The organism is Xylanimonas allomyrinae (assembly GCF_004135345.1).
GTDB lineage: Bacteria > Actinomycetota > Actinomycetes > Actinomycetales > Cellulomonadaceae > Xylanimonas > Xylanimonas allomyrinae.
Map to the genome: position 1 here is coordinate 2877823 of NZ_CP035495.1, position 56364 is coordinate 2934186.

The 56364-nt window shown below is 71.9% G+C and carries 52 protein-coding genes, 3 tRNA genes, 5 pseudogenes and 1 riboswitch (2 of these 61 cut by a window edge); of the genes and pseudogenes, 41 read left to right on the top strand and 19 right to left on the bottom strand.

Translation table 11 applies throughout. The features are described 5' to 3' along the window. The 8 genes and pseudogenes from recF to ET495_RS13050 all read left to right on the top strand — a co-directional run. Positions 1 to 1200 (top strand): annotated as a pseudogene (gene recF, locus ET495_RS13020) (DNA replication/repair protein RecF); it begins 103 nt to the left of the window's first position. A gap of 70 nt (positions 1201 to 1270) precedes the next feature. Further along, positions 1271 to 1789: a DciA family protein gene (locus ET495_RS13025; RefSeq protein WP_129206033.1), complete on the top strand. Its 519-nt coding sequence runs from the start codon at positions 1271 to 1273 to the stop codon at positions 1787 to 1789. Positions 1790 to 2077: 288 nt separating this feature from the next. Further along, positions 2078 to 4186, top strand: a complete 2109-nt coding sequence (gene gyrB, locus ET495_RS13030) for a DNA topoisomerase (ATP-hydrolyzing) subunit B (protein ID WP_425471137.1) — start codon at positions 2078 to 2080, stop codon at positions 4184 to 4186. A 45-nt stretch (positions 4187 to 4231) separates the two neighbouring features. Beyond that, positions 4232 to 6799 carry a DNA gyrase subunit A gene (gene gyrA, locus ET495_RS13035; RefSeq protein WP_129205158.1) on the top strand — a complete coding sequence of 856 codons (2568 nt, stop codon included), beginning with the start codon at positions 4232 to 4234 and terminating at the stop codon, positions 6797 to 6799. Positions 6800 to 6818: 19 nt separating this feature from the next. Then, positions 6819 to 7598: a DUF3566 domain-containing protein gene (locus ET495_RS18230; protein ID WP_211340845.1), complete on the top strand. Its 780-nt coding sequence runs from the start codon at positions 6819 to 6821 to the stop codon at positions 7596 to 7598. 98 nt (positions 7599 to 7696) lie between these two features. After that, a tRNA-Ile gene (locus tag ET495_RS13045) sits at positions 7697 to 7770 on the top strand. A 79-nt stretch (positions 7771 to 7849) separates the two neighbouring features. Then, on the top strand, positions 7850 to 7969 hold the full coding sequence (locus ET495_RS18235; protein WP_211340846.1) for a DLW-39 family protein: 120 nt from the start codon (positions 7850 to 7852) through the stop codon (positions 7967 to 7969). A gap of 44 nt (positions 7970 to 8013) precedes the next feature. Then, positions 8014 to 8089: transfer RNA gene (locus ET495_RS13050), tRNA-Ala, on the top strand. Positions 8090 to 8128: 39 nt separating this feature from the next. On the opposite strand, the gene ET495_RS13055 is transcribed toward ET495_RS13050, so the two are convergent. Both ET495_RS13055 and ET495_RS13060 read right to left on the bottom strand, forming a co-directional pair. Continuing rightward, the gene (locus ET495_RS13055) at positions 8129 to 9262 is read right to left on the bottom strand and encodes a sensor histidine kinase (RefSeq protein ID WP_129205159.1); all 1134 of its coding nucleotides are present in this window, start codon (positions 9260 to 9262) and stop codon (positions 8129 to 8131) included. Continuing rightward, positions 9262 to 9960, bottom strand: coding sequence for a response regulator transcription factor (locus ET495_RS13060; protein ID WP_129205160.1), 699 nt, complete (start codon positions 9958 to 9960; stop codon positions 9262 to 9264). Before ET495_RS13060 ends, ET495_RS13055 begins: the two co-directional genes overlap by 1 nt. Positions 9961 to 10094: 134 nt before the next feature. Between ET495_RS13060 and ET495_RS13065 the strand changes: the two genes are divergently transcribed. Continuing rightward, positions 10095 to 10592, top strand: coding sequence for a DM13 domain-containing protein (locus ET495_RS13065; RefSeq protein ID WP_245993069.1), 498 nt, complete (start codon positions 10095 to 10097; stop codon positions 10590 to 10592). After that, on the top strand, positions 10592 to 11101 hold the full coding sequence (locus ET495_RS13070) for a DoxX family membrane protein (protein WP_129205161.1): 510 nt from the start codon (positions 10592 to 10594) through the stop codon (positions 11099 to 11101). Before ET495_RS13065 ends, ET495_RS13070 begins: the two co-directional genes overlap by 1 nt. A 40-nt stretch (positions 11102 to 11141) precedes the next feature. On the opposite strand, the gene ppk2 is transcribed toward ET495_RS13070, so the two are convergent. Then, on the bottom strand, positions 11142 to 11984 hold the full coding sequence (gene ppk2, locus ET495_RS13075; protein WP_129205162.1) for a polyphosphate kinase 2: 843 nt from the start codon (positions 11982 to 11984) through the stop codon (positions 11142 to 11144). 168 nt (positions 11985 to 12152) lie between these two features. Further along, on the bottom strand, positions 12153 to 13214 hold the full coding sequence (locus ET495_RS17775) for a hypothetical protein (protein ID WP_162616481.1): 1062 nt from the start codon (positions 13212 to 13214) through the stop codon (positions 12153 to 12155). Between the two features lie 142 nt (positions 13215 to 13356). Between ET495_RS17775 and ET495_RS13085 the strand changes: the two genes are divergently transcribed. Further along, positions 13357 to 13896, top strand: a complete 540-nt coding sequence (locus ET495_RS13085) for a peptidylprolyl isomerase (RefSeq protein WP_129205163.1) — start codon at positions 13357 to 13359, stop codon at positions 13894 to 13896. A gap of 144 nt (positions 13897 to 14040) precedes the next feature. Beyond that, a complete protein-coding gene (locus ET495_RS13090; RefSeq protein ID WP_245993070.1) occupies positions 14041 to 14874 on the top strand; it encodes a rhomboid family intramembrane serine protease in 834 nt (277 codons plus the stop codon). Between the two features lie 85 nt (positions 14875 to 14959). On the opposite strand, the gene ET495_RS13095 is transcribed toward ET495_RS13090, so the two are convergent. Beyond that, positions 14960 to 15241 (bottom strand): cell division protein CrgA, encoded by a 282-nt coding sequence (locus tag ET495_RS13095; protein ID WP_129205165.1) that lies wholly within the window; start codon positions 15239 to 15241, stop codon positions 14960 to 14962. Between the two features lie 124 nt (positions 15242 to 15365). On the opposite strand from ET495_RS13095, the gene ET495_RS13100 reads away from it, so the two are divergent. From ET495_RS13100 to ET495_RS13110, 4 genes are read left to right on the top strand one after another with little or no spacing between them, the layout of a single operon-like run. Beyond that, complete coding sequence (locus tag ET495_RS13100; protein ID WP_245993071.1) at positions 15366 to 16139, top strand: DUF881 domain-containing protein; 774 nt, start codon at positions 15366 to 15368, stop codon at positions 16137 to 16139. Continuing rightward, positions 16136 to 16945 (top strand): class E sortase, encoded by an 810-nt coding sequence (locus tag ET495_RS13105; protein WP_245993072.1) that lies wholly within the window; start codon positions 16136 to 16138, stop codon positions 16943 to 16945. The genes ET495_RS13100 and ET495_RS13105 overlap by 4 nt, the downstream gene beginning before the upstream one ends. Further along, on the top strand, positions 16945 to 17100 hold the full coding sequence (locus ET495_RS17950) for a hypothetical protein (protein ID WP_170220584.1): 156 nt from the start codon (positions 16945 to 16947) through the stop codon (positions 17098 to 17100). The genes ET495_RS13105 and ET495_RS17950 overlap by 1 nt, the downstream gene beginning before the upstream one ends. Positions 17101 to 17104: 4 nt before the next feature. After that, entirely contained in the window at positions 17105 to 17779 is a 675-nt protein-coding gene (locus ET495_RS13110) for an aminodeoxychorismate/anthranilate synthase component II (RefSeq protein WP_129205166.1), read from the top strand. Between the two features lie 93 nt (positions 17780 to 17872). Here ET495_RS13110 and pknB read toward each other — a convergent pair whose 3' ends face one another. The 7 genes and pseudogenes from pknB to ET495_RS13145 all read right to left on the bottom strand — a co-directional run bounded on the left by pknB (position 17873) and on the right by ET495_RS13145 (position 27273). After that, positions 17873 to 19957, bottom strand: a complete 2085-nt coding sequence (gene pknB, locus ET495_RS13115) for a Stk1 family PASTA domain-containing Ser/Thr kinase (RefSeq protein WP_129205167.1) — start codon at positions 19955 to 19957, stop codon at positions 17873 to 17875. A 1-nt stretch (position 19958) separates the two neighbouring features. Beyond that, a complete protein-coding gene (locus ET495_RS13120) occupies positions 19959 to 21554 on the bottom strand; it encodes a serine/threonine-protein kinase (RefSeq protein ID WP_129205168.1) in 1596 nt (531 codons plus the stop codon). Further along, the gene (locus ET495_RS13125; RefSeq protein WP_129205169.1) at positions 21551 to 23026 is read right to left on the bottom strand and encodes a peptidoglycan D,D-transpeptidase FtsI family protein; all 1476 of its coding nucleotides are present in this window, start codon (positions 23024 to 23026) and stop codon (positions 21551 to 21553) included. Before ET495_RS13125 ends, ET495_RS13120 begins: the two co-directional genes overlap by 4 nt. After that, positions 23023 to 24516, bottom strand: a complete 1494-nt coding sequence (locus ET495_RS13130) for an FtsW/RodA/SpoVE family cell cycle protein (RefSeq protein ID WP_129205170.1) — start codon at positions 24514 to 24516, stop codon at positions 23023 to 23025. Before ET495_RS13130 ends, ET495_RS13125 begins: the two co-directional genes overlap by 4 nt. Further along, positions 24513 to 26024: a PP2C family protein-serine/threonine phosphatase gene (locus tag ET495_RS13135; protein ID WP_129205171.1), complete on the bottom strand. Its 1512-nt coding sequence runs from the start codon at positions 26022 to 26024 to the stop codon at positions 24513 to 24515. Before ET495_RS13135 ends, ET495_RS13130 begins: the two co-directional genes overlap by 4 nt. A 7-nt stretch (positions 26025 to 26031) precedes the next feature. Further along, positions 26032 to 26550, bottom strand: coding sequence for an FHA domain-containing protein FhaB/FipA (locus ET495_RS13140; protein WP_129205172.1), 519 nt, complete (start codon positions 26548 to 26550; stop codon positions 26032 to 26034). Positions 26551 to 26560: 10 nt separating this feature from the next. Continuing rightward, positions 26561 to 27273 (bottom strand): annotated as a pseudogene (locus tag ET495_RS13145) (FhaA domain-containing protein). A 347-nt stretch (positions 27274 to 27620) separates the two neighbouring features. Between ET495_RS13145 and ET495_RS13150 the strand changes: the two are divergent. The 7 genes from ET495_RS13150 (at position 27621) to ET495_RS13175 (ending at position 34455) form a co-directional block, all read left to right on the top strand. After that, a tRNA-Leu gene (locus ET495_RS13150) sits at positions 27621 to 27703 on the top strand. 1210 nt (positions 27704 to 28913) lie between these two features. After that, positions 28914 to 29114, top strand: coding sequence for a DUF6980 family protein (locus ET495_RS19760; protein WP_425471236.1), 201 nt, complete (start codon positions 28914 to 28916; stop codon positions 29112 to 29114). Between the two features lie 288 nt (positions 29115 to 29402). Beyond that, positions 29403 to 30272, top strand: a complete 870-nt coding sequence (locus tag ET495_RS13155; protein ID WP_342770110.1) for an ATP-binding cassette domain-containing protein — start codon at positions 29403 to 29405, stop codon at positions 30270 to 30272. Between the two features lie 349 nt (positions 30273 to 30621). Next, on the top strand, positions 30622 to 31092 hold the full coding sequence (locus ET495_RS13160) for a hypothetical protein (protein WP_129205173.1): 471 nt from the start codon (positions 30622 to 30624) through the stop codon (positions 31090 to 31092). A 55-nt stretch (positions 31093 to 31147) separates the two neighbouring features. Then, positions 31148 to 32332 carry a sensor histidine kinase gene (locus tag ET495_RS13165; protein WP_162616482.1) on the top strand — a complete coding sequence of 395 codons (1185 nt, stop codon included), beginning with the start codon at positions 31148 to 31150 and terminating at the stop codon, positions 32330 to 32332. Then, the gene (locus ET495_RS13170) at positions 32329 to 32991 is read left to right on the top strand and encodes a response regulator transcription factor (protein ID WP_129205175.1); all 663 of its coding nucleotides are present in this window, start codon (positions 32329 to 32331) and stop codon (positions 32989 to 32991) included. Before ET495_RS13165 ends, ET495_RS13170 begins: the two co-directional genes overlap by 4 nt. Positions 32992 to 33816: 825 nt before the next feature. Next, positions 33817 to 34455: a DUF4190 domain-containing protein gene (locus ET495_RS13175; RefSeq protein WP_129205176.1), complete on the top strand. Its 639-nt coding sequence runs from the start codon at positions 33817 to 33819 to the stop codon at positions 34453 to 34455. A 176-nt stretch (positions 34456 to 34631) separates the two neighbouring features. Here the strand turns inward: ET495_RS13175 and ET495_RS18890 are convergent, their stop codons facing one another. After that, on the bottom strand, positions 34632 to 35654 hold the full coding sequence (locus tag ET495_RS18890) for a DUF4190 domain-containing protein (protein ID WP_245993073.1): 1023 nt from the start codon (positions 35652 to 35654) through the stop codon (positions 34632 to 34634). 409 nt (positions 35655 to 36063) lie between these two features. On the opposite strand from ET495_RS18890, the gene ET495_RS13185 reads away from it, so the two are divergent. The 4 genes and pseudogenes from ET495_RS13185 to ET495_RS13200 all read left to right on the top strand — a co-directional run bounded on the left by ET495_RS13185 (position 36064) and on the right by ET495_RS13200 (position 38307). Next, a complete protein-coding gene (locus tag ET495_RS13185; RefSeq protein WP_129205177.1) occupies positions 36064 to 36429 on the top strand; it encodes a hypothetical protein in 366 nt (121 codons plus the stop codon). Positions 36430 to 36479: 50 nt separating this feature from the next. After that, positions 36480 to 36613, top strand: a pseudogene (locus ET495_RS18895) (VOC family protein); the annotation flags it as partial. 564 nt (positions 36614 to 37177) lie between these two features. Beyond that, positions 37178 to 37699, top strand: a complete 522-nt coding sequence (locus tag ET495_RS13195) for a low molecular weight protein-tyrosine-phosphatase (protein ID WP_129205178.1) — start codon at positions 37178 to 37180, stop codon at positions 37697 to 37699. Between the two features lie 77 nt (positions 37700 to 37776). Further along, positions 37777 to 38307, top strand: coding sequence for a GNAT family N-acetyltransferase (locus ET495_RS13200; protein ID WP_129205179.1), 531 nt, complete (start codon positions 37777 to 37779; stop codon positions 38305 to 38307). 18 nt (positions 38308 to 38325) lie between these two features. Here the strand turns inward: ET495_RS13200 and ET495_RS13205 are convergent, their stop codons facing one another. The 3 genes from ET495_RS13205 to ET495_RS13215 form a co-directional block, all read right to left on the bottom strand. Then, entirely contained in the window at positions 38326 to 39396 is a 1071-nt protein-coding gene (locus ET495_RS13205; RefSeq protein ID WP_342770111.1) for an alpha/beta hydrolase, read from the bottom strand. A 106-nt stretch (positions 39397 to 39502) separates the two neighbouring features. Beyond that, on the bottom strand, positions 39503 to 40309 hold the full coding sequence (locus ET495_RS13210) for a Nif3-like dinuclear metal center hexameric protein (RefSeq protein WP_129205181.1): 807 nt from the start codon (positions 40307 to 40309) through the stop codon (positions 39503 to 39505). A 31-nt stretch (positions 40310 to 40340) separates the two neighbouring features. After that, positions 40341 to 40637 carry a hypothetical protein gene (locus ET495_RS13215; protein ID WP_129205182.1) on the bottom strand — a complete coding sequence of 99 codons (297 nt, stop codon included), beginning with the start codon at positions 40635 to 40637 and terminating at the stop codon, positions 40341 to 40343. 167 nt (positions 40638 to 40804) lie between these two features. On the opposite strand from ET495_RS13215, the gene ET495_RS13220 reads away from it, so the two are divergent. The 4 genes from ET495_RS13220 to ET495_RS13235 all read left to right on the top strand — a co-directional run bounded on the left by ET495_RS13220 (position 40805) and on the right by ET495_RS13235 (position 44768). Beyond that, complete coding sequence (locus ET495_RS13220) at positions 40805 to 41983, top strand: pyridoxal phosphate-dependent aminotransferase (RefSeq protein WP_129205183.1); 1179 nt, start codon at positions 40805 to 40807, stop codon at positions 41981 to 41983. Positions 41984 to 42065: 82 nt separating this feature from the next. Then, positions 42066 to 43103 (top strand): endonuclease/exonuclease/phosphatase family protein, encoded by a 1038-nt coding sequence (locus ET495_RS13225; protein WP_129205184.1) that lies wholly within the window; start codon positions 42066 to 42068, stop codon positions 43101 to 43103. Positions 43104 to 43160: 57 nt separating this feature from the next. Beyond that, positions 43161 to 44279 carry a phosphate ABC transporter substrate-binding protein PstS gene (locus tag ET495_RS13230; RefSeq protein WP_129205185.1) on the top strand — a complete coding sequence of 373 codons (1119 nt, stop codon included), beginning with the start codon at positions 43161 to 43163 and terminating at the stop codon, positions 44277 to 44279. Positions 44280 to 44297: 18 nt separating this feature from the next. After that, positions 44298 to 44768 (top strand): DUF6328 family protein, encoded by a 471-nt coding sequence (locus ET495_RS13235; RefSeq protein ID WP_129205186.1) that lies wholly within the window; start codon positions 44298 to 44300, stop codon positions 44766 to 44768. A 24-nt stretch (positions 44769 to 44792) separates the two neighbouring features. Here the strand turns inward: ET495_RS13235 and ET495_RS13240 are convergent, their stop codons facing one another. After that, positions 44793 to 45095, bottom strand: a complete 303-nt coding sequence (locus ET495_RS13240; protein ID WP_129205187.1) for a CBU_0592 family membrane protein — start codon at positions 45093 to 45095, stop codon at positions 44793 to 44795. A gap of 166 nt (positions 45096 to 45261) precedes the next feature. Here ET495_RS13240 and ET495_RS18900 point away from each other — a divergent pair. From ET495_RS18900 to ET495_RS13270, 7 genes and pseudogenes are all read left to right on the top strand, one after another. Then, positions 45262 to 45384, top strand: a pseudogene (locus ET495_RS18900) (helix-turn-helix domain-containing protein); the annotation flags it as partial. 68 nt (positions 45385 to 45452) lie between these two features. After that, on the top strand, positions 45453 to 46169 hold the full coding sequence (locus ET495_RS13245) for a LysR substrate-binding domain-containing protein (RefSeq protein WP_245993074.1): 717 nt from the start codon (positions 45453 to 45455) through the stop codon (positions 46167 to 46169). Between the two features lie 90 nt (positions 46170 to 46259). Then, positions 46260 to 46367: riboswitch (glycine riboswitch) on the top strand. Positions 46368 to 46468: 101 nt separating this feature from the next. Further along, positions 46469 to 49425: pseudogene (gene gcvP / locus ET495_RS13250) on the top strand (aminomethyl-transferring glycine dehydrogenase). A gap of 20 nt (positions 49426 to 49445) precedes the next feature. Then, the gene (gcvT, locus tag ET495_RS13255; RefSeq protein WP_129205188.1) at positions 49446 to 50630 is read left to right on the top strand and encodes a glycine cleavage system aminomethyltransferase GcvT; all 1185 of its coding nucleotides are present in this window, start codon (positions 49446 to 49448) and stop codon (positions 50628 to 50630) included. A 65-nt stretch (positions 50631 to 50695) separates the two neighbouring features. Continuing rightward, positions 50696 to 51064 carry a glycine cleavage system protein GcvH gene (gene gcvH / locus ET495_RS13260; RefSeq protein WP_129205189.1) on the top strand — a complete coding sequence of 123 codons (369 nt, stop codon included), beginning with the start codon at positions 50696 to 50698 and terminating at the stop codon, positions 51062 to 51064. A 219-nt stretch (positions 51065 to 51283) separates the two neighbouring features. Beyond that, the gene (locus ET495_RS13265) at positions 51284 to 51526 is read left to right on the top strand and encodes a LuxR C-terminal-related transcriptional regulator (RefSeq protein WP_129205190.1); all 243 of its coding nucleotides are present in this window, start codon (positions 51284 to 51286) and stop codon (positions 51524 to 51526) included. Between the two features lie 173 nt (positions 51527 to 51699). Beyond that, a complete protein-coding gene (locus tag ET495_RS13270; RefSeq protein ID WP_129205191.1) occupies positions 51700 to 52164 on the top strand; it encodes a (deoxy)nucleoside triphosphate pyrophosphohydrolase in 465 nt (154 codons plus the stop codon). Between the two features lie 28 nt (positions 52165 to 52192). Here the strand turns inward: ET495_RS13270 and ET495_RS13275 are convergent, their stop codons facing one another. Continuing rightward, positions 52193 to 52921: an MFS transporter gene (locus tag ET495_RS13275; protein WP_162616483.1), complete on the bottom strand. Its 729-nt coding sequence runs from the start codon at positions 52919 to 52921 to the stop codon at positions 52193 to 52195. Positions 52922 to 53048: 127 nt separating this feature from the next. Here ET495_RS13275 and ET495_RS13280 point away from each other — a divergent pair, with 127 nt between their 5' ends. After that, positions 53049 to 53573, top strand: coding sequence for a hypothetical protein (locus tag ET495_RS13280; protein ID WP_129205193.1), 525 nt, complete (start codon positions 53049 to 53051; stop codon positions 53571 to 53573). Between the two features lie 161 nt (positions 53574 to 53734). Beyond that, a complete protein-coding gene (locus ET495_RS13285; protein WP_129205194.1) occupies positions 53735 to 53953 on the top strand; it encodes a hypothetical protein in 219 nt (72 codons plus the stop codon). Between the two features lie 17 nt (positions 53954 to 53970). Here ET495_RS13285 and ET495_RS13290 read toward each other — a convergent pair whose 3' ends face one another. After that, positions 53971 to 54966 (bottom strand): methylenetetrahydrofolate reductase, encoded by a 996-nt coding sequence (locus ET495_RS13290; protein WP_129206039.1) that lies wholly within the window; start codon positions 54964 to 54966, stop codon positions 53971 to 53973. Between the two features lie 497 nt (positions 54967 to 55463). Here ET495_RS13290 and ET495_RS13295 point away from each other — a divergent pair, with 497 nt between their 5' ends. After that, positions 55464 to 56364, top strand: partial view of an NYN domain-containing protein gene (locus ET495_RS13295; RefSeq protein WP_245993075.1) — the 5' portion only. It continues 446 nt past the right edge of the window; only the first 901 of its 1347 coding nucleotides appear in the window; the start codon lies at positions 55464 to 55466; the stop codon falls past the right edge of the window.

A 56364-nucleotide genomic window follows, 5' to 3' on the forward strand; every position in this document is an offset into this window, starting at 1 on the left:
GCAAGACCAACCTCGTCGAGGCGATCGGCTACATCGCCACGCTCGGCTCGCATCGTGTCGCGAACGACACCCCGCTCGTGCGCGCGGGTGCGGAACGAGCGATCGTGCGCACGCGCGTCGTACGGGGTGATCGGGCGTCGACGATCGAGCTCGAGATCGCGCCGGGTCGGGCGAACCGGGCCCGCATCAACCGCGGGCAGCCTGGGCGGGCTCGGGACGTGCTCGGCATCCTGCGTACCGTGCTGTTCGCGCCCGAGGACCTGGCGCTGGTCAAGGGCGACCCGGACGGCCGCCGTCGGCTGCTCGACCAACTGGTGGTGCAGCTGCTGCCGCGCGCAGCGGGCCTGCTGGGCGACTACGAGCGGGTCCTGCGCCAACGGTCGGCCCTCCTGAAGTCCCTGCGCGGGGTGCGTGCAGCGGGGCGCGGCGTCGATCTGTCGACGCTTGACGTCTGGGACGCCAAGGCTGCGCAGCTCGGGGCCAGATCCTCGCAATGCGACTCCAGCTGGTGCAGGCGCTACGCCCTCAGGTCCACACCGCGTACGCGCAGGTCAGCGACTCGGACGGCGACGCCGAGCTGGGCTATCGCGCGAGCCTCGACGCGTTCGCTCCCGGAGACACGGCGGGGCCGGGCACCGAGGGGCGAAAGACGACGGCGCTGCGGGCGAAGGCATCCTCCCGGCCCGCGCGGACGCCCCCGTGCCGTCGGCCGCGGAGCTCGAGAAGGCGCTCCTGGACGGCATGGCGGCCGCGCGCGGGCGAGAGATCGAGCGGGGCGTGAGCCTGGTCGGCCCGCACCGCGACGATCTCGTGCTGACGCTCGGTGGGCTCCCGGCGAAGGGTTATGCGAGCCATGGCGAGTCGTGGTCGTTCGCGCTCGCGCTGCGGCTAGCCTCGTTCCACCTGCTCGGGGGCTCGGGCTCGGCATCCAGCGGCGTCGACGTACCGACGACCGCCACACCCGTGAGCGCGAGCGGCCCGATGTTCTGGGACCCCGACCAGGGCACCGACGCGGACCCCGTGCTCGTGCTCGACGACGTCTTCGCCGAGCTCGACGTCCGCCGTCGCGAGCGGCTCGCAGAGCTGGTAGCCCCGGCGCGTCAGGTTCTGGTGACCGCGGCCGTCCCGGACGACGTGCCGCCGGGCCTTCTGGCGGCGCGGTTCGAGGTGACCACCGGCCGGGTATCCCGTGCTGCCTGATCCTGGCCCCGACGTGGCCCCCGCCGTCGGCGTCGGTGCCGACGACGCCCCCGGCGAGGCAGCGCCCGACGTGTCCGCCGCGCAGGTTCCTCCGACCCCGCCCGCCGAAGTCGCGCGCGCCGCGCTCAACCGGGCGCGGGCGGCGGCCCGGGCCAAGGGGCTGCGCCCGGGCTCGCCCGCTCGCCGCTCCCCGCTCGCGGAGCCGCGCACGTCGGGCGCTGGTCCGACGGCGCGTGACCCGCAGCTTCTGTCGGACGTCGTGGGCCGGCTGCTGCGTGACAAGGGCTGGCGGGCCGAGGTGTCGGTGGGCGGCGTGATCGGGCGGTGGCGCGAGGTCGTGGGCGACCAGATCGCGGAGCACTGCGTGCCCGAGGCGTTCGAGGACAAGGTGCTGGTGGTGCGTGCGAGCTCGACGGCCTGGGCGACGCAGGTGAGGTTGCTGGTGCCGACGCTGCTGCGGAGGCTGTCGGAGGAGGTCGGCGAGGGCGTGGTCGACGACGTGAAGGTGCTGGGGCCCGCGGGACCCGGTTTCCGTCGTGGTCCTCGTTCGGTGCGCGGGGGCCGTGGCCCGCGTGACACCTGGGGCTGAGATGATCCACCCCGCACGGTGCGGCATGGTGAGACACGGCGGGGCACGGCGAGGGTCTGTCCACCGGCCTGTGGACGATCGTCCGCAGATGTGGAGAAAGCTGTGGAAGAACCCGCTCCCCAGGCGTCGTCGACGCTCATCCCAAAGCGCCCGCATCCGCGGATTTCAGCCCCGAGACGGTAGACTGGACAGGTCGTCCCGGCGTCGCCGGGCCCTTGATGGATCCGCCACCCGAAGCCGTTCCCGGCTCGTGGTGCGCCTCCCGCGGGCCCGCGCCGGGAACGCGACATGCACCGGTACCGCGGTGCGAACGGACAGCGAGGAGCGAACCGGCCTGTGACGAATCGGAATGACGGCGGATACGACGCCGGGAACATCACCGTCCTGGAAGGTCTCGAGGCCGTCCGCAAGCGTCCGGGCATGTACATCGGCTCCACCGGGGAGCGTGGCCTCCACCACCTTGTGTACGAGGTGGTGGACAACTCGGTCGACGAGGCGCTCGCCGGCTACGCCGACACCATCGACGTGACGCTCCTGGCCGACGGGGGTGTCCGGGTCGTCGACAACGGCCGTGGCATCCCGGTCGCCGTCCACCCCACCGAAGGCCGGCCGACCGTCGAGGTCGTCATGACGATCCTGCACGCCGGCGGGAAGTTCGGCGGCGGTGGATACGCCGTCTCGGGTGGTCTGCACGGTGTGGGCATCTCTGTGGTCAATGCGTTGTCGACGCGCGTGGTCACCGAGGTCGCGCGCGACGGCGCACGGTGGCGCATGGAGTTCGGCAACGGCGGCCACCCGGTCACCGAGCTCGAGCGGCTCGAGGACACGCAGGAGACGGGTACGACCCAGACGTTCTGGCCCGACCCGGAGATCTTCGAGACCACAGAGTTCGACTTCGAGACGCTGCGCGCCCGGTTCCAGCAGATGGCGTTCCTCAACAAGGGGCTGTCCATCCGCCTGACGGACGAGCGCGCCGGACATGCGGACCTTCAGGACGAGGTCGTCGGCAGCGCCGAGCATCCGGCGCAGCCGCGCAAGGACGCCGACGGCGTCGTCGTCGCCGACCTTGACGACGACCCCGCCACCCCTCCGGTGCGGACGGTCACCTACCGCTACGACGGGGGCCTGACCGACTACGTCAAGCACCTCAACGCGGGCAAGAAGGTCGACCTGATCCACCCCGAGGTCATCGACTTCGAGGCGGAGGACACTGAGCGGCGCATCTCGGTCGAGATCGCGATGCAGTGGACGAGCGCGTACAGCGAGTCGGTCCACACGTACGCCAACACCATCTCGACGACGGAGGGTGGCACGCACGAGGAGGGCTTCCGTGCGGCGATGACCACGCTGGTCAACTCGTACGCACGGGACAAGGCCATCCTCAAGGACAAGGAGGACAACCTCACGGGTGATGACATCCGCGAGGGCCTGACCGCCGTCGTGTCCATCAAGCTCGGCGAGCCGCAGTTCGAGGGCCAGACGAAGACCAAGCTCGGCAACACCGAGGCCAAGACGTTCGTGCAGCGCGTGGTGCGTGAGCAGCTCACCGACTGGTTCGACTCGCACCCCAGCGAGGCCAAGGACATCATCCGCAAGGCCATCCAGGCGTCGCAGGCGCGCATCGCGGCCCGCAAGGCGCGCGAGGCGACCCGACGCAAGGGCATCCTGTCGAGCGGTGGCATGCCGGGAAAGCTCAAGGACTGCCAGTCCAACCGCGCCGAGGAATGCGAGATCTACATCGTCGAGGGTGACTCGGCCGGTGGTTCCGCCGTCCGTGGGCGCAACCCGCACAACCAGGCGATCCTCCCGATCCGCGGAAAGATCCTCAACGTCGAGCGCGCGCGTCTCGACAAGGCGCTGTCGAACCAAGAGGTCCAGTCGCTCATCACGGCGTTCGGCACCGGCATCGGCGAGGACTTCGATCTCACCAAGCTGAGGTACCACAAGATCATCCTCATGGCCGACGCCGACGTCGACGGCCAGCACATCGCGACCCTGCTGCTCACGCTGCTGTTCCGGTACATGCGACCGCTCATCGAGCACGGGTACGTGTACCTCGCGATGCCGCCGCTGTACCGGCTCAAGTGGTCCAACGCGCCGCACGACTACGTCTACTCCGACAAGGAGAAGGACGCGTTCATGCGGGAGGGTCTCGCCGCCGGCCGGCGCATGCCGAAGGACAAGGGCATCCAGCGCTACAAGGGTCTGGGTGAGATGGACTACCAGGAGCTGTGGGAGACGACCATGGACCCCGACCACCGCACGCTGCGGCAGGTCACCATGGACGACGCCGCCGCGGCCGACGAGATCTTCTCCATGCTGATGGGCGAGGACGTCGAGTCCCGCCGCAGCTTCATCCAGCGCAACGCCAAGGACGTCCGCTTCCTCGATATCTGAGCCGCCGCGCACAGATATCCACAGGAATCAGGAAGGAACTGATTGATGACGGACGAGACCACGCCGCTGCCCGATCTCCCCGAGGTCCACCACGGTCGGATCGAACAGGTCGACCTCAACCTTGAGATGCAGCGCAGCTACCTCGACTACGCGATGAGCGTGATCGTCGGCCGCGCGCTGCCCGACGTGCGCGACGGCCTCAAGCCCGTCCATCGTCGCGTGATCTACGCGATGTACGACGGCGGCTACCGGCCCGATCGCGGTTTTAGCAAGTGCGCCCGCGTCGTCGGCGACGTGATGGGCAAGTACCACCCGCACGGCGACTCGGCGATCTACGACACCCTGGTGCGTCTTGTCCAGGACTGGTCGCTGCGCTACCCGCTCGTCGCCGGCCAGGGGAACTTCGGCTCCCCCGGCAACGACCCCGCGGCCGCCCCGCGGTACACCGAGTGCCGCATGGCTCCGATCGCCATGGAGATGGTCCGGGACATCGACAAGAACACCGTCGACTTCCAGGACAACTACGACGGCGAGGAGCAGGAGCCCGTCGTCCTGCCCGCGCGGTTCCCGAACCTGCTGGTCAACGGCTCGGCCGGCATCGCCGTCGGCATGGCCACGAACATCCCGCCGCACAACCTGCGCGAGGTCGCCGAGGGCGTGCGCTGGCACCTGGCGAACCCCGAGGCGACGCGCGAGGAGCTCCTCGCGGCGCTCATGCAGCGCGTCAAGGGCCCCGACTTCCCCACGGGCGCGCAGATCCTCGGCACCAAGGGCATCGAGGAGGCGTACCGCACGGGCCGCGGGTCCATCACGATGCGCGCGGTGGTCAACGTCGAGGAGATCCAGAACCGGATCTGCCTGGTGGTGACCGAGCTGCCCTACCAGGTCAATCCGGACAACCTCGCCGCGAAGATCGCCGACCTGGTCAACGACGGTCGCCTGGCCGGCATCGCCGACATCCGCGACGAGACCTCGGGCCGCACCGGGCAGCGGCTGGTGATCGTGCTCAAGCGCGACGCCGTCGCGAAGGTCGTGCTCAACAACCTCTACAAGCACACGCAGCTGCAGGACACGTTCGGCGCGAACATGCTCGCGCTGGTCGACGGCGTGCCGCGAACGCTGAGCCTCGACGCGTTCATCCGTCACTGGACGACGCACCAGATCGACGTCGTGCGCCGCCGGACGGAGTACCTGCTCGCCGACGCCGAGAAGCGGATCCACATCCTGCGCGGCTACCTCAAGGCGCTCGACGCGCTCGACGAGGTCATCGCGCTCATCCGCCGCTCGCCGGACGCCGAGCAAGCCCGCCTGGGCCTCATGGAGCTGCTCGACGTCGACGAGGCGCAGGCCAACGCGATCCTGCAGCTCCAGCTGCGGCGCCTCGCGGCCCTCGAACGCCAGAAGATCATCGACGAGCACGCCGAGATCGAGGCCGAGATCATCGACTTCCGCGACATCCTCGCGAAGCCGGGACGCCAGCGCAGCATCGTCGGGGAGGAGCTCGACGGCATCGTCGAGAAGTACGGCGACGAGCGCCGCACCCACATCCTCCCGTACGACGGCGACATGTCGATCGAGGACCTCATCCCCGAGGAGGAGGTCGTCGTCACGATCACGCGCGGCGGCTACGCCAAGCGCACCCGCAGCGACGCCTACCGCCAGCAGAAGCGCGGCGGCAAGGGCGTGCGCGGCACGCAGTTGCGTGAGGACGACATCGTCGAGCACTTCTTCGTCACGACGACGCACCACTGGCTCCTGTTCTTCACGAACTTCGGCCGGGTCTACCGTGCGAAGGGCTACGAGCTGCCCGAGGGGTCGCGCGACTCCAAGGGTCAGCACGTCGCCAACATGCTGGCCTTCCAGCCGGGTGAGCGGATCGCCCAGGTGCTCGACCTGCGCGACTACGACGCCGCCGAGTACCTCGTGCTCGCCACGCGCCGCGGCCTCGTCAAGAAGACCAAGCTCCAGGAGTACAACTCGCCGCGCTCGGCCGGCCTCATCGCGATCAACCTGCGCGAGGACGAGGACGGTCAGCCCGACGAGCTCATCGGTGCGATGCTCGTCGACTCCGAGAACGACATCATCCTGGTCTCGCGCAAGGGGCAGTCGATCCGTTTCCCGGCCAACGACGAGAGCCTGCGGCCGATGGGGCGTGCGACGTCCGGTGTCACGGGCATGAAGTTCCGCGACGGCGACGAGGTGCTCTCCGCGGCGGTCGTCCGTGAGGACGCGTACCTGTTCACGGTCACCGAGTCGGGCATGGCCAAGCGCACGGCGCTGTCGGTCGAGAACTACCGCCAGCAGGGCCGTGGCGGTCTCGGCATCCGTGTCGCCAACCTGCCCGAGGAGCGTGGCGACCTGGTCGGTGCGCTCGTCGTGGACGAGGACGACGAGGTGCTGGTCATCATGGAACGCGGCAAGATCGTGCGATCGGCGGTCGACGAAGTGCGTGCCACGGGCCGAACGACGCAGGGCGTGACCTTCGCCAAGGCGGACCGGGGTGATCGCATCATCGCCGTCGCACGGAACGTCGAGCGACGTGACGACGAGGAGTCGGCTAGCGTGGACGGCGTGTCTGCGCCGGGCGAGCCCGCGGACGCCGACGAGAAGTGACCAGGACGCGAGGGAAACGATGACGACGAAGAACAAGGCCACGGGTAGCGTCGCGCCCTCGGTTCCCCCGGTTCCGCCACCGCCGACCTCGGAGACGTCGGACGACGCCACCCGCGCGGGCGCCGTCAACGCCGCGCGCGCAGCCATCGCGGCGGCTCGTGACGCCGCCAAGCGCATCCAGCCGGGCCTGGATGCGGCGCAGGGGTCCGCTGAAGCAGCACCGCCCTCGGCCGGTCGACCGACCTCGGACACGAAGCCCAGCCGCCCGCAGGGCAAGTCCGGCAAGTCCGGCAAGACGGCTCGTCCCGAGATGCACTACGACGTCGGCGGCGTGCGCCTGACTCCCGATGGCGCCGCGGCGTCCGGTCAGGGTGCCCCTGCCGGAGCGGCCGCGCGGCCGGGCGGTCCTCAGATCGCCCCGCTCTCGGGCGCGGCTGGCCCGCGACGCGTGCGCCTGACCGTGTCACGCGTCGACCCGTGGTCGGTCATGAAGCTGGCGTTCCTGCTCGCCGTCGCGATCGGCATCATGATGGTCGTCGCGGCGACGGTGTTCTGGTACGTCGTCGACGGGCTCGGCGTCTTCGACTCGATCCAGCAGTTCGTCAACCAGGTCGTCGGCGAGCAGACCGACTTCGACATCACGCAGTTCGTGGCCGTCGACAGGTTCGTCTCGCTCGCGACGCTCATCGCCGTCGTCAACGTGGTGCTGCTGACCGCGCTCGCGACGATCATGGCGCTGCTGTACAACATCACGGCGGCACTGGTGGGCGGCATGCACGTGACCCTGACCGACGACTGACGCCATCGTCACAGCCCACGCTGCCCGGACCGTTTTGGTGGGCGGCCACGGCTGAGGTAAGGTTTCGTGCTGCACGCGCCGCGCGAAACGGCGGGTACGGGGCTATAGCTCAGACGGTTAGAGCGCTTCCCTGATAAGGAAGAGGTCGGAGGTTCAAGTCCTCCTAGCCCCACTCACACGGCGTCCTGGCGAGACTCGCGGGGACGCCGTCGCCGCAACGGCAACGCGTCACCCAGACGAGGAGGCATTCGATGAAGAAGCTGCTCTTGCTTCTGATCGCGGCAGCGGCGGGCTACGTCGTCTGGCGTCGGATCTCCGGCGGCAACGCGGAGCGCGACCTGTGGTCTGAGGTCACGGACGCGCTCGAGTGAGTGTGGCGCCCCTGGCGGGCGCGACGACACGCGAGAGCGTGAGCGGGGCCATGGCGCAATTGGTAGCGCACCTGCTTTGCAAGCAGGGGGTTAGGGGTTCGAGTCCCCTTGGCTCCACCACACGGAAGGGCCGCTGACACAGGTCGGCGGCCCTTCTGCTCACACCGCGGCAGGCAGCGCCACGTTCAGTCGCATCCCCCGCTCGAGCTTCTCGGCGCTGACCTGTCCCCCGTGCGCCCGGACGATCCCTTCGACGATCGCCAGCCCGAGCCCGGCGCCCGCGTTCAGGCCCGCTTCCGCCTCGGGGGTGCGGGCGGTGTCGGCGCGCCACCCGATCTCGAACATGCGTCCCAGGTCCTCGCTCTTGACGCCGCTGCCGCTGTCGACGACGGACAGCACGAGGCTGTCCTGGTCGCGTCGAGCGGTGATGAGCACCTCGGAGTCTTGCGGCGCGTAGCGGATGGAGTTGCTCAGCAGGTTGACGACGACGCGGGTCAGCTCGTGCGGGTCGGCGCGCAGCGTCTGGCCCTCGACGCCGGCGTGGGTCAGGCGGATGCCGCGCGCGGCGGCGATCGTGGCGACGTCGGCGACGGCGTCGGAGACGACGTCGAGCAGCACGATCTCCTCGGTGCGCAGCCGCAGGGCGCCGCTCTGCAGCTGCGACAGCTCGTAGAGGTCGTCGACCATCCGGCTCATCCGGGAGACCTGGGTGCGGATGCGGCGCAGGTAGTCGCCGGGGTTCTCGACACCGCCGTCCTCGAGCGACTCGGCGAGGGCGCTGACACCGGTGAGCGGCGTGCGCAGGTCGTGCGAGATCCAGGCGAAGAACTGCCGTCGGGAGGCGTCGAGCTGTTCGAGGTCGGCGCGAGCGGCCGCAAGACGGCGTGAGGTGTCGGCGAGCTGCGCGGAGAGCGTGGCGATCTCGCGGCCGGCGTGGTCGTCGGCGGCGACGACGGCACCGTCGCCCACGCGCTCGACCGACACCTCGATGGTGCTGAGCGCGCGGCGCACCGCGCGGGTGCCCAGGAGCGCGGCCGCCATGCTCAGGCAGGCGGAGATGCCGATGACCCAGAACAGCACCTCGAGGTCGTGCCGGGACAGGTACATCTCGGCGGCGATCGCGGACGTCGAGACGACGACGGAGGCGAGGGTGGCGGCGACGATCACGATCGTCTGGAACGCGATGGTCCGACGACGCCCCCAGCGCAGGGCGAGGAGGGCGAGCAGGGTGACGCCTCCCGTGCACACGGCGGCCGTGGCGAGGATGAGGGCAAGGTCGTGCGCGCTGAGCATCAGGCTGCCTCCTCGACGGTGAAGCGGTAGCCACGGCCCCACTCGGTGAGCAGGTACCGCGGGAACCGGGGCTCGGGCTCGATCTTCTCGCGCAGCCGGCGCACATGGACGGTCACGGTGGAGGGCTCACCGAACGTCCAGCCCCACACCTCGCGAAGGATGTCGTCGCGGGACAGGACGCGGCCGGGGTTCTGCAGCAGGAAGAGCAGCAGCTCGTACTCGCGCGTCGTGAGGGCGACCTCGTCGCCGTCGACGGAGATGCGGCGCTGCGTGGGGTTGACGCGGAACGGACCGAGCGTGAACGCCGACGGCGAGACGTGCTGCCCCCGCGCGCGTCGCACGAGCGCGTCGACGCGCAGCTGCAGCTCGCGCAGCGCGAAGGGCTTGGACAGGTAGTCGTCCGCACCGTGCTCAAGACCGTCGATCCGCTCCTCGACGGCGTCGAGCACGGTCAGCATGATGACGGGGGTGTGCGGGGAGTCGAGGCGCACCTGGCGGCACAGCTCGTCACCGCTGACGCCCGGGAGCATCCGGTCGAGGATCAGCACGTCGGGCCTGGCGGTGCGCAGCGTCTCGCGTGCCGCGCCACCGTCGCTGATGCCGGTCACCGAGTAGCCGCGGCGGCGCAGGTAGTCGGAGACGACCGTCAGGACGGTGGGATCGTCTTCGACGACGAGTACCTCGATGTCCTGGCGCATGTTTGGCAGCGTAGTGAATCTTCGTGCTCGAAGGACCCCCGGGAATCTTACGGAGTTGAAAGAGTTCCCGCCCTCTTGTCTTCGCCCGCGTACGTTTCGGAGCGTTCTCGTTCCGCTCAAGGAGAGGTCTTTCCATGCGTCAGTCATCGGTTCTCGGCTCGATCGCCTTCGCGGGCGTCCTCCTGCTTGCTGGTTGCGGCGGCGCAGAGGCGCCCGCCGACCCGCCGGCCTCCGAGCCCACGATGAAGTCCCAGGAGCAGTCCCCGACGTCGGCCCCGGCTGAGAGTGCCGGTGAGAGCGCCGGTGAGAGCGCCGGTGAGAGCGCGGGTGAGTCGCGGACGGGCACGTTCGAGGGCCTCAACGACAAGGAGGTGGGCGGCACCGTCGTCGTGAGCGACGACGCGATCGTACTGAGCGACTTCTCCTCCGACGAGGGTCCCGACCTGCACGTCTATCTCACCTCAGGCACCGATGAGGCCGCCGTCGCGGCGGGGGTCGAGATCGACGTGGTCGCCTACGACGAGGCCTCGCAGAGCTTCGCGCTGGACGGCGTCGACGTGACCGGCTACGACACCGTCGTCATCCACTGCGACAAGGCCAAGGCAGTGTTCGGCGCCGCGGCACTGGCCTGATGAGCGCACGGCACTCCTGGACCACGTGGATCGCCCCGGCCCTGGCCGGGGCGGTTCGCGTGGCTCTGGGGGTCCTCTGGTTGCTCGAGGGGACGACCAAGTACCACGCGCACTTCGGCAGCGCCGACATTCGCCTGGTTGCCGACAGCGCACGTGGAAACTCGCGTGTACCGGAGTTTCACAAGGCTTTCGCGAGCGACATTCTGACCCCGTTCGCCGATGTCTTCGGCGTTGTGGTCCCGCTCGTCGAGGTGGGTTTGGGAATCGCGCTCGTCCTCGGGGTGGCGAGCCTTCCGGCGGCTTGTCTGTCGGTCATGACGCTCATGGTCTATTGGTTGTCCGACCAGCTGATCGGTCAGTACCCGGTCGCCGTCCTGCTCTCGGCCGTCGTCCTTGTCGCGCCCGTGTCCGCCACACGCTTCTCGGTCGGTGCGCTGATCCGCCGCAGGGTCGCGGAGGGCTCACCTCTCGCACCGTGGACCGTGGGTCTGCGTGCTCGCTGGTGGTAGGGCTGCCGCGCGGTCGCAGCGGGCCGGGCGTTCGCGGGCGCTACGGCCCGCTGTCGCGGTCGGCCTCTTTCAGGACGCGCGCCGCGTGATCGTCGGCGTACAGGTAGTCGCCGCGGCTCGGGCGGTTGATGTCCTCGTCCTCGGCCGGCATCTCAGGGATCTCGAACGGTGGGTGCGCGATGGGCTCCCACGGGACGGTGGCGAGGATGTGTTCGATCGCGTTGAGTCGGCTGGCCCTCTTGTCCTCGGACTCGATGGTGACCCACCGGGCCCAGAACACGTCAGTGGAGGCGAACATGCGGTCCTTGGCGCGCGAGTAGTCGTTCCACCGGGTGATGGACTCGGTGTCCATGGGCGAGAGCTTCCAACGCCGCATGGGGTCGCTCGCGCGTGACACGAAGCGCTTGTGCTGCTCCTCGCGGCTCACGGAGAACCACAGCTTGCACAGCACGATGCCGTCCTCGACGAGCATCTGCTCGAAGCGCGGCGCCTGCCTCAGGAACCGCTCATACTCCTGCTCGGTGCAGAACCCCATGACCCGCTCGACGCCGGCGCGGTTGTACCAGGACCTGTCGAAGAGGACGACCTCGCCAGCCGCGGGAAGGTGTGCCACGTAGCGCTGGAAGTACCACTGGGACGCCTCGCGCTGCGTCGGGGTGGGCAGCGCCACCACGCGCACGGTGCGCGGCGACAGGTACTCGGAGATCCGCTTGATCGCCGACCCCTTGCCTGCGGCGTCGCGGCCCTCGAACAGCACGACGACACGCGCGCCCGTCGCGCGCACCCACTCCTGCATCTCCACGAGCTGTGCCTGCAGACGGCGAAGCTCCGCCTCGTACACGGCCAGCGGAATGCGCCTGGTCTTGCCCTTGCTCTTGCCCATCGTCGCCCTTGTCTCGTCGTTGAGAGCGTCTCGTCGTTGAGAGCGTGGTCCCGGTTCGAGCGTAGCGAAGCGCGCCGTGCCGGCCCAGGTGGTGTGCCCTGGGCAGGCAACGTTGTCGCGCGTCGGCGCTCCGGTGCCGCGGGCAGCGCGCCGTGGGAGAGGCAGGCGCTACTGCTTGCCGTCCGTGGCTTCGCCGTCCTCCTGCTCGCTGTCCTCCTGCTCACCGTCGGTGTCGGCGGGCGCGGCGTCGGCAGGCTTCTTCGCGCTCGTGCGTGTGCGAGTCGTCGCCTTCTTGGCGACCTCGGTTGCCTTGTCGACGGCGTCCTCGACCCGCTCGGTGATCTTCTCCTGGACCTCGGTCGCCTTCTCGACGAGGTCCTCGCGCACCTCGGTCGCCTTCTCGACGAGGTCCTCGCGCACCTCCGCGGCTCGCTCGGCGAGCTTTTCGCCAGCCTCGCGTGAGCGCGCGACGGCGACGCCGGCGGCCTCGCCCACGGCCTCGGCCGCGTCACCGGCACGCACCCGGGCCTCGCGCGCGACGCCTTCATAGTCGGGCGCCGTCGTCTGCTCCCACGGTTCGGCCCACGGGTCGTTCTGCGGCTGGGCCCGGCGCCAGAAGAGGTAGCCGATGCCGGCCGCAGCCCCCGTGACCAGCAGCCAGAAGAGGCCGCCCTTGCGCTTGCGCTTGGCAGGCTCGACGGCGGCGGCGACCTCGACCGCGGCGGCCGCCGCGCCGGTCCCCGCAGCCGAAGCCTTGGCGGCGGCCTCGTTGAAGGCCGCGACGAGGCGCGGCAGGTACTCGTCCACGAGCTTGTCGTGCGCGACGTCGACGGCCTCGGCCGTGCGGTCGTGCGCCGTCTCGACGAACGGCACGAGCCTGTCGTGTGCGGTGTCGACGAGCGGGGCCAGGCGGTCGTGAGCCGTGTCGACCAGCGGCGTGGCCCTGTCGGCCAGCTTCTCGACGCGAGGCGCCGCGGCCTGCACCGACTCGTGCCACGCCTTCTCGGCCCGCGGGCGCAGCCAGGTGAGGAAGTCCTTGGCGTGGGGCTCGGCCCACTCCCGCGCCTGCACGGCCGCGTCCTTGGCCTGCCCCGCGAGCACGCCTGCCTCCTTCGCCGCCCGCGACCCCACGTCGGTCAGCGTCGCTGCTGCCCGCGCGGCGGAGTCCTTCAGGTTCTCCGTGTCGATCGATCGCACCGTCCCGGTCACCGTCTCGTTCCTACGCACCATGCGCCCACTCTGCCACCCGCCACTGTGCGTCGCGCGAGGGGGCCGCGGCCTGGTCGCCGCTGTGCCGCACCGTGCGTCGTCTTGCTGCGCACCGGTCCACAACGCCTGCCGCCACGGGGTGCTCGCGTGGGAGGATGACCGCATGTTCGCAACCCTCCACACCACGCTCGGCGACATCCGCATCGAGTTGCTGCCGAACCACGCGCCCAAGACGGTCAAGAACTTCGTGGGCCTTGCCACAGGTGACCAGCCGTGGACCGACCCACGCACGGGCGAGGAGAAGACGACGCCTCTGTACGACGGCGTCATCTTCCACCGCGTCATCGCCGACTTCATGATCCAGGGCGGGGACCCGCTCGGCACCGGCACGGGCGGCCCGGGCTACACCTTCGACGACGAGATCCACCCCGAGCTGGGCTTCTCGGAGAAGTACCTGCTGGCGATGGCCAACGCCGGCAAGCGCCGCAACCCGGTGACGGGCGAGGCCGGCGGCACGAACGGGTCGCAGTTCTTCATCACCACGGCCGAGACGCCGTGGCTCAACGGCAAGCACACGATCTTCGGCAAGGTCGCCGACGACGCGTCGAAGGCCGTCGTCGACGCCATCGGCACGACGAAGACGCGCCCCGGCGACCGCCCGGTCGAGGACGTCGTGATCTCCTCGATCACCATCGAGGGCTGACGTGCGCTGCGGGCCCGGCCGACGCCACGTCGGACCGGGCCCGCATGCCTTCCCGCCGCTTCCCGCTGCTCCCACCGCCGCCGAGACGAGGGCCGAACCATCGCGACCGACCAGCCGATCCCCGGGGCTCCCGACGTCGTCCCCGTGTGCCCCCGGCACCCCGACCGTGTCGCCTACGTGCGCTGCCAGCGGTGCGGCCGCCCGGCATGCCCGGAGTGCCAGCGCCCGGCCGCCGTCGGCATCCAGTGCGTCGACTGCGTGCGGCAGGCAGCCAGGTCCGCCCCGCGCACGACGACGGCGGTGGGCGGGCGTGTGCGCCAGGGCAAGCCGGTCGTCACGTTCACCATCATCGGCATCTGTGTCGTCAGCTTCGTGCTCCAGCTCGTCACGAACGGGGCGTGGACGACGCAGTTCCAGTTCGTGCCCGCGTGGGGTCTCGACGAGCCGTGGCGGTTCCTGACTGCGGCGTTCCTGCACTCGACGGGCTTCCCCGCCCACATCCTGTTCAACATGTGGGCCCTGTACGTCACCGGGCAGTTCCTGGAGCCGGTGCTCGGGCGCGCCAGGTTCATCACGCTGTGCCTGGTGAGCGCGGTCGCGGCGTCGGTGGGCGTCGTACTGCTCACCAGCCCGGTGCTCACGACGCAGGGCTGGGCCTGGGGTCCCGCCGTCGTCGGCGCCTCGGGCATGGTGTTCGGCCTGTTCGGTGCGATGGTGCCCGTGCTGCGACGGCTCGGGGCGAACGCCGCACAGGTGATCGGCCTCATCGCCGTCAACGGCGTCATCGGGTTCGTGGTCCCGGGAATCGCCTGGCAGGCACACCTGGGCGGCCTGGTCGCCGGGCTCGTGCTCGGCTGGGGGTTCTCGCATGCGCCGCGCGGGCGGCAGAAGCTCGTCGCGTGGCTGCTGCCGGCCGCCGTCGTCGTCGTGCTCGTCGCAGTGACGCTGGCGCGGTACGCCGCGACGATCTGGCTCTGAGCCGGGGGCGGAACCCGGACTCGAACGGCGCGCCCGTGGGCGCGCCGCTACGCGTTCGACCGGGGAGCGTTCGACCGGGGAGCGGTCACTTCCACTGCGTCGTGAGGCCGAACCCGGCGATGACCAGCGCGAAGCCGATCGCGAGGTTCCACTGGTGCAGCGCCGGGATCGGGAACCCGCCGCCGGCGCGGTTGTTGGTGATGTAGAAGACGACGATCCACACGAGGCCCAGCACCATCAGCGTGAGCATGAGCGGTACGAGCCACGCCGGGTTGCCGGTGCGGGCCTTGGCGGCCTTGGCCGCCTTGTCGGCAGCCTGCGGTGCGGGCGCCGCGACCTTCTTCTTGCGGGACTTCGACTCGGGCACGGCGACGCGCTCCTCGTTCTCGTGTGACGTCCGGCGACGAACCGGACGTGGATGACATTCCGTCGACTAGCGTAGTCGCCGGGGCGACTCAGCCCCGACCGTGCGCCCCTCGGGAGGTGGAAGCGTGACGCGACGTGTGCATCTGCGGCTCGCCCTGCTTCCCCGGTCAGGCGGACGCCTGCGGCCCACGATCACCGTGGGAGTCGTCGCCGGGCTCGCCGGAATCATGTTCGCGGCGAGCGCGCAGCTCGCGCACGGCAGCTCGGGTCTGCGCCTGCCGACCGACCTGGCAGAGCTCGTCGACGCCGAGACGTCGCGGGTCGACCGCCTCAGCGCGCAGGCGGAGTCCCTGCGAGCCGAGGTGGACGCGCTCACGGCCTCCGACACGATCGCCCCTGTCGAGGACCCCACGCTCGCGGAGCGCGAGGGCATCGCCGTCGGATCGGTCGCTGTCGCAGGCGGAGGACTCCAGGTCACGCTCGACGACGCACCGGCGTCGAGCGCCACGATCCCCGGCGTCTCGGCCGACGATCTCGTGGTCCACCAGCAGGACATCCAGCACGTCATCAACGCCCTGTGGGCCGGCGGCGCGGAGGCGATGACGCTCCAGGGCGAGCGCGTCACGATGACGTCGGCGTTCCGGTGCTCGGGCAACATCCTCCTGCTGCACGGCCGGGTGTTCAGCCCGCCGTACGTCATCGAGGCGGTCGGCTCGCCCGAGTCGATGCGGCGTGCGCTCGACGCCTCGCCCGGCGTCGCGATCTACCGACAGTACGTCGCGTCCGTCGGTCTCGGGTGGAACGTCCGCGCCGTCGACGACCTCTCCCTGCCGGCCTACACGGGCTCGACCGACCTGAGATTTGCACGCCTGCCCGCAGGGAAGGACCCGCTGCGATGACGACGTCCACCATGACGCGGCCCTCGAGGGACCGGCACGCACGCCGCGGACGTGCCGGGGCGGGCAACGCCGTCGTCGGCGTGATCGGCGAGCTGTTCATCACGGCCGGCGTCCTGCTCGGGTTGTTCGTCGCATGGCAGCTGTGGTGGACCGACGTCATCGCGCTCCGGGAGCAGGCGCAGGTCCTCCAGGCGCTCGACTGGGATCCGCCGCCCGCGCCCCACGCCACCGCAGCACCGCCCGTCGAACGCCGCGACGACCCGCCCGTCGACCCGCAGCCGGCGTTCGGCGAGGTGTTCGCCCAGTTCTATGTGCCGCGCTGGGGCGCCGACTACGTGTCGCCCATCGCGGGCGGTGTCGACCGCCGGGAGATCCTCGACCGGCTCGGCATCGGGCACTACCCCGGCACGGCCATGCCCGGGGACCTCGGCAACTTCGCGGTCGCCGGGCACCGCACGACGTTCGGGCGGCCCTTCCACCGGGTCGCCGAGCTCGAGGTCGGCGACGCCCTCGTCGTGCGCACGCAGACCACCTGGTACGTCTATCGCGTGACCGGGACCGAGATCGTGTGGCCCTGGCAGGTCGAGGTAGTCTCGCCCGTCCCGGGCCTGCAGCCCGGCGAGCCCGTCCCCGAGCTCACGCAACGGCTCATGACGATGACGGCGTGCCACCCGATGTACTCGGCGCGGCAGCGGTTCGTCGTCCACGCCGAGTTCGACTACTGGATGCCCGTGAGCGACGGGACCCCGCCTGAGCTGACGGACGCCGGGGTCCGCGTGGTCGGGACCGACGCAGGAGGTGCCTGATGTACGCGGCGCTGTGGCGCGTGCTGCCCGGACCCGCGTGGGTGCGCGTTCTCGTCCTCCTGGTGCTCGTGGCCGGCGTGGTCGCGGCGTGCTTCGAGTGGGTCTTCCCGTGGATCTCGGAGTATCTGGCCCTCAACGACAACACCGTAGGCTGACGGTGTGAACACCGGGCCGCGGATCCTCGTCGTCGACAACTACGACTCGTTCGTCTACACGATCGTGGGCTACCTCGACCAGCTCGGCGCCCGCACCGTCGTCGTGCGCAACGACGCGGTACCGGCCTGCGTGCTGGCCGCCGCCGAGGGGGACCGGATCGTCGGCGCCGACGGCGTCGCGTTCGACGGCGTGCTCGTCTCCCCCGGCCCGGGCACCCCGCACGAGGCCGGCTCGTCCGAGGACGTCATCCGGGCGTGCGCTCGCACCCGCACCCCGATGCTGGGCGTGTGCCTGGGCCACCAGGCGCTCGCCGAGGTGTTCGGGGCGACCGTCTCGCACGCCCCTGAGCTCATGCACGGCAAGACCAGCCAGGTCGAGCACGCGGGCGTCGGCGTCGTCGCCGGGCTCGCGCAGCCGTTCACCGCGACGCGCTACCACTCGCTCGCCGTCGAACCCCAGACCGTCCCGGACGAGCTGCGCGTCACGTGCGCGACCGCGTCGGGCATCGTCATGGGCCTGGAGCACCGCGATCTGCCCCTGCATGGCGTGCAGTTTCACCCCGAGTCGGTCCTGACGCAGGGCGGGCACCGGCTGCTCGCCAACTGGCTCGCGCTGTGCGGCGACGCCGGAGCCGTGGAGCGTTCGGCGGGCATGGCGCCGCAGGTCCACCGGGGCTGACGAGCGAACGCGTCGGCGGGGCGTCGCGCGTCCTCGACAGACGGCGGGGGCCCGGCCACCGATCGTGGCCGAGCCCCCACCTGCCGCCTGCGCCTAGCCGTTCCCCGGGTTCGGAGACGGCGAGGTCCCGGGGTTGCCGCCGCCGCCTCCGCCACCTCCGCCGCCCGTGACCTTCTGGCCGGTCGACACGATGACCCGGACGGTGTCGCCTTCGTTGAGAGTGGTGCCGGCCGGCGGGTCGGTGCGGATGATCGAGCTCGCGGGCACGGTGTCGGAGGACTCCAGCTCGGGCACGCAGTTGAGCGGCCGGCACATGGCCTGCGCCGCGTCGTCCCACACCAGGCCTGTGAGCTGCGGGACCTGCACCTGCTCGAGGGCCGGGGCGACGGCGAGGCCCAGCGTGACGCGCTGACCCTGGGGCACGTTGCCCGGCTGCGGGTCCTGCGAGACGACGGAGCCGGGGGTCGCGGTGGCGCTCTCGACGTCCTCGGTGTCGGAGTTGAGGCCGAGGCGGGTGAGCTCGGCGATCGCGTCGTCGCGTGTCATGCCGACGAGATTGGTCAGGTTCACGGTGCCGTCGGAGATGAACACGTTCACGGTGTCGCCCGAGGTCGCAGCCTCGCGCGCCGGAGGCTCGGTGCGCGTCACGTTGTCCTTCTCGACGTCCTTGCTCGACTCGGGCGTGACGGTGCCCCAGACCAGTCCTGCGGCCTGGATCATCGAACGCGCCTCTTCCTGAGACTTGCCGGTGACATCGGGAACGGCGACGGTGCTCGGGCCTCCCGAGAAGTACACCGTCACGAAGGAGTTGGGCGCCGCCATCTCCCCGGCAGCAGGTTCCTGGCGCGTCGAGGTGTCCTTCTCGGCGTTGGAGTCGGTGTCGATGGCGTCACGGAACCGGAAGTCGGCCTCCTGGACGATCTGGCGTGCCTGCTCACGCGTCGAGCCGATCGGGATCGACGGGACCGCGACGTCCTGCGGCGTCGACGGACGGTTGCCGAGGATCAGCGCGATCACGACCGCTGCGACAGCCAGCACGCCCACCACGGAAAGAGTCCAGATGAGCGCCTTCTTGCGCTTCCTGGCCGCCCGGTCGGTGCTGCGCGCGCCGACGGACCCTGCCGGCCCGACGCCGTCAGGCAGCACGCCCGTCTCCGGGACGGGCGCACCCCACTGCTGGGTGGCCGCGACCTCGGGGGTGAGCAGCTGGGTGCCTGCATCCCCTGGGCCCGGTGCGCCGAACGCGACCGTGGGGTCCGCGCCCGCCACCCCGGCAGCAGCGACACCCGCACCGATCGCCGGCGCGACGACCGCGCCGCCGCGCATGGCGGCCTCGAGGTCGCCGCGGAACTCCGCGGCCGAGGAGTAGCGCGCCGTGCGCTCCTTGGCCAGCGCCTTGAGCGTGATGCGGTCGAGCACCTCGGGCACGTCGGACGCGATCTCGCTCGGACGCTGCGGGGCCTGCCCCACGTGCTGGTACGCCACCGCCACCGGCGAGTCGCCCACGAACGGCGGGCGGCCCGTGAGCAGCTCGAACAGCAGGCACCCCGTCGAGTACAGGTCGCTGCGGGCGTCGACCTGCTCGCCGCGCGCCTGCTCGGGCGACAGGTACTGCGCCGTACCGATCACCGCGTGCGTCTGCGTCATCGTCGCCGCAGAGTCCGCGATGGCGCGAGCGATACCGAAGTCCATGACCTTGACCGCGCCCGTCGGCGTGATCATCACGTTCGCGGGCTTGATGTCACGGTGCACGATCCCGGCATGGTGCGAGTACTCCAGCGCACCCAGCACGCCCGCCGTGATCTCCACCGCCTCCTCGATCGGCACCGCAGCGCCGTCCTGGAGGATGTCGCGCACCGTGTGCCCCTCGACGTACTCCATGACGATGAAGGGCACGTGCACCTGGTGACCCGTGGCCGGGTCGGAGTGCACGTCCTCGCCCGTGTCGTAGACGGCGACGATCGCCGGATGGTTGAGAGCTGCGGCCGCCTGCGCCTCGCGGCGGAACCGGGCGAGGAACGACGGGTCACGCGCCAGATCCGAACGCAGCACCTTGATCGCGACGGTGCGGCCAAGGCGCGCGTCATGACCGATATGTACTTCGGCCATCCCGCCGCGGCCGATCAGCTCACCGACCTCGTACCGGCCTGCGAGCACTCGGGGCGTGTTGTCCACCAACTCAGACGTCCTTCGGTGTCGTGGTCGCAGCGGCCTCGCCGTGCGACGCGTTACGGAGCATCATCCCAGAGCCGTCCGGGCGTGCGGCCACGGAAGTCATGGAGATGGGCGATCGTGGACCCGACGCGTGCGCACCTGTGTCGTTCGCGTCGGTGAGGCTGCTGACCAGTGTCGCAAGAACGAGCACGAGCAGCAGCACGAGCAGGCCCACGAGGGGCCATGAGAGCTTGCCGAGCGGTCCGAGACGCAGACCCGTCGTCGTCGACGTGCGCTCGGTGCGCGGGGTCGTGGAACCCGCTCCGTCCTCGTCGCGCGCGCTGCGTGAGGCCAGGCGGTGGGCCGCTGCCGGGTCGGCCGGCCGACGTCGGGCGAGGTCTCGGCGCAGGGCGTCGACCGTGCGCGCCGCCTCCTCGGATCGGCCGGTGGGCCGCGGACCGTGCAGATCGCGCCGCAACGGCAGGGGCCGCGGGGTGGGGGCGGCCGGGCGAAGGGGTGCGGCATGGGCGCCACGCGCACGACCCAGGGTTTCCGGCGCGGGATGCGCGTCGGCAGCATGGGTACGGTCCGCCTCGACGTGGGCAGACGATGCGGACCCAGCCGGTACCGCGACGGGGTCGTTCGTGGCGGGGACGGACCCTGCGGCCGACTCCGGGGTCGAGGTGGAGACGGCGGCGGATCCGGTCGCGCTCGGCTCCGTGGTGCGGGCGGCACCCCGCAGGCGCCGGGCGGTACGCGATCGCGCACCGAGCGGGTCCGCGGCGATCTCCCGGGCCAGGTCGTCGAACTCCTCCGCGAGGGTTCCTGCGGACGCGGGGCGGCGTGCCGGGTCCTTCTCGAGCAGCCGGGTCACGAGCGACACGAGCCCCGGGTGGACCGTCGCAGGAAGCGGAGGCACGGGGTTGTTGACGTGGGCGACGGCGATGTCCACCGGGGTGTTGCCGGTGAACGGGCGCTTGCCGGCAGTCGCCTCGTAGGCGACGACGCCGAGCGCGTACACGTCGGACAACGGCGTGGCCGGCTGGCCTACGGCCTGTTCGGGTGACAGGTACTGGGCGGTGCCCATGACCATGCCGGTGGCGGTCATCGCCGCCTGGTTGGCCGCGAGCGAGACGCCGAAGTCGGTGATCTTGACGGTGGGGCCCTCGGCTGCGCGCGCGGGTCGTTCCAGCAGGATGTTGCCCGGCTTGACGTCACGGTGGACGACGCCGGCCTCGTGCGCCGCGTGCAGACCACGGGCGGTCTGCGCCAGGATCGGCAGCAGCCGCTTGGGCGGCAGGACGGGTTCGCGTTCGAGCAGGTCGGCGAGCGGTTCGCCCAGCACCAGCTCCATGACGAGGTAGCCCGTGCCCTCCTGCTCGCCGTAGTCGTACATCTGCGCGATGTTCGGGTGCGAGAGGGCCGCGCTGTTGCGGGCTTCGGTGCGCAGCCGGCGCAGGAAGTCCTCGTGGCCCGTGTACTCCTCGCGCAGCACCTTGACCGCCACCTCGCGGCCGAGGAACGTGTCGTCCGCGACCCACACCTCGCCCATGCCGCCGACGGCGAGGCGGCGGGCGAGGCGATAGCGCTCCCCGAGGGCGATTCCGGTGGCAGGTCTCATCGGTTCAGCGCCGCCTCGATCACGGCACGAGCCATGGGTGCGGCGAGCCGGCCACCCGTCGCCTCGCTGGAAAGGTTGCCGCCGTTCTCGACGATCACGGCGACGGCGATCTTCGGGTTGTCCGCGGGCGCGAACGCGGTGAACCACGCGTGCGGGGCGACGCCGGGCGCCGTCTGCGCGGTACCCGTCTTGCCGGCCACCTGGACGCCGGGAATCCGGGCGCTCGTTCCGGTACCGGTCTCGACGGTGTCCACCATCATCTGGGTGAGCGCGTCCGCCGTCGCCGGCGACACGGCGTCGCGGATCTTGGTCGGCTCGGTCTGCTCGACCACCTCGAGGTCGGGGTCACGGACGGTCTGCACCAGGTGGGGCTGCATGAGCGTGCCGTTGTTCGCGATGGCGGCCGAGACCATGGCCATCTGCAGCGGCGTCGAGGTGACGTCGCCCTGGCCGATGCCGGACAACGCCACCCGGTCGGGGGTGAACGCGTCGCTCGCCGCCGGGAACGCGCTGACGGCCGAGCGCATGGGGACGCGGAACAGGTCGTCGAAGCCGAACCTGGCCGCCTGGGTGCGCATGGCGTCGCCGCCCACCTCCACGGCCAGCGACGCGAACGCGGTGTTGCACGACATCACCATGGCGTCGTGCAACGACATCTGGTCGGTCGGCGAGCACGCCTCGCCGCCGAAGTTCGGCAGGTCGGTGCTGGTGCCCGGCAGCCGGAAGGTGCGCGGCGCCGCGATCTGCGTGTCGGCCTGGAACGCGCCGGACTCGATCGCGGCCGCAGCGCCCACGAGCTTGAACGTCGACCCAGGCGGGTACAGCGCCGAGATCGAGCGGTTGATGAGCGGGTTTCCCTCGGCGTTCAGCAGGTCCTGGTACGCCTGGCCGGCCTGGCCGGTCGAGTGCACGGCCAGGACGTTCGGATCGAACGACGGCTTGGAGACCATCGCGAGGATCGCACCGGTCGAGGGATCGACGGCGACGATCGAGCCGCGCTGGCCACCCAGGGCGTCCCATGCCGCCTGCTGGATGACGGGGTCGATGGTGAGCTCGACCGACGAGCCCTGCGTCGCGCGGCCCGTGAGCAGGTTCTGAAGCCGGTCGACCCACAGGGCGTCGGCCTGCCCGTTGAGGAACGAGTTCTCGGCGCTCTCGACCGCCGACGAGCCGTTGACCAGGGAGAAGAAGCCGGTGACGGGCGCGTACATCTGCGCCTTCTCCGGGTCGCCGCCCGAGTAGACGCGCTGGAACCCGAACGGGGAGTCGACCGGCACCGACTCCGCGATCGGCTGCCCGGCCACGACGATGGGGCCGCGTGCGACGTTGAACTCGCGGAAGATGCTGCGGACGTTGCGCCCGTCGTTGTTGAGCCGGTCGGCCCGGTAGAACTGCGTGTACGTCGTGGAGACCATGAGGGCCAGGAACATCACCATGACGACGGCCGAGAGCCGCCGGAGCGTCGTGTTCACAGGTCACCTCCGACGCGTGGGGGGACGACCTGGATCGGTGCCGTGCCCGGGTGCTCGCCGTCGGCGTTCCCGACACCGGGATGCTCGCCGTCGGCGGGCGCGATGCGGCCCTGCCCGACCTGCCCGCGCACGGGCAGCGTCGACGGGCGCAGGGCGCTGTCGGAGACCCGCAGCAGGATCGCGACGATGATCCAGTTGGACAGGAGCGAAGACCCGCCCTGAGCCATGAACGGCAAGGTCAGGCCGGTCAGCGGGATGAGCCGTGTGACACCGCCGACGACGACGAACGTCTGCAGCGCGATCGTGAACGCGAGGCCACCGGCGAGGAGCTTGCCGAACCCGTCGCGCACGGTGATCGCGGTCCGCAGGCCGCGCTCGACGAGGATCAGGAACACCAGCAGGATCGCCAGCATGCCCGTGAGGCCGAGCTCCTCGGCGAGCGAGGTGTAGATGAAGTCGGAGAACGAGAACGGCACGAGGTAGGGGAAGCCCTGCCCCCAGCCGGTGCCGAACAGGCCGCCGTTCGCCATGCCGAACAGGCCCGCGACGAGCTGGCCCGAGCCGCCGCGCGCGTTGAACACGGCAGGGTCGAACGCGTGCAGCCACCCCGTCATGCGCTGGCTGACGTGCGGGAACACCTCGGCCGCGAGCACGGCACCGCCCGCGAAGAGCAGCAGACCGATGAGCACCCAGGAGAACCGCTGGGTGGCCAGGTAGAGCATCGCGACGAAGATGCCGAAGAGCAGCAGAGAGGTGCCCAGGTCACGCTGGAACACGAGCACCGCGAGCGAGGCCGCCCACACGAGCAGGATCGGCCCCAGGTCCCGGATGCGCGGGAGCTGCAGCCCCAGCACCTTGGGTCCGGCGAGGGCGAGCGTGTCACGGTTGGACACGAGATAGCCGGCGAAGAACACGGTGAGCGTGATCTTGGCGAACTCGGCGGGCTGCATCGAGAACCCGCCGAGGTGGATCCAGATCCGGGCACCGTTGATGCTGCGCCCGATGCCGGGCACGAGTGGCAGCGCCAGCAGCACGAGGCTTGCGAACATCGCGGTGTACGTCAGCTTGCGCAGGCTGCGGTGATCCTTGAGGAACCACAGCACCAGGCACGCGAGCACGACGCCGAGCGCCGACCACTGCGTGTTGCGCACCACGTCGGCACCCGCTGCTCCCCGTGCGCCCGACTCCTGGATTCGCAGGATCATCGCCAGACCGACGCCGTTGAGCAGCACGGCAGCGGGCAGGATCGTCTGCGACGCGAACGGCGCACGGATGCGTACGACGACGTGAGCGACGAGCGCGAGCACGACGAGCGCGAGCGACTCGAACCAGAAGTGTGTGGGCAGCGCGTCCGAGATCGACATGCCGACCAGCGCGAACGCTCCGACGCCGGCGGCCACGGCGAGCATCAGCAACCACAGCTCGGCGAGCCGCAGTGGTCGGCGCACCCGCGGTTCGAGCGTCGCCTCGGGCGTCTCGACGGCGGTCATCCGGCGGGCTCCGCAGGCGGCGGGGCGCCCACGTCGGCGGGCTCGTCGGGTGGTGCGCCCTCGTCGGCGGGTTCCTCAGGCGGCGGGGCCGGAGTCTCGGTCGGCGAAGGGATGGGTGTCGGGCTCGCGGTCGGCGTGGGCAGCGCCTGGTCGATGAGGCGCTGCGCGCGTGTGCGCGCGTCCTCGAGCGACGACGCGCGAATCGTGCCGTCGAGCCGCGCGGCGAAGAACGGCGGGAGGTCGGCGACGAGCGTTCCGGTGAGCTCGACGGGCTGCGAGAGCGTCAGCGGACCCGCGGACGCGGGCAGGCCGCGGAACACCGCCACCTGCCCGTCAGCGACGCCGACGAAGTACTGCTGCTGCGTCCACCGGTAGCCGCCCCAGCCGGCCAGCCCGACCCCGGCGAGCACCGCCAGCGTCACGAGGCTCGCGACGACGGGGTGTCGCCGCGCGGCAGGGCGCGCGTCGGCGTCGTCGGGGTCGGCGTCTTCCTCACCGTCTCCGTCTCCGTCTCCGTCGTCTCCGTCGTCGTCTCCGTCGTCGTCATGGCCGCCGTCGCGTTCGTCGTCGCGATCGGGGGCGTCACCACGGTCGGCACTCGGGGCCCCGTCGCGCGGCGCGTCGTCCTGGCCCCCGGTATCGCCCGACGTGTCGTCGTCCGGGGCGACGGCGCCCGGGATGGGACCGCGGGTCGCGGCGGCGCCGACCACCTGGATCCCGCCGACGCTCGCTACGGGCGCCTCCGCGTCGTCAGCCACGAAGGCCGCGTCGGGCGCGTCGTCGTCGTCGACGACGTCCGCGACCACGACGGTGATGTTGTCGGTGCTGCCGGCGCGCATCGCAGCGAGAAGCAGCAGGTCGGCGGCCTCACCCGGGTCGTCCGCCTCGGCGAGGATCTCGCCGAGAAGGTCGGCGTGCACGAAGCCCGACAGGCCATCGGAGCACAGAAGCCAGCGGTCACCGACCTTGGCCTCGCGGATCGACATGTCGGGGTGCAGGTCGAGGTCGAAGTCGGACAGCACACGCATGACGACGTTGCGCTGCGGGTGATGCTCGGCCTCGTCGGGCGAGATGCGGCCCGTGTCCACGAGATGCTGGACGAACGTGTGGTCGACCGTGACCTGCGACAGCGCGCCGTCGCGCAGCAGGTAGGCGCGCGAGTCTCCCATGTGCGCCATGACCAGCGTCGAGCCGGTGCGCAGCAGCGCGGTGACCGTGGTGCCCATGCCGGCCAGGTCGGGCTTCGCGGCGCTGGCCCGCACCAGGCCCATCCGCGCGGACTCGACCGCCGCCTCGAGGTCGGACAGTGCCGCGTCAGGCGTGTGGATGCCCGCGTCGAGACCACGCAACGAGGCGATCGCGATACGCGACGCAATGTCGCCACCCGCGTGGCCGCCCATGCCGTCGGCCACGACGAGCAGGTTCGGGCCGGCATACGCCGAGTCCTGGTTGCTCGCGCGAACGAGCCCGACATCAGATCGTGCCGCGTAGCGCAGGGAGACGGTCACGGGCCGCTCATCCCTGCAGCTCGACGACGGAACGACCGATCTGCACGCTGACGCCCGGTGGCAGCGGAACGACGCCGCTGATCTGCTCGTCGGCGACGAAAGTGCCGTTGGTCGAGCCGAGATCCTCGACGAACCACTGGCCGCCCTGGGGGAAGATCCGCGCGTGGCGGCTCGACGAGTAGTCGTCGTCGAGCACCAGCGTCGATCCCGGGGAGCGGCCGATGAGGATGGACGAGCCGGTCAGGGGCAACGACGTGCCCTGCAGGGGCCCGGACACCACGACGAGGCGCGACGGCGAAGCGGCGTGCGATGCGGGAGCCGGCGCCGGGGTCGCAGGGGCGGGCGGGACCGCGCCGCTCGAGACCACACCGCTCGGGGCAGCGCCTCGGGCGCGCCGACGCCCGACGCGCCCGCCCGCGGTCCGGGTCGACAGGTCACGGCGCAGAACGCCGATCGCGGTGAGCACGAACACCCAGAGCAGCACCAGGTATCCCAGCCGCAGCAGGGTGAACGTCAGCTCACTCATGTCGTGCGGATCACCAGTCCTCGGTCTCTGTGGCGGCCGAGCCGGACCAGAACATGATCCGCGTTCGGCCGATGGTCAGGGTGTTGCCGTCGAGCAGCGTCGCGGCCGGAACCTGATGACCCTCGACGTACAACCCGTTGGTCGACCCGAGGTCCGTGGCGATGACGCCGTCGGGCGTCACGCGGATCTCCAGGTGCCGCCGAGAGACACCCGGGTCGTCGACGACGATGTCCGCGTCGGCGTCACGCCCGATCACGGTGACAGGGCCGGTGAGCAGGTAGCGCTGGCCGTCGATGTCGATGAGCGGGTGCCGAGTGCTCGGGCCGTCGTCGTCGCGGGGGCGACGGAACCGCGCACGGACGCCGAACGCACCTGGAAGCGGCCGCTCGCCAGGTCCTCGTGTTCCTCGAACGACACGCTGACCGGGCCGACGAACGCGTAGTGCTGGCTCGCGGCGTACTCGGTGAGGTTGGTGGCGAGCTCGTCCGCCAGAGTCTCGGCACCCCACGCCTCGATCTGCGCGAAGTCCTCGGGCGAGAGCTCGATGGTCAGCTCGTTGGGCGCCACCGTCCGGTCGCGGCCCATGACGGCAGCGCGGTCGTCGAGCTCGCGGCGTAGACGGCTCGCCAGCTCCACCGGCTTCACCTCGCTACGGCCGATCTTGGAGAACGCGTTGTTCATCGCACGCTCCACCCCCTTCTCGAAGCGGTCCAGGACGCCCATGCCACCTCCTCTCGCGTGCCCGACGCACGTGTTTCGTGCCGTCTGTCGCCAGGGACCGGGCCCCGCGACGGTGATCCGGGCCCCGAACGGGATCCGACGTCGCAGGTCGCCGGGCACAGACGACACCGCGGGCAGACTACCTAGATCGTAGGCAAGGGCACGGGATCATGACCGTGATTCGTGTGAACGACTGGCGGAAGGCTTGAAGAAATCGTCGCCCAACGGCGTCCTGGGCGGCCTCCGACAGGTCGCGCCACGGTCGCGTGCGCCGCGGTGCCGCTGGTAGCGAGCACGAGCGCGGAGCGATTCGAGGGGGTCGCCCGCACCGTGTTACTGTTCTCCGGCACGCGCGAGTGGCGGAATAGGCAGACGCGCACGGTTCAGGTCCGTGTGCCCGAAAGGGCGTGGGGGTTCAACTCCCCCTCGCGCACGTGGGGGACGTTTCCCAGTGGGAAGCGATCCTGTTGCCGAAACCCTCGGCCGGTTGATCCGGTCGGGGGTTTCGTCGTTTCCGGCCGGCTGTCGGCGCTGCGCCCTGGTGGCTGAGCCTGTCGAAACCACCCACGGCGGTTCCGTTCGGCCCGGCTCGCAGACGTGCGGGTGCGCCCGGGGCGTGGGCTGGCGCTCCGACGTCGTCGTCGATGCTCTGGCGTTGCTGCTGTGTTGTCGGCGTGACCGTGGTGCCGTCGGTGTCGGGCGGGGCGTGACCCCGCTTCAGGCGAGTGCGGGTGTAGCGACGCAGTTGTCCGGCGTAGGCGGGCTCGCCGAGCCGCATCGAGGCGGGCGCGCTGAACGCACAGGTGTGACTGCTTGACCGAGCTCGCCGCCCGAGGGTGTAGGCGCCGCGGGCTGCGAAGACGTCGCGTCGGTGCTTCTTCTCGCCGGCGCTGACGCCCCGCCCGGCTCCGTGGGTGCCGTGTGGCCGGACACCATCGTGCAGACCTGCGTCTTGCCATGACATTGTTGACGAGATCCTGCCGATGTTCGGGGGTGCGATGTTCGGGGGTGACAGTATTGGATTGTGCCGCCAGCTCCGAGGCTGGTGATGCCCTCGGGCGCCTAGTGGGACTGAGCGCCTGGGGTGCTCAGGCGGGTTGGGGAAGTTTCCTGACGATCGAGTTCGGAATGCCCCGGTGATGGTTGAAGGTGTCCCGCACGGGCAGTTCCATCTCTGGATTTATGGCTCAAACTGGGTGATTCGCGCGGATGACACTTGCGTCAACTCGGAGTCCGATCGAGACGAGATCGAAAGCGCCGCGGCGCTGATCTCCGAAAGAGGCCTGCAGCGAGTCTGCGCAGCGCGACGCCCGAATGGGTTCGAGATGGTCTTCGAGGGTGGGCTGGCGCTGACCGTCGAGCCATACGAACGCCCGGACGGAATGGAAGCGTGGATGCTGTACATGCCAAGCGGCGAGGTGCTCAGCGCTGGGCCTGGTGACGCAGTTGCGTGGGAGCCGGCTCCGTGAGTGCCGCCAACGTGGGATTGGGCCCCGGGACAGGAGACCGATACGCCCAAGATCGCGAGTCCGGAGCCATCACGAGGCCGGCCTTCCCGGGGGACCATCCGTGTCAAGTGACCACCATTGTCCGCGACTGGGGCGGCGCTTGCCGACGTCGACGTGCCACTGCAGTACGACCCGGTGGTCCGCGAGTGGTCAATCCAGATCCTGGACGGGGGAACGTCAGGACTCGTGCTCGACTACTGCCCCTTCTGCGGCACGCGCTTGCCGACCTCGATGCGTACCGCGTGGTTTGACCGACTTGAAGACCTCGGCCTCGACCCGGATGACTTGAAGGTCCCCGCCGAGATGAGCTCTGATCGATGGTGGCGGAAGGTCTAGTGGTTCGGCTCTGAAGTCCTCTGGCGGTTGGCTTTCGCGGGAATCTCGTCGGCGGTCTTGGTCCAGGCCCGGCAGAGCTCGGATCTCGCCGGACCGGTCGGGTGGGTCGATGTGCTCTGGATGGAGTACTGACGACGCTTCGTCGGGACGACGACAAGCCGCGGCGACCCGGGGAGCCTTGAGGGAACCGAACGAAGGATTCCTCATGATCGAGTTGCAGGAGTTGACCAAGGTGTACGGCTCGAAGGTTGCCGTGGACCATGTGAGTGCTGTCGTCCAGCCGGGAGGGTGACCGGGTTCCTGGGGCCGAATGGTGCGGGCAAGTCGACGACGATGCGCGCGATTCTCGGGCTGGATCGTCCGACGTCGGGGCGGGCGTTGGTCAACGGGCGCCCGTTCGAGCGGTCAAGTGCGCCGTTGTCCGAGGTGGGCGCGCTGTTGGACGCGAAGGCTGCCGACGGCGCGCGGTCGGCGCGCAACCATCTGCTCGCGCTGGGTGCGACGGTGGGTGCGGGGCCGCGGCGGGTGGAGGCGGTGCTGGAGGTCGTCGGCCTGTCGGAGGTGGCGCACCGCCGGGTGGGGCTGTTCTCTTTGGGCATGAGTCAGCGGCTGGGCATCGCTGCGGCGTTGCTGGCCGAGCCGCAGGTGCTGATCCTGGACGAGCCGGTCAACGGTCTGGACGTCGACGGGATCCAGTGGATCCGGAACCTGCTCACGCAGCTCGCTGGGGAGGGCTGCACGATCTTGCTGTCCTCGCACCTGATGAGCGAGATGGAGCTGGTGGCGGACCATCTGCTGGTGATCGGGCAGGGTCGGATCTTGGCGGACAGCCCGATCGAGGAGTTCATCGCCCGTTCGACCGGGGGCGCGGTGTCGGTGGGTTCGCCTGACGCGGCGGTGCTCGTGCCGTTGCTGGCGCGGGCGGGCGGGTCGGTTGCGGTGGGCGACGACGCGCTGGTGCAGGTCCGTGGCCTGGACGCGGGGCAGATCGGTGACATCGCCGCCCAGGCCGGGGTGCGGCTGCATCACCTGGCGCCGGTGGGCGCCAGCCTGGAGTCGGCGTACTGGGCGTTGACGCGCGGGAGCGTGGAGTACGGCTCCGGGTCCGCGCATGCCAGCGCCGCGCAGGACAGCATCGAGACGAAGGAGGCGGCGTGATGACCGCGGCAGTGATGGACAGGACGCCGGCCGGCACCAGGGAGGCGGGCACCGCCTACCGGCAGACGTTCGCGCGTGTGGTGCGCTCGGAGTGGATCAAGGCGCGCTCGCTGCGCGGGACGTGGTTGACCTGCGGGCTGCTGGCGCTGGTCATGGTGGGGGTCGCGGCGCTGGCCGGGATCCTGATCACGGCAGCTCCCGGTCAGGCGTCCGATCCTCTGGCGACCGTGCTGGGCGGTTCGGACCTGGCCGTGATGATCGCCGGTGTCCTCGGGTCCATCGCGGGTGCCCGCGAGTACGGCTCACGCATGGTGGCGAGCACGTTCGCGGTGACCCGCGCCGGTGGCGGGTGGTCGCCGCGAAGACCGCGGTCTTCGCCGGGCTGCTGGTGGTGGTGTCCCTGGTCGCCGTCTTCGCCGCGTTCCTCGTCGGGACCCTGGTGCTGTCGGCGCGCGGGCAGGCCACGGCACCCTTCTTCGACGCGCACACGATCGGGTCGCTGCTGGGCATGGCCGGGTACCTGTCGGCGATCGGCCTGATCGGGCTCGGGGTCGGCATCCTGCTGCGCAACGTCGCCGGGGCCGTGCTCCTCGTCGTCGCGGGGATCCTCGTGGTGCCGAACCTGGCTCAGGGTCTGCTCCCCGACTCCTGGGACGCCGTGCTGCAGTTCCTGCCGAACTCGGCGGCTTCCGCGTTCACCACGGTGCATGCTGCCAGCGCCGACGTCCTGCCTGGCCCGGTTGCCGTCGTCGTCCTGGTCGCCTGGGTCGTGGTGGTCGTCGGCGCGAGCGCCGTCCTGGTCCAGAGGCGCGACGTGTGACGGCGGGCGCCGGTCGGTGGACCCGAGCCGTGACGCGGGACGTACCGTGAGGCCCGTGTCCTGGACGACGGCGCGCGTGGGCCGCGGCGAGCTGATCCTCGCCGCGGCCCTCGCCGTCGTCTTCCTCGTGCTGCCGCTCGTGCTGCGCCCGTATGCGCCGGCGATCGGGTCGCCGACCTGGGTCGACGTGGTCCTGACGGTTGTCAGCGCGACCGCCCTGACGCAGCTGCGGCGGCACCCGGCAGGCACGCTCGCGATCACGGCCGCCGCGACCTACACGGGGATCGTGAGCGGTCACGTCGTGAACCTCGCCCAGGTCGCGATGAGCGTCGCCGTCTTCGGTTACGCGCTCGCCCGGCCGCCGCGCAAGGCGATCATCGCCGCCGGGGCGGCCACGGTCATCTTCGAGGGGCTCGCCCTCGCGACCGCGTTCGCGAGCGACGGCCTGCTGCGCCGCGAGGACGTGGTGCTGTGGTTGTGGACCCTGACGGCGATCGCCATCGCGATCCGTAGCCGCCGCGACACGGTCGCCGCGCTCACGGACCGGGCCGTGCGCGCCGAGCAGGGGCGTGAGGAGGCCGCCCGCCGCCGGGTCGCCGAGGAACGGCTGCGGATCGCGCGCGAGCTGCACGACGTCATGGCCCACCACGTGTCCGCGATCAGCGTCCAGGCGGGGATGGCCGAGCACATGCTCGGCCGTGACGAGCAGGTCGTCGCCGACGCCGTGCGCAACATCCGCACCTCGGCCAAGACCGTCCTCGGCGAGCTTCACTCCGTGCTGGCCGTGCTGCGCCGCGACGGCGCCGCCGTCGACGCGGTGACGGCACCGGTGCGCGGGCTCGACGACGTCGCGGCCCTCGTCGAAGCGGTCCGCGCGGACGGGACCTCCGTGCACCTGCACCTCGGGCCCGTCCCGACAACGCTGCCCCCCGACGTCGACCTGGCCGCGTTCCGCGTCGTGCAGGAGGCGCTGACCAACGCCCGCAAGCACGCCCCGGGCGCCCCGGTCACGGTGACCATCACCTGCCGCGGCGACCTCGAGATCACCGTCACCAACCCCCGGGCCGAGACCGCCCCGCGGTCGACGGCCGACGCGGTGCCCGGCAGCGGCCTCGGCCTGGTCGGCATGCGCGAACGCGTCACCGGTGCCGGCGGGACCCTCGACGCCAGGCCCACCCCGGACGGCGGCTTCGCCGTCGTCGCCCACCTGCCCACGTCCACCAAGGAGAGACCGGCGTGACCATCAAGGTCGTCATCGCGGACGACCAGGCGCTCGTGCGCCTCGGCTTTCGCGTCATCATCGACTCCGCACCCGACATGCAGGTCGTCGGCGAAGCGCCCGACGGCGCCCAGGCCGTCCGGGTCGCGCGCGCCGAGCGCGCCGACGTCGTGCTCATGGACATCCGCATGCCCGACGTCGACGGGCTCGCTGCGACCCAGCAGATCAGCTCGGACGACTCCCTGGCCGGCATCAAGGTCCTCATCGTGACCACGTTCGAACAGGACGAGTACGTCTTCGAGGCGCTGCGCGCCGGAGCCAGCGGCTTCCTGAGCAAGGCCGTCGCGCCCGACGACCTCCTCGACGCCGTCCGCCTCGTCGCCGCCGGCGAGGCGCTCCTGTCACCCGCCGCGACACGCGCGCTGATCGGCACCTTCCTCGCCGCGCCGACCGCCCCCGCGGCGGGCGGTGAGGACCGGCTGCGAGACCTGACCGAACGCGAACGCCAGGTCTCCGCACTGGTTGCCGAGGGGCTGAGCAACCAGGAGATCGCCGACCGCCTGTACATCTCACCGCTGACCGTCAAGACCCACGTCAACCGCGCCATCCTCAAGCTCGGCCTGCGAGACCGCGCCCAGCTCGTCGTCCTCGCCTACCAGACCGGCCTCGCCCACCCATAGCGCGTCGGGTTGGTGTGTCGGGGTCCGCACCCGAAACCCTCCACGCTCGTTCGCGGGGCAACACGCCATGGCCACTTCATGCCGCACGAGTGGCTTCCCCTCGTGTCTGAGGGACGGCGCGGTTGCGCCTGCCGGCCGGACTGTCCGGCAGACGTGTGCGAGAGCTGGCGATCGTCCCGCCTCGGGTCCACCCGGAGGCGTTGCGGACCTGGGTCGAGCGGGCCGACGTTGATGCCGCCAGTCCACGAGGCGAACCATGGCGTCGACGGGGCCTGGAAGGTGGCACGAGCTGAACCGGCGGTCGCTTCGGTCGCCGCGGCCGGCTCATCGGCGGACAACGCTCTGGTGGAGTCATTCACCGCGACCGTCAAGCGCGAGATGCTCGCCGGTGAGCACGCCTTTGCCGAGGAGGACACCGCCCGCCGGGCCGTGTTCCGGCGGGCGAGCCGTCACTGCGCCAATCGACGCCACTCGCCTGCGAATACCTGTCGCCCGAAGCCTTCGAGAAGGTTCACACCACTACCCTGGCCCGGGCCGTGTCATCGACGACGAGCGTGTCCAGGATCTTGGGTGAAGGCCCCGTCTGCCGTGCCTCGCTCGGCGGCCACGCAGCATGGCAAGGTCACGAGAAAGGCAAGGGCATCAGTGGATAGCAACTTCGGACCCACACCCCCTACGGGTCAGATGCAAGGCGGAGTACCTCTCCCTCCGAGCGGAGCGCCGGCGCAGCCGCCCCCTGGCATATACCAGGGATGGACCCAGACCCAGACCCCTCCGGTCTACGGATCTCCGTATCAGCCCGGTCCGTACAGGCAGCAGCCTTCTGTGGCCGAGGACCCGGGCAAGACGCTCGGGCTGGTCGGGCTCATCGGAGCGTTCGTCGTCCCGATCGGCGGCCTGATCTGCTCGATCATCGGCCGCAGCAAGTCCAAGAAGGCTGGCTTCGACAACAAGCTGGCGCTGTGGGGCATCATCATCTCCGCCGTTTCTCTTGCTGCCACGCTCGTGCTGAGTGTGCTGGTGATCGTCGGCACGATCGCGAACGTCAACGCTGAGGTTGACAAGGCCGAGGAAGCCTTCAAGAACTCGGAGCAGTCGTTCGATGACGGCAGCAAGGCCGATGCACCCTGGTCCAGCGAGAGCGAGGACTCCGCTGAGGACCCCGGTTTGGACAGCGGTGGCTCGGGTATCGGCGATGATGAATATGATGACAGTTATACCGTCACCGATAGCGACATCGACGCTTTCATCGAAGGGCTGACACCCGAACAGCGGAAGGTGTTCGAGGACCAGGGAGTCGATCTTGATGACCCGGCCACTCGTGAACGCATGAAGAAGAATCTTCAAAGAATCGCCGACGACACGCGTGAGCGCCTCAAGGACATGCCAGACACGGACGGTGACGGTTTGCCGGACAGTCCCTACGGCTTGGACCCGTTCGGGCTGGACGATGACGGCTACTGAGCCTCAATGAGCCTTGTGCCACCAGTCGCGTACCGAAGGCAAGGGGGAGCCAGGTGCGCTCCACGGGGTGTGGTCGCTGCCCTGCCAGCACATGCGACCGAGGGCCTGGCGGTCCTGGCGGACCCGGTGTGGCGACCGGGAGCGTGAAGGGAGAGCGGCGACCGCTCGTCGCGCGCTCAGGGGTCGCATCGCGCGTAACCGTTGGTCCGACCCCCGCAGGTGTCACCGAAGCGCTCGTAGTCGCTGTGCCACGTGGAGGAGAAGTACAGGTCGTCGCAGGCGCCCATGTCGCCCGCCTGGCACTGGTCCCACAAGGTGTCCAGGCGAGGGTTGTCGCCGTAGGTGTACCCCGGCTCGGCGCTCGGCTGCGTCGTGGCGAGCGCCACGAAGACGATGCCGACGATGGTTCCGACGAGGCCCAGCACGATGCCTGTGACCGCCATCCCGCGCCCACGCCGTAGTGCGTCCCGAGTGCGGCGAACGCCCACGAACCCGAGCACGGCCGCGACGGGGCCCAGGCCGAGGAGGCCCGTGACGAGTGACGCGACGGACCAACCGTCGGTCGGGCGCCGCGCCGGTGGGTTGCCGCCTGGCGCCGAACGCCAGGGATCGGCCGGGAACTGGAGCGCCGGCGCGACGACCGCGTGTTGGGTGACGCGCCAACGCTCCCATCGGGCCTGGAACGCGTCGACCACTGCGACCGGTCCCCCGCGCACCGCGTTCAGCGAGATCCCTACGGGCGCCCCACCCATGATCCGGGCGTTCGTGCGCGCCGTCCGTCGCGCCCACGGACCCATCCGGGCGAGCAGCGCATCCCGGTCGACGACTCGGACGAGCAGGGTGGGCTGACCACAGGTGTTGACAACTCTGACGTCGGCCACGTCACACCATGAGACCCTGCCCGCCGCGCCGAACGAGGAGCGGTCCTCGAACCCTTCGCCGTCGATCGTCAGGCCAGCCGCTGGGTGAACCGCGAGGATGAGCCAGCCGATGCTGGCCGCCCCGAAGAAGAGTGCGGCGACTGCGCCCACGACGCCCAGCACGACGCGGGCTGGGACCGACACGTCGCCCCACAGAGCCAGGGCCACGAACACCAACCCGGCCGTCGCCATCAGGGGGCCTGCCAGCAGGCCGAGTGCGACCGCTCGGACCCGCCGCAGCGGGAACCTGTCCACCCCCACGATCTGAGGCGTGCTCACGCGCAGGAGACTGCGTCGATGGGACTGCCACACGAACTGGTCGCGATGGTCTTCAGGCGGCGAGTGCGACCCGAGCGGTGCTGCTGAGCTCGAAGTCGCCGCCCACCAGCCGCCCTCGGAACGGTAGTCGGCATCGTTCGCCAAGCAGCCTTGGGATGGGGTCTGGGCACGACGACGATCGTGCCAGCAGCACGTCACGGCGCCTGCACGCTGGGCGTCACCTGCTCGTGCTGCAGTCCTGTTCGCCGATGCCGAGTGGGAACGCCGACCGGGGATCACGCCGGGACTCTCGTGTTCGGACGCGCCGGGACCGGCATGCCGGGCGCCGTGACGGATCGGACTGCGCACCGACCCTCGAGGCGTCGGTCTTCGAGCGGTCACGCGAAACCGCGAAACGTAGGCTGGCAGGGTGAGGATGTTCAAGCTTCCGACGGCCGCTCTCGATCGCTTCGAGAGCGATGGCACGGCCATGGAGTTCCTTCCCGCCGCCGTGGACGCGGCGGAGACGCGCATCTCGATCGCGAGGGTCGCCGCCGGCGGAACGATCGGGCGGCATCCGGCCACGCTCACACAGGCGTTCGCCGTGATCGACGGCGCAGGAGTCGTAGCGGCCGAGGACGATGTGATGCACGCTGTGGCCAGCGGCGTCGTCGTCGTGTGGGAGAAGGGCGAGATCCATCAGACCTGGGCGACGACGCCGATGCTTGCCGTCGTCGTCGAGACGTCGGGGAGCTTCGAGCTCACGTCGGATCATGTGGAGCTCGGCGAGGCGTAGGGCACGTTCCGTCCGCCCGGGGAGCAGGTTTCGGTGGACTCGTGCTCGGCGCGGAGCTCGCGCGCCTGCTGGCTCTCGGGGCGCGGCCGATGTCGGCCAGACGGGCGAGGAGTCCTGGCACGTGCCGGCCGACCCTGAGGGCAACGAGTTCTGCCCGCTGCGGCAGCGTTTCGCGCCACTCTGACAGGGCTCGGACGCCGGGCCCGCGGAGACACAGGAGAGCCCGCGGGCCGGGGCGGGTGCCCCTGCCGCGCTGGACGAGTGCGCGGCGCCCGCGGACTCCGGTGGTCGCGTGGTTGTCGCCACCAGGTCCCTGTCACCGCCGGCCCTGACGGGTGCCGGCGGAGGAAAGATCAGGACGCGCTAGCGCGCGACCACCTCATCGGTCCGAAGAGACTTCATCTGCTCGGATCACCTCCCTTCTTGATGTGAGGCAGACGCTACGCCCGCCCGGCCGCGCGGTCCACGGTTTTGCCCGCAGGGCGAACCGTCCGGGTGGCCGCGAACCGCGCTCCGTCACGGGGCGCCGTCCGAGGGGACGTGCCGTGCTCGCGGGGCGGTGCGCGGCGGCGTCGTCGGCGTGGTGGTGCGCGATGCGACACGCCCGGTCGTGTCCGGGCTCGCGATGGTCAGGGCGGCGCCGACGGGCGTGGTCAGCCCGCTGGGCGGCCCCTGCGCTCACCGGCGAGGACGTGGGGAAGCGACGCGCGGTCCCCGGCTGGGCGCCCCGTGCGAGAGGATGCAGCACATGAGCGAGCCGTACCGGGTGATGACTGTGTGTACCGGCAACATCTGCCGGTCCCCCATGGCGGAGGTCGTGCTGCGGGAGGCGTTCGCGGCCGAGGGCCTGGACGGAAGGGTGTCCGTGGACTCCTCGGGCGTCAGCGCGGAGGAGGAGGGAAACCCTGTCGACCGCCGCGCGCAGCGTGTGCTGGCCGCCCACGGGTACCCCGTCGGGGACGACCACCGCGCGCACCGCGTGACCTCCGACGAGGTCGCGTGCCGCGACCTGCTGCTGCCCATGACGGCACACCACGCGCGGGCGCTGCGTCGGCTCGTGCCCGACGACGGCGCGGCCCGCTGCGAGATCCGCCTGTTCCGGTCCTTTGACCCCGAGGCCCCCGAGCTGCGTGCTGGGGTCGGCGAGGACGTGCTCGACGTCGACGACCCCTGGTACGGCGGTGCGGAGGCGTTCGAGGTGACGTTGCGGGAGCTGGAGGCGGCGACGCCGGGGATCGTCGCGTACGTCAAGGAACGCCTCGGTAGCTGAGGCGCCGACCGGGGCCCCGGCCGAGGGGCCGATGCCGAGGCGGCGCCGATGCCGTCGTGAGCGAGAGGATGCCGCACATGGAGACCGTGCGGCGGGCGCGCGCCGACGAGTGGGAGGCCACGCGGGCGATCCGTCTCGCCTCCCTCCAGGACCCGCTGGCGCACCAGGCGTTCCTCGAGAGCTATGCGGCCGCCGCGGCGCGGCCCGACGAGTTCTGGCGGCGGCGTGCCGCCGCGTCGGCCACCGGAGGCGCCGTCGCGCACTACGTCGTGGTCGACGGTGCCGAACGGTGGGTCGGTTCGGTGACCGGGCTGGTCGAGGATGCGGGATCGACCGACTTCGAAGGCCGTGCCGTGCGGCAGCGGCAGGTCCACATCGTCGGGGTCTGGCTGCACCCGGACCACCGCGGGCGAGGGCTGATCCAGCGCGCGATCGACGCCGTCGTCGGCTGGGGGCGTGCACATGGCGCCGAACGCGCGCGGCTGTACGTCCACGCGGACAACGCTCGGGCGCGCGCCGCGTATGCCAAAGCGGGGTTCGTGGCGTCGGGTGCGGTGTTCGAGGGGTCGATCGGGCGCGAGGAGGAACTCGTCCGCGAGCTGCGCTGACTGCTCGGCGCCGACCGCTCAGCCGAACAGGCGGCGCCACCAGGGACGCCGTTCCACGGGGGCCGGCGGCGGCGCGATGTAGCCGCGGAACCAGCGGGCCGTCTCGCGCCACACCGCCTCGCGGACCTCGCGCGCCGACAGGGTGACGTCGTGCAGCGCGCCGTCGATCCGCACGAGCGTCACCACCGAGCCGAGCTGCGGCACGCGGCGGGCCACGCCGGGCACGTCGAGCACTGAGTCGGTGCGCTTCATCTCCTCGTGCCAGCGGACGGGCGGCGTCGATCGCGCCGAGAGCAGCACGAGGATCGGCACGTCGATGCTCAGGCCGTGGGCGACGCTCTCGTGCCCGTCGAAGACGGCGGCGAGCCACGCCGGGGTGGCCCGCCACCCCGCGTCGGGGCGCCACGCCGGGTCGTAGTCCCACTCGCCCTCGTACCGGCGGGAGATCGTGCGGACGTAGAAGCCTTGGTCGACGTTGACGAGGTGGCTGCGCGGCGCGACGGCGGCCTGTGCGCGCACGGGGCCCTCGAGCACCCGGCGGCCCAGGTAGCGCGTCTGGAACTCCAGCCACGGGCTGTTGAGCACGAGGCCGTCGGCACGGCCCGGGTGGCGGTGGGCCCACAGGGCGAGTGTGAGCCCGCCCGTGGAGTGGCCCATGAGCAGCAGCTTGCGGGGGGTCTCGCCCAGCACCGCGAGCGCGGCGTCGATCTCCTCGTCGTAGACCGCGAGGTCGTCGGTGTACCCGGGCGTCTGGTGCGGCAGGAGGCTGCGGCCGTACTTGCGCAGGTCCAGGGCGTGGAAGCGCACGCCCAGCCCCTCCCAGAAGTCGGCGAGGTGCGCCTGGAAGAAGTAGTCGATCCAGCCGTGGACGTACAGCAGGTCGACGCCCGCGTCGGTGTGCGCGGGGTCCGTGGTGCGCGCTCGGCGCACGAGGGTCGCGACGACGTCGCCCTCGTCGTCGGGCGCGAGCGGGAGGGTGAGCCGCTCGAATCCGGGCAGGACGTCGGGCTCCCAGGAGCCTGCGCCGGTTGCTGGTCCCGGCGGGGCCTGGCGTTCCTGGGGCTGCCGGCCCGTGGACACGTCGCTCACGCCCCGACCGTAGGACGACATGCCGGTGTGTGCGCTGCGGCGGTCGCGGTCCCGGTGTCGGGACGACGCCGTCGCGCGCACGGCCCCGTGCCTGCGGCGTGCGGCCTCATAGGGTGCGGAACGTGTCCGGCGTCTCGACGAACGTCACCGGGACCGCGATGCCGGCCTGCTCGAGCACCCCCGGCAGCCAGTGTGCGACGGCGCGCATCCCGGCCTGCTCGCTGGGCACGTGCCCGACGACGACGACGCCTCGCGCGATGCCCGCCGCGACCGCATCGACGGCGTACTCCCCCGTCTCCCACTCGTGGGCCTCGCCGAGCACCGCGACGTCGACGTCGTCGCGGCGCAGCAGGGCACGGTTGCGGGTGGCGCCGCGGAAGCCGAGGTCGAGGCCCACCCGGCGCACGCGCGCGGCGGGGTCGCCCGTGAAGCGCAGCGCCGTCGCGCCGAGCCGGCGAGCGACGTGACGGGCGAGGTCGCCGAGCGTCGTCTCGTCGATGGTGGCGATCGCGGCGCCCGCGGCCGGGTCGAGGGTCCAGCCGAGCGCGTCGGCGGTGGCGGCGTCGACGCCGTCGGGGCGCTGGTCGTGCCACTGGTCGTGCAGGTGCCAGACGACGAGGCCCCGCTCGCGTACCAAGGCGCGCTTGGCGTTGTACACGGGGTCGTCCTCGGACTCGAGGGCGGCGCGGGCGTCGTCGGCGTGCGCGAAGTAGAGCGGCTCGTGCGTGATGACCAGGGTGGCCCCGGCGTCGTCGGCGCGGCGCAGGACGTCGAGCGTGGCCATCGTGGTGACCGCGATCCCGGCGACCTCCCGGTCGGGGTCGCCGTCGAGGAACGTGTCGACGGTGGTCGGCCGGACAGGGGCCGGGATGGCGGTGCGGATGGCGGCGACGACGTCGGCGGCGGTGGTCACGACGTACACCGTACGGCGCGGTGCGGCGCGACTACTCCTGGGCGTCGGTGCTCACGGGGCGGGACGGGCTGCGGTAGGTGCCGAGCACGCCACCGGCCACCAGAAACGCACACCAGGGGACCCACCACCAGCGGGGTCCACCGCCGGCAGCGAGCGCGGTCAGGCCCCCGACGATCACGAGGCACAGCCCCGCGTCGAGCCAGCGACCGGACCGCGGCCCACCCCAGGGGAGAAGGGTGACGCGTGCGCCCCGCAGGACCCAGACGGTGCGGCGCGCTCCCCAGAGAGTCACGACGCATGCCGAGCCCAGCGCGATCACGTGGTTCATTCCGCTCCCTTCGTCTGGTGCCGAGGTCGTACCGTAGCCGCGCCCGGCCGTGCGGCGGGAGGCCGGTACGCCAAGAGCGATCAGACGCACGGGCCACGCCTGCGACTCCCCTGCCGCGGGGCGACCTGCGGTTCTCGGGACTGGCGGATCTCGGCCAGGATGGGTTCATGAAGGTCTCGCGCCGGTCCCACGTCCCCCCGTTCGCGGTCATGGAGATCCTGGCCGCCGCCAACGCGCGGCGGGCCGCGGGGCGCGACGTGCTCAACCTGTGCGCGGGCGAACCGTCCACGGGTGCCTCCGACGTCGTGCGCGAGAGGGCGATCGACCTGCTGCGCTCGGGCGACCTCGGGTACACCGAGGCCCTGGGCGTGCCCGCGCTGCGCGAGGCGATCGCGGGCCACTACCGGCGCTGGTACGACGTCGAGGTCGACCCGGCGCGCATCGCCGTGACGACCGGATCGAGCGGCGGGTTCGTGCTCGCCTTCCTCGCCGCGTTCGACGTCGGGGACCGCGTCGCGCTCGCGCGGCCCGGATACCCGGCGTACAAGAACATCCTCGCGGCGCTCGGGTGCGAGGTCGTCGAGCTCGACTGCGGGCCCGAGACGCGCTACCAGCCCACCGTCTCGCAGCTCATGGGGGCGTACTACGACGGCGGGCTCGACGGCGTGCTCGTCGCGAGCCCCGCGAACCCGACCGGGACGATGATCGCCCCCGCCGAGCTCGACGCCGTCGCGCGCTGGTGCGCGGACCACGAGGTGCGGCTCATCAGCGACGAGATCTACCACGGCATCGCCTACGGCGGCGGCGAGAGTGACGTACAACAAGCGACAGCGGCTCTGTACATGGACCGGGGCGCCGTCGTCGTGAACTCGTTCTCCAAGTACTGGGCGATGACGGGGTGGCGGCTCGGCTGGCTGGTGCTGCCCGAGGAGCTCGTCGCGCCCGTCGGAGCGCTCGCCGGGAATGTCGCCCTCTCGCCGCCCGCGCTCGCCCAGCACGCGGGCATCGCGGCGTTCAGCACCGAGGGGTACGCGGCCGCGGCCGCCAACGTCGAACGGTACGCGACCTCGCGTGCCGCGCTGCTCGAGCGCGCGCACGAGCTCGGCTGGGAGCCCGTCGCACCGGCGGACGGGGCGTTCTACCTCTACGGCAACATCGCCGCCACGGGCCTGGACTCGGTCACCTACTGCGCGCGCCTGCTCGAGGAGGCCGACGTCGCGATCACCCCGGGCACCGACTTCGACGGCGTCGCCGGCCACGAGTGGGTACGCCTGTCGTTCGCCGCGTCCCCCGAGACGGTGACCCGCGCCGCCGACCGCATCGCCGCGTGGCAGCGCACGCTGTAGCCGCCGCGGCCCGGCGCGTCACGCGACCGGCACCGGGCGCGGTGCGGTCGCAGGCGGGTGCCGTCCCGGTCAGCATGGGGCGATGAGCGTGCGACTCGTGACCTTCAACGTGCAGCACGGGACACGGCCCGACGGGACCGTCGACCCCGCGCTGCTCGCCCGGGCCGTCGCAGGGCTGGGCGGCGACGTCGTCGCGCTGCAGGAGGTCGACCGCGGCCAGCAGCGGTCCGGCGAGGCCGACCTGGCACGCATGGTCGCCGACGCCGTCGGAGCGAGCGAGTACCGCTTCGTGCCCACCGTCGCCGGCACCGTCGACCCGCGGCGAGCCATGCCCGGGGAGGCGCCGAAGGACCCGGCGGCCGTGCTCGCCCCCGCCGTCGCATCGCGCGGGCGTGCCCGCTGGGCCGCGTCCGCGCGGGTGCTCCGCTCCCCCGCCGGCCGGGCCGCCGTGCGCGCGTACCTGGGCACCTGGCGGTCGCGGCGCCGCGCGCGCGGCGACGAGCCCGACGCCGTCCCCGGCTACGGCATCGCCCTGGTCTCGCGCCTGCCCGTGCGTGAGTGGTGGCACGTGCGGCTCCCGCTCGGCTCGCCATGGCCCTTCGGGCGCCTCCAGCTCGGCCGCGACGAGCCGCGCGCGGCGCTCGCCGCCGTCGTCGAGACGCCCGGCGGGCCGCTGACCGTCGTGACCACGCACCTGACGACCGGGCGGCGGTGGAACCGGAGGCAGCTGCGGTGGCTGGTGCGCCGCCTGCGCACGGCGCCGCGGCCCCTCGTGCTGCTCGGCGACTTCAACATCCGGGGCGACGAGCCGGCGGCCCGCACCGGGTGGCACGAGCTCGTCCACGTACCGACGTACCCGCGGCACCGGCCCTTCCTGCGGATCGACCACGTGCTCGCCGACGGCATCGCCGCGCCCGACGGCGTCGCCGCGCCCGATGCGCGAGAGCCTGGCCCCGTCGATCCTGGCCCCGTCGATCCGGAAGGCGTCGATCCCGACCGCGTCGAGCCCGCGGCCCGGTACGCCGTCCGTGCCCTCGGCCCGGCGCGCGCGGTCGACGCCGGGATCAGCGACCACTGTGCCGTCGTGGTCGACCTCGAGGTGGTCCGGGCCCGGCGGTGAGCGGTTCGCCCTGGCGGGTGTGACGCCGAGGCCGACGACGACTAGGGTCGGGCGGTCGTGAGCCGTCTGCACTCCCGCGCCGCGCGCGCGGCCGTCGTCCTTGCCCTGACGATCCCGCCGCTTGCGGCGTGCACCGTACCGGGCGCCGCGGCGCCCGGCACGGCAGAGACGCCCGGGCCCGCCGCGATCTCCGGCACGTTCCGCGGCGTCGGGGCGTCGTCCCAGGAGAGGGCGATGGCTGCCTGGACGGCAGGGTTCGCCGGGGAGCACGACGGCGTCACGGTGGCGTTCGACCCGGCCGGGTCGGGCAAGGGGCGGGCGGAGTTCCTGGCGGGAACCGCCGACTTCGGTGCGACCGACGTGCCCTTGACCGATGAGGAGATGGACGCGTCCGCCGCCGTGTGCGCGGGAGGCAACGCCGTCGACCTGCCGGTGTACATCAGCCCGATCGTCGTCGCGTTCGACGTTCCGGGCGTCGAGGAGCTGCGCCTGTCGCCGGGGACCATCGCCGGCCTGTTCACGGGCGAGATCGAGTCGTGGGACGACGCCGCGATCGCTGCGGACAACCCGGGCGTCGCCCTGCCCGACCTCGCGGTCATCCCGGTGCACCGCTCGGACTCGTCGGGCACCACGGAGAACTTCACCGACTACCTGCATGCCACCGCGCCCGCGGACTGGCCCCACGAGCCCGCGTCGTCGTGGCCCCTGCCGGACGGGTCGTCGGCCGAGGGCACGAGCGGCGTCGTCGGCGTCGTCAAGGGCACGCCGGGAGCCGTCACCTACGCCGACGCCTCGCAGGCGGGAGGCCTGGGGGCGGCGTCGATCCTCGTCGGCGACCAGTGGGTCGCATCGAGCGCCGAGGGCGCGGCCGGTGCGGCCGGCCTGTCACCGCGCAACCCGGTGCGGTACGAGGACGACCTGTCCTACCGCCTCGACCGCACGACGACGAACCCGAACGCGTACCCGCTCGTCCTGGTGTCGTACCTGCTGGTGTGCTCGCGCTACGAGGACGAGGCGACGGGCCGGTTCGTGAAGGCGTTCGTCGGCCATGTCGCCTCGGACGCCGGGCAGGACGCCGCCGCGGCCGCGGCGGGCAGCGCTCCGCTGACGCCCGCGCAGCGCGAGTGGCTGCGCAAGGCGGCAGAGCGTGTCTTCCTCGTCCCCGGTGGGCCCTGACCGGACTACCGTCGGTTCATGGACGTCCTCGACGGCCGTGACGAGACGCCGGAACAGCGGTCCGACCGGAACTGGAACGAGCTGCTCCAGGAGCTGCGCGTCATGCAGACGGGCGTGCAGATCCTCACCGGGTTCTTGCTGACGCTGCCGTTCCAGCCGCGGTTCGTGGCGCTGACCGGGGCCCAGCGTCACGCGTATCTGGTGCTCGTGGGGCTCGCGGCGCTCACGACGGGCCTGGCGGTCGCTCCTGTGGCGATGCACCGCGTGCTGTTCCGACGGCACCTCAAGCGCCAGCTGGTGATGGCGGCCGACCGGATGACGCGCGCGGCGTTGTTCCTGCTGGCCCTGGTCGTGACCGGGGTGGTCGCGCTGGTGTTCGACGTCGTCGTCGGCCGCGGTGCCGGGGTGGCGGCCGGTGCGGCAGCGCTGGTGCTGCTGGTGGGGCTGTGGGCGGTGCTGCCCGAGGTGGTCCGGGCCCGGCGGCGGTGAGGTGGGGCCGGCTGGGGCGCCGGGTCAGGCGGCCAGGTCGAGTGCTGCCTGCGACGTGCGGGCCTGGGCTCGGGCGGCGGCGCGCTTGCGCCAGATGACCACCGTGGAGTGCGTACCGATGGCGATCCAGGCGAAGTTGGCGGCGGCCGAGGGCCAGACGCCGTTGACGGCGGCGACCAGGAGCATCGCGGTCGCGGCGCACAGGTTGGTGAGCTGGAAGGCGAACGAGCCTGCGCCCCAGCGTCCCCGGCTGACCATGCCGTAGGCCAGGATGCCCGCGACTGCCCCGACCCAGCCGAAGACGGTGGTGATGGCGATCAGCGACATGGCGGGCTCCGGGCGCGGCTCGGGCGGGCCGGTGCCCGCGGGGAGGAGGTTGTGGTCGCCCGGCGCTGCCCGTGGTGGGCTCGGCGCCGCGCGCGCCTCCTATGCTCCCGCGTCCGAGACTTCAGCGCAACCGAACAATTGTGGACCAGCCATGTAGTATTACTACATGGCCACCGACCCGCGCCGTCTCGCGTTCCTCTTGGCAGTTCATCGTGCCGGAGGGGTGCTCGCTGCCGCCGACCTGTTGCGCGTCACGCCCTCTGCCGTGTCGCAGCAGATCGCACGGCTCGAGGCCGAGGAAGGCTTCGCCGTGCTCGACCGCGGCCCACGCGGCGTCACGCTGACCCCGCCGGCCGTGTGCTGGCCGAGGCCGCCGAGCGCATCGAGGCCGAGCTCGTCGAGGCTCGCCAGGCGATCGTGGCGCTCGGCGACGGCGTCTCGGGGCGCGTCGCGATCGGTGCGTTCCAGACGGCGATTCGCGCCGTCATCGCGCCCGCTCTCGCTCCGCTCGCCGAGCGGTACCCCGGTGTGCAGCCCGACGTGCGCGAGGCCGAGCCGGCCGAGGCCGTGCGCAAGCTGCGCGCGGGCGACCTCGACCTCGTCGTGCTCGAACGAGACTCCGAGATGAACAACCCGGCCCCCAAGGGCTCGCGTGACGTCATGCTTCTCGACGAGCCGTGGCGTCTCGTCATCCCGACCCTCATGGCGCCGCCCGAGCACATCGGTGACCTCGCCCGCCTGACGTTCGTCGCCTCCGAAGCCGGCACCGCCGCCGACCGTGCGCTCCAGCGCGTGGCCCGCTCGCTCGGGACGACGATCGCCACCGTTCACTCCACGTACGACTTCGACACCACGCTCGCGCTCGTGGCCGCAGGTCAGGGCGTCGCTCTGCTGCCGGCGCTCGCGCTCGACGGCATCGCGGGCAACGACGGGCTGCGCGTCGTGCGCCTGCCCGGGCTCGGTGAGCGGCAGCTCTTCGTGCGGCACCGCGCGACCCGCCACGAGCCGGGCCCGGCCGTGCGCGCCGTCCTCGAGATCATGATCGAGGTCGCCTCCCGGCTCCAGCTCGCGTGAGCGTGCGCGTGCGCGTGCGCGTGAGGCACTTCACGCGCACGCGCCACGCCTGAGTAGGATCGGCGGAGCACGACACGCACGAACGCCGATCGAATCGCGACGGGAGAGCTCGTCGGACGGTCCCCCGGGAACGGCCGACGGCGCCGAAGGAGCAAACCCTCCCCGGGAATCTCTCAGGCCCCGTACCGTCGCGACGAGGCAACTCTGGAAAGCGGTCCTCGCGCGGCCCCGGCCGTGCGGCGGCCCACCGACGGTGCAAGCCGGCGCCCTTCGGGGCGGCGGCAAAACTCTCAGGTCCGATGACAGAGCGGGGAGGGGCTCAGCAGTCCCCCGACGCCTCACCACCGGAGCGCACCGTGACCAGCCACACCCCAGGCCCTGCCGAAGACCTCTTCGCCGACCGCCACGTCGGCCCGGGTGCCGACGGCAGCGCACAGGTGCGCGCGATGCTCGACGCGCTGGGCTACCCGACCCTCGACGCGCTGGTCGACGCCGCGGTGCCCGAGGCGATCCGCACGCACCGCCCGCTCGACCTGCCGCCCGCGCGCACCGAGGCGCAGGTGCTGGCCGACCTGCGCGGCCTGGCGGCGACGAACGAGGTCAAGCGCCCCATGATCGGCCTCGGCTACTACGGGACGCACACGCCCGCGGTGATCCGCCGCAACGTGCTGGAGTCCCCCGCCTGGTACACCGCGTACACGCCCTACCAGCCCGAGATCAGCCAGGGCCGGCTCGAGGCGCTCCTGACCTTCCAGCAGGTGATCGAGGACCTCACGGGTCTGGAGGTCGCAGGCGCGTCGCTGCTCGACGAGGCGACCGCGGTCGCCGAGGCGGTGGCCCTCATGTGGCGCGCGTCGCGCGCGCGCACCGGCTTCGTCGTCCTCGACGCCGACCTGTTCCCGCAGACGCTCGCGGTCACGCGGGGCCGCGCCGAGGCGGTCGGGCTGCCGGTGGTGGTCGCGTCGCTCGACGACGGGCTCGCAGCCGGGCTCGCGTCGGTCACGGCCGACGGCGGCACGCTGCCCGACGGCGACCTGGTGGGCGTCGTCGTCGCCCAGACGGGCGCCAGCGGCAGGATCCTCGACGCGCGCGGTGTCGTGGCCGAGGCCAAGGAGCGTAGGGCGCTGGTCACGATCGCGACCGACCCGCTCGCGCTCACGCTGCTGGTCTCCCCCGGTGAGCTGGGCGCGGACGTCGCGGTCGGCTCGGCGCAGCGGCTGGGCGTCCCGCTGTTCTACGGCGGCCCGCACGCCGCCTACATCGCGGTGCGCAAGGGCTTGGAGCGGCAGCTCCCGGGCCGCCTCGTCGGCGTCTCCGTGGACGCCGACGGCGCCACGGCCTACCGCCTGGCGTTGTCGACGCGTGAGCAGCACATCCGCCGCGAGAAGGCGACGAGCAACATCTGCACCGCTCAGGCGCTGCTGGCGATCGTCGCCGCCATGTACGCCGTCCACCACGGCCCCGAGGGGCTGCGCGCGATCGCCGAGCGCGTCCACGCGCACGCGTCCTGCCTGGCGGCCGCGCTGGGCGCAGCGGGCTTCCCGGTCGAGCACGAGGCCTTCTTCGACACGGTCCGCGTGGCCGTTCCGGGCCGTGCGCGCGCCGTCACGGAGGCCGCCGCAGCCGCGGGCTACAACCTGTACAACCCAGACCCCGATCACGTACAGATCGCGTGCGACGAGACCACCACGGCCGACGACGTCGCCGCCGTCCTGCGCGCCTGCGGGGTCACGGCGCCCGTTGCGCGACCGGCGGTTCCCGCCCTCCCGGCGGGCCTGCGCAGGAGCACCCCCTACCTCCAGCACCCCGTCTTCCACACCCACCGGTCGGAGACGGCCCTCCTGCGCTACCTGCGTGCGCTGTCCGACAAGGACCTCGCGCTCGACCGCACGATGATCCCGCTCGGCTCGTGCACCATGAAGCTCAATGCGGCCGCCGAGATGGAGGCCATCTCCTGGCCAGGCTTCGCCGACCTGCACCCCTGCGTCCCCGCAGGTCAGGCGCAGGGATACGCACGTCTCGTGGCCACCCTGGAGTCGCAGCTCGCCGAGATCACGGGGTACGCCGCGGTCTCGCTCCAGCCCAACGCCGGCTCGCAGGGCGAGCTCGCCGGGCTGCTCGCGATCCGCGGCTACCACCGCTCGCGCGGCGAGGGGATCGCGACGTCGTGCTCATCCCCGCGTCGGCGCACGGCACCAACGCCGCGTCCGCGGCGCTCGCGGGGCTGCGCGTCGTCGTGGTCGCGACGGCCGCCGACGGTGCGATCGCGCTCGACGACCTGCGTGCCAAGCTGGCGGAGCACGGTGGGCGCGTGGCCGCGATCATGATCACCTACCCCTCGACGCACGGCGTCTACGAGGAGCACGTCCGCGAGGTGTGCGACGCAGTACATCGCGTGGGTGGTCAGGTGTACATCGACGGCGCCAACCTGAACGCGCTGGTCGGGCTCGCCCGGCCCGCCGAGCTCGGCGGCGACGTCTCGCACCTCAACCTGCACAAGACGTTCTGCATCCCGCACGGCGGCGGCGGGCCCGGCGTCGGACCGGTCGCCGTGGCCGCGCACCTCGCCCAGTTCCTGCCGGGGGACCCGACGCCGTCGGCGGCCCCGGCCGAGGGGCCCGCACCGGTGAGCGCGGCACCGCACGGATCGGCCGGGATCCTGCCGATCTCCTACGCCTACCTCGCGCTCATGGGGCCCGACGGCCTGACCCACGCGACCAAGGCCGCCGTGCTGACCGCGAACTACGTCGCCGCGCGCCTCGCCCCGCACTACCCGACGCTCTACACCGGCCCGAACGGGCTGGTCGCGCACGAATGCATCCTCGACCTGCGCCCCCTGACGGCGGCGACGGGCGTCACCGCCGAGGACGTCGCCAAGCGCCTCATGGACTACGGGTTCCACGCGCCGACGCTCGCGTTCCCCGTGCCCGGCACGCTCATGGTCGAGCCCACCGAGTCCGAGGACCTCGCCGAGCTCGACCGGTTCGTCGACGCGATGATCGCGATCCGCGGGGAGATCGACGCCGTCGGCGCCGGCACGTGGCCCGCCGACGACAACCCGCTGCGGGGCGCCCCGCACACCGCGGCCTCGGTCACCGCCGACACGTGGACCCACCCGTACCCGCGCGAGCTGGCGGCCTACCCCGTCCCGTCGCTGCGGGCGGGCAAGTACTGGCCGCCCGTGCGGCGCATCGACGCCGCACGCGGGGACCGCACGCTGATCTGCGCCTGCCCGCCCGTCGAGTCCTACGCCTGACGACCCCCGAAGGAGCACCCGTGAGCGACGAGAAGACCACGCCCCTGGACGCCGAGCACCGCGCGCTGGGTGCCGTGATGACGGGCTTCGGCGGCTGGCTCATGCCGCTGCGCTACACCTCGGACCTCGCCGAGCACCGTGCGGTGCGCGCGGCCGCCGGGCTGTTCGACCTGTCCCACATGGGGGAGATCCACCTGGAGGGTCCCGGAGCCGCGACCGCGCTGGACCGTGCGCTCGTCGGCAGCGCCGCCGCGATCGCCGTCGGCCGCGCGAAGTACTCGATGATCTGCGCCGACGACGGCTCGGTCCTCGACGACCTCATCGTCTACCGGCTCGCGGACGAGCACTTCCTGGTCGTCGCGAACGCGGGCAACGCGGCCATGGTCGCGCGCGAGCTGACCGCGCGGGCGGCGGGCGACGACGTCGTCGTGACGGACCGGTCGGCGAGCACCGCGCTCGTCGCGGTGCAGGGGCCGCGTGCCGAGCAGATCGTCACGTCGCTCGTCGCCCCCGCGGCCGCCGACGCCGTGCGTGCGCTGCGCTACTACGCGGCGTCGCCCGCCTTCCTCCAGGTGGGCGACGGGGTGGAGGCGCTGGTCGCGCGCACCGGGTACACGGGCGAGGACGGCTTCGAGCTGTTCGTCGACGCCGCCGACGCCGTCGCGCTGTGGCGTGCGCTGCTCGCGGCGGGCGCCGGGCACGGCCTCGTGCCCGCCGGGCTCGCAGCGCGGGACTCGCTGCGGCTCGAGGCGGGGATGCCGCTGTACGGGCACGAGCTCGACACGACGACGACCCCGTACGAGGCCGGTCTGGGACGTGTCGTACGCCTCGACAAGACCGACGCGGCGGGGGAGCGGCTCGCGTTCGTCGGGCGCGACGCGCTCGCCGCTCGCAAGGTCTCCGCTCCCGCCCGCGTGCTCGTGGGCCTGCGCGGCGAGGGCCGCCGTTCGGCGCGAGCCGGCTATGACGTCGTCACGCGAGCCGCGGGGGAGCCCGGCCGCGCCGGCGTCGAGGCCGGCGTCAAGGTCGGCGTCAAGGTCGGCACCGTGACCTCGGCGGCGCCGTCCCCCACGCTCGGGCACCCGATCGCGATGGCCTACGTGACGCCCGAGGTGTCGGCCGAGGGAACCGAGCTCGCGGTCGACGTGCGCGGGCGCGCCGAACCGTTCGTCGTCGTCCCGCTCCCCTTCTACCGGCGCGCCTGAGCGCCGTACCCTCGACCCCAGCACCCGCCCGCGCGCCCGGCGCGCCCCGCCCCGTAGGAGAGGCCATGGCCAGCTACCCCGAGAACCTGCAGTACTCGCGCGAGCACGAGTGGGTCGACGCGTCGTCGCCCGCCGTCATCGGCATCACGTCGCACGCCGCCGACGCGCTCGGCGACGTCGTCTACCTGGAGCTGCCCGAGGTGGGCGCGCAGATCTCGGCGGGTGACGTCGTGGGCGAGATCGAGTCGACCAAGTCGGTCTCCGAGCTGTACGCGCCCGTGTCCGGGACGGTCGTGGAGGTCAACCAGGCCGCGATCGACGACCCGGCGCTCGTCAACTCCGACCCGTTCGGAGCGGGGTGGCTGCTGAAGGTCGAGATCACCTCACGCGGAGACCTGATCGACGCCGCGGAGTACGCCGTGCTCGCAGGCTGAGACGCCATCACCCGCTTTTCACCCGCTCCGGAAGCGGCCCAGCGGGCCCGGAGCGGGTGAAAAGACGGGTGTCTGCGCAGGTCAGAGGCGTCGGTGAGCTACGCCACGAACTCGTCGACGGAACGCCGTCATGAACTGCTCCGCAGCACCTCTCAATGGTCAGCAGCACATCGCAGGTCGGTCACCCCCGCGGCCGACCGGCTGCCCCAGGAGGATCACATGAGCATCATCGAGCTGGAGCGCACGGCGCCCGTTCTGTCCGTCAACCCGCTGACGCGTCGCGAGCAGGTCGTTCTGTCCAACCTGAGCGAGGACGTGACCCTCGAGCAGATCGCAACAAAGCTGTTCGTCACGCGGAACACCGTCAAGTCGCAGGTCCGCAGCGTCTACCGCAAGATCGGCGTGTCGACCCGCGCCGACGCGGTCGCGTGGGCTCGCCAGGCGGGCCTCCGCGCGAGCTGAGGGGGTCACCCTTCCTCTGTACGCGCACCACGTCACCGGTACGGCCTGACGGCCCCGGCCATCGCATCCACGGACGCCCGGCGCTCGCCGAGACGAGCGCCGGGCGTCGGTGTGTCACGGCGGCGTCATGAAACCGATATCGCGCGGCCACACGGAGATGCCAGACTCTGTGCATGACGCACCAGCTCGGATCGGACGTCGAGGCTCCGCGACGCGCGACCTCGACGAGGCGCCTTGTGGTCGCGGCGATCATCGTCGACGACATCCTCACCCCGACCAGGCTCCTTGCTGCGCGCCGCTCGCGCCCGGCGGAGCTGGCCGGACGGTGGGAGTTCCCCGGCGGAAAGATGGACCCGCACGAGACGCCGGTCGAGGCGTTGCACCGTGAGCTGCACGAGGAGCTGGGCGTCGTCGTCGAGCTGGGTGACGAACTGCCCGGGCCCGACGACGGCGCGTGGATCATCACGGACCGCCACGTCATGCGCCTGTGGTTCGCGCGCGTGACCGGGGGAGAGCCCGCACCCCTCTCCGAGCACGACCATCTGCGCTGGCTCGACGCCCGAGCGCTGTTCTCGGTCGACTGGCTCGACGGCGACGTGCGGATCGTCTCCGCACTGGCGTCGATGCTGGCGGGCTGAGGGCGCGCCGGGGCGCGGGGCCGGGCGCTCAGCCTGCGACGGCCGCGCGTTCGCCCGCCGTCGGCAGGTGGCAGGCCGGCTCGGGCGACGGGTCGTCCCGGTGCGGTCGTGCGTCCACCGCGCCGGCCCCGGACCCCTCGGGCCGCACCTGACCTGCGGCGGCCAGGCTGATCACCATCGCGAGCGTGATGACGAGCAGCGCCTGCCGTACCCCCCAGCTGTCGGCGAGCAGCCCCAGCACGGGCGGCGCCGAGAGCGACGCGATCGATCCGAAGGATCCGACCACGGAGACGCGGGCCGCGGCCTTCGAGGGATCGTCGGCGGCGGCCGCGGTGCCCACCGGGTAGGCCATCGCGGCGCCGGCGCCCCACAGCACGATGCCGGCCCAGGCGAACGGCAGCGACGGGCCGAGCCCGAACGCGAGCAGTCCCAGCAGTGCGGAGACGCCCGAGACCCGCAGCACGGCCACGCGGCCGAACCGGTCGATGAGGCCCGCGCCGAGCAGCCGCACGGTGAGCATCGACACCACGAACGTCCCGTACGCGATCGCCCCCACCGCCTCGCGGGTCGCGAACCCGTCGACGACGGCGAGGTTGAGCCAGTTGGCGGCCGCGCCCTCCGACATGGTCGCGGCGAGCAGCACGAGCCCGATGAGCAGCGTGCGCGGCTCGGTCCACGCGCGCAGCGCGCCACCCGAGCGCGCCCGCCCACGGCGGACCCCCCGGTGGCCCCCTCGGTGGCCCCATCGGGGCCCCATCGGTGGCGCCGTCGACGGCCCGGCGGACCGACCGGCGCGGGGCCTCCTGGAGCGAGGTCCCGGGGGCGATGAGCAGCGCGCGGGCGGCGGTGACGAGGATCGCGACGCCGATGATGTGCCAGGCGACATGGACGTGGAAGGTCGACGTGGTGGCGGCGACCGCCGAACCGAACAGGGCGCCGACGGAGAACGCGGCGTGGACGTGGGGGAGCACGGCCTTGCCGAGCCGTTGTTCCACGCGAGCGGCCTCGAGGTTGATCGGGACGTTCGTGGCGGGCCCCACCAGGCCGTTGATCAGGACGCCCAGCGTGAACAGCTCGACCGAGCCCACGGCCGTCGAGACGCCGATCAGGACGAACCCGGCGAACGCGCCGATCATGCCGACGGTGAGCGTCATGGCGCTGCCGAACCGGACGATGACGGGGCCGATCACGGTGACGCCGACGAGCGAGCCGACGGCCCCGATCACCAGCACGGCTCCGAGCTGGCCGGCCGTGATGTCGAGGCTCTCGCGCACCGACGGCAGACGGCCCATCCAGCTCGTGATGATGATGCCGAAGAGGCCGAACATCGAGACGAGCGACCAGCGGACGCGCTGGAGCTCGGCGGAGGCGGACGGCGGGGCGGACAGCAGCGGCATGGCGGAACCTGACGGGGGCATAGGAGTGCGCGGGGTCGACGCGGGGAAGGGGTCGTGCGGATGCGGTTCCCGGCGGCGGGCCGGGAAACCGTCGAGCTGAATCGAATCGAATCGATTCTACTGGTGGCAGGTTAGCCGAGCGAGCCGGTGGCGCGCCGCGTTAGGTTGGTCACATGAGTGAGTTCCAGGTCGCCAAGAGGGTCAAGCAGGAGCCCACCGTGGCGGTCGCCGCGCGTGTGCTGCTGTCGTTCGTGCTGTTCCTGGGGGGCCTGGTGCTCGTCGGCGTCGGAACCTCCGACGGCGGGGCCGTGCCGTGGCTGTGGGTCGTGCTCGGCATCCTGGCCGTCGCGCTCGCGTTCGGGCTGCCCATGCGGGGCGCCTCGGAACGCTGAGCACCGGCCGGGCGTCGCTACCCGCCTGCCGGTGCGCTCGCGTCGGCCCGGTACGCGGCGCCGAGAGGTGCCAGGCCGCCGACGGCGGGCCGCGAGTCGTGCGCTGCCACGCCCGGCGCACCCGCAGCGAGCAGGTCCGGGTCCTCGCGCCGCAGCAGGCCGACGCCGTCGAGCAGGTCGAGCGCGGGCCGGTGCTTGTTGAACGTGTAGACGTGCAGGCCGGGCGCTCCCGCGTCGAGCACGGCCTGCGCGACCTCGACCGACCGCGCGATCCCGTACGCGTGCCGGGCCTCGGGGTCGTCGAGCGCCTCGAGCGACGCGAGGAGCCGTGACGGGGCGACGACGCCCGTGAGCTCCTCGACCCGCCGCAGGCGCGCCGGCTCCGTCGTCGGCAGGAGGCCGGCGAGGATCGGGATGGTGACGCCCGCGGCGCGCGCCTCCGCGACGAAGCCGGTGTACGAGTCCGCGTCGTAGAAGAGCTGGGTGATCGCGAAGCTGGCCCCGGCCTGCTGCTTCTCGAGCAGTCGGCGTACCTCCTGCGCTCGCGTGGTGCCCGCGGCAGGGTTGCCGTCGGGGAACGTCGCGACGGCGATCGACAGCGGGTGGGCGGCCCCGCGCAGCGCCGAGCTCGGGTCGGCGGCCGAGCGGGCGGCCTCGACCTCACGCAGCAGGCGGACGAGCTCGATGCTCGAGTGCACGCCGTCCGCGGGCGGACGCCAGTCGGGCTGGTCGCGCGGAGGGTCGCCGCGCAGGGCGAGGAACGCGCGCACGCCCGCGTCCAGGAAGTCGTCGATGACCTCGGAGACGTCCTCGCGCGAGGCGCCGACGCAGGTCAGGTGTGCGATCGGCAGCACGGGCGTCCCCGCGAGCAGCGTCGCGACGACGCGGTGCGCCGTCGCGCGGTCTCCGCCGCCCGCGCCGTACGTCACCGAGACGAAGTCGGGGTGGACCGCCACGAGGCGCCGCGCGGTCTCCCAGAACCGCGGGGCGGCGTCGGGGCGGCGTGGCGGCATGAGCTCGAACGACACGGTGGGCCGGTGCACGGCGTGCCGCGCGTGGCTGTCGGCGGGCGGGGGGAGTGCCTTGTCGGCCACTGTCGCTCCTCGAACCTCTCGGTCCTGGCGTGATCACACCCCAGGAGACTCGACGCACGGTCGCGGGGCGCGTGGCCCGCACGACCTCGGGTGTCCCTCGGGAGGCTTCCGTCGGCAGGGGAGAGGCGGCGACCGTGCGGGGTGGTGCCCCAGCGCGTCCGCTGCTCTCCGGTGGTGTCCGTCATCGTAGCCCCGATCCCGAGGGGCGGGCGGCAAACGATCGTATTTCGAGACTCTCGCCTCGGTGGGTGGACATCCCGCCCGACGGCGACGCGCCCCGTGCCGGCCGCTGGAGCCGTCGGCGCACGGCGGGCGGCGCGGGCACGTACCGTGGCGTGCATGGATACCGAGGAGCGCCTTGCCGTCTTCATCGACTACGAGAACCTGGCGCTCGGCGCACGGGAGCACCTCGGGGCATGCAGTTCGACTTCGGCCCGATCGCCGACGCGCTCGCGGTGCGCGGGCGCGTCGTCGTGCGGCGCGCCTACGCGGACTGGTCGTACTTCGACGAGGACCGCCGCGCCCTGACCCGGCACCAGGTCGAGCTCATCGAGATGACCCAGCGGATGGGCGCGTCCCGCAAGAACGCCGCCGACATCAAGATGGTCGTGGACGCGATCGAGATGGCGTTCGAGCGCGAGTACATCTCGACCTTCGTCATGTGTACAGGCGACTCCGACTTCTCCCCGCTGGTCCACAAGCTGCGCGAGCTCAACAAGCGCGTCATCGGCGTCGGCGTCGAGAAGTCCACCTCGCGCCTGCTGCCCGCTGCGTGCGACGAGTTCCTCTTCTACGACCGGCTCGAAGGCGTCGACGTCCCCGACAGCAACGAGCCGGCGTCCCGCGCCTCGCGTGCGGGACGCGGGAACCAGGGCGATCGCGGCCGCAAGCGGTCGGTGCGAGCGGCCGAAGCCGTCGAGGCGCTCGCGGGCGCGGCGGCGCACGCCCAGGGCGCCGAAGCCCCCGAGCCGGCCGAGGCCACGACGTCGGCCAAGGGACGCGGGCGGCGCAAGGCGACGACGCCGGGCGACGACGCCGCCCCGGCCAGCGGGTCCACCAGCGGGTCCACCACCGGGTCCACAGCAGAGTCCACCGCCGCACCGGCCGCCGAGCCGGCCGTCGAGCCGGCCGCCGAGCCTGCTTCCGCGGCCGGTGGCACGCGGCGCCGCACCAAGGCGGCCAAGCCCGAGCCGGCCGCGCCCGAGGCCGACGCGCCGCACGCGACCGACGCGGCCCCCGCCGCCCCGGAGCGCTCCACCGCCGAGGACGAGAGCAACGACGACACCGCCGAGGCCCCGAGCATGGAGGTCCAGGTCG

What these genes read in the sequence shown, in the direction of transcription:
- ET495_RS13225 (WP_129205184.1), top strand. Translation starts at nt 42,066, where the DNA reads ATGAGCGTGCGACTCGTGACCTTCAACGTGCAGCACGGGACACGGCCC.
- ET495_RS18230 (WP_211340845.1), top strand. Translation starts at nt 6,819, where the DNA reads ATGACGACGAAGAACAAGGCCACGGGTAGCGTCGCGCCCTCGGTTCCC.
- ET495_RS13140 (WP_129205172.1), bottom strand. Translation starts at nt 26,550, where the DNA reads ATGAGTGAGCTGACGTTCACCCTGCTGCGGCTGGGATACCTGGTGCTG.
- ET495_RS13285 (WP_129205194.1), top strand. Translation starts at nt 53,735, where the DNA reads ATGAGTGAGTTCCAGGTCGCCAAGAGGGTCAAGCAGGAGCCCACCGTG.
- ET495_RS13055 (WP_129205159.1), bottom strand. Translation starts at nt 9,262, where the DNA reads ATGCTCAGCGCGCACGACCTTGCCCTCATCCTCGCCACGGCCGCCGTG.
- ET495_RS13120 (WP_129205168.1), bottom strand. Translation starts at nt 21,554, where the DNA reads ATGAGACCTGCCACCGGAATCGCCCTCGGGGAGCGCTATCGCCTCGCC.
- ET495_RS13070 (WP_129205161.1), top strand. Translation starts at nt 10,592, where the DNA reads ATGAGCGCACGGCACTCCTGGACCACGTGGATCGCCCCGGCCCTGGCC.
- ET495_RS13130 (WP_129205170.1), bottom strand. Translation starts at nt 24,516, where the DNA reads ATGACCGCCGTCGAGACGCCCGAGGCGACGCTCGAACCGCGGGTGCGC.
- ET495_RS17950 (WP_170220584.1), top strand. Translation starts at nt 16,945, where the DNA reads ATGTACGCGGCGCTGTGGCGCGTGCTGCCCGGACCCGCGTGGGTGCGC.
- ET495_RS13105 (WP_245993072.1), top strand. Translation starts at nt 16,136, where the DNA reads ATGACGACGTCCACCATGACGCGGCCCTCGAGGGACCGGCACGCACGC.
- ppk2 (WP_129205162.1), bottom strand. Translation starts at nt 11,984, where the DNA reads ATGGGCAAGAGCAAGGGCAAGACCAGGCGCATTCCGCTGGCCGTGTAC.
- ET495_RS13290 (WP_129206039.1), bottom strand. Translation starts at nt 54,966, where the DNA reads ATGCCGCCACGCCGCCCCGACGCCGCCCCGCGGTTCTGGGAGACCGCG.
- ET495_RS13220 (WP_129205183.1), top strand. Translation starts at nt 40,805, where the DNA reads ATGAAGGTCTCGCGCCGGTCCCACGTCCCCCCGTTCGCGGTCATGGAG.
- gyrA (WP_129205158.1), top strand. Translation starts at nt 4,232, where the DNA reads ATGACGGACGAGACCACGCCGCTGCCCGATCTCCCCGAGGTCCACCAC.
- ET495_RS13270 (WP_129205191.1), top strand. Translation starts at nt 51,700, where the DNA reads ATGACGCACCAGCTCGGATCGGACGTCGAGGCTCCGCGACGCGCGACC.
- ET495_RS13085 (WP_129205163.1), top strand. Translation starts at nt 13,357, where the DNA reads ATGTTCGCAACCCTCCACACCACGCTCGGCGACATCCGCATCGAGTTG.
- ET495_RS13235 (WP_129205186.1), top strand. Translation starts at nt 44,298, where the DNA reads ATGGACGTCCTCGACGGCCGTGACGAGACGCCGGAACAGCGGTCCGAC.
- ET495_RS13060 (WP_129205160.1), bottom strand. Translation starts at nt 9,960, where the DNA reads ATGCGCCAGGACATCGAGGTACTCGTCGTCGAAGACGATCCCACCGTC.
- ET495_RS13065 (WP_245993069.1), top strand. Translation starts at nt 10,095, where the DNA reads ATGCGTCAGTCATCGGTTCTCGGCTCGATCGCCTTCGCGGGCGTCCTC.
- gyrB (WP_425471137.1), top strand. Translation starts at nt 2,078, where the DNA reads ATGCACCGGTACCGCGGTGCGAACGGACAGCGAGGAGCGAACCGGCCT.
- ET495_RS13200 (WP_129205179.1), top strand. Translation starts at nt 37,777, where the DNA reads ATGGAGACCGTGCGGCGGGCGCGCGCCGACGAGTGGGAGGCCACGCGG.
- ET495_RS13215 (WP_129205182.1), bottom strand. Translation starts at nt 40,637, where the DNA reads ATGAACCACGTGATCGCGCTGGGCTCGGCATGCGTCGTGACTCTCTGG.
- ET495_RS13195 (WP_129205178.1), top strand. Translation starts at nt 37,178, where the DNA reads ATGAGCGAGCCGTACCGGGTGATGACTGTGTGTACCGGCAACATCTGC.
- ET495_RS13280 (WP_129205193.1), top strand. Translation starts at nt 53,049, where the DNA reads ATGGACGTGGAAGGTCGACGTGGTGGCGGCGACCGCCGAACCGAACAG.
- ET495_RS13275 (WP_162616483.1), bottom strand. Translation starts at nt 52,921, where the DNA reads ATGGGGCCCCGATGGGGCCACCGAGGGGGCCACCGGGGGGTCCGCCGT.
- ET495_RS13265 (WP_129205190.1), top strand. Translation starts at nt 51,284, where the DNA reads ATGAGCATCATCGAGCTGGAGCGCACGGCGCCCGTTCTGTCCGTCAAC.
- ET495_RS18235 (WP_211340846.1), top strand. Translation starts at nt 7,850, where the DNA reads ATGAAGAAGCTGCTCTTGCTTCTGATCGCGGCAGCGGCGGGCTACGTC.
- ET495_RS17775 (WP_162616481.1), bottom strand. Translation starts at nt 13,214, where the DNA reads ATGGTGCGTAGGAACGAGACGGTGACCGGGACGGTGCGATCGATCGAC.
- gcvH (WP_129205189.1), top strand. Translation starts at nt 50,696, where the DNA reads ATGGCCAGCTACCCCGAGAACCTGCAGTACTCGCGCGAGCACGAGTGG.
- ET495_RS13240 (WP_129205187.1), bottom strand. Translation starts at nt 45,095, where the DNA reads ATGTCGCTGATCGCCATCACCACCGTCTTCGGCTGGGTCGGGGCAGTC.